At 60.0% G+C, this 56,257-nt stretch carries 52 protein-coding genes and 2 pseudogenes (1 of these 54 cut by a window edge); 32 read left to right on the forward strand and 22 right to left on the reverse strand.

Annotated elements, in window-relative coordinates; translation table 11 throughout:
• Positions 1–350: 350 nt before the first annotated feature.
• The gene (gene inhA / locus CER19_RS17500; RefSeq protein ID WP_116667313.1) at positions 351–1,031 is read right to left on the reverse strand and encodes an isonitrile hydratase; all 681 of its coding nucleotides are present in this window, start codon (positions 1,029–1,031) and stop codon (positions 351–353) included.
• Positions 1,032–1,120: 89 nt separating this feature from the next.
• Between inhA and CER19_RS17505 the strand changes: the two genes are divergently transcribed.
• Positions 1,121–2,089: a GlxA family transcriptional regulator gene (locus CER19_RS17505; protein WP_116667314.1), complete on the forward strand. Its 969-nt coding sequence runs from the start codon at positions 1,121–1,123 to the stop codon at positions 2,087–2,089.
• Here the strand turns inward: CER19_RS17505 and CER19_RS17510 are convergent.
• Genes CER19_RS17510 through CER19_RS17520 form a run of 3 tightly spaced genes read right to left on the reverse strand, consistent with a single transcriptional unit; the run spans position 2,075 to position 5,593 of the window.
• Positions 2,075–2,986 carry an alpha/beta fold hydrolase gene (locus tag CER19_RS17510; RefSeq protein WP_116667315.1) on the reverse strand — a complete coding sequence of 304 codons (912 nt, stop codon included), beginning with the start codon at positions 2,984–2,986 and terminating at the stop codon, positions 2,075–2,077. The two genes, CER19_RS17505 and CER19_RS17510, sit on opposite strands and share 15 nt — an antisense overlap.
• Positions 2,974–4,800: a glycoside hydrolase family 15 protein gene (locus tag CER19_RS17515; protein ID WP_116667316.1), complete on the reverse strand. Its 1,827-nt coding sequence runs from the start codon at positions 4,798–4,800 to the stop codon at positions 2,974–2,976. The genes CER19_RS17510 and CER19_RS17515 overlap by 13 nt, the downstream gene beginning before the upstream one ends.
• Positions 4,793–5,593 (reverse strand): glucose 1-dehydrogenase, encoded by an 801-nt coding sequence (locus tag CER19_RS17520; protein ID WP_116667317.1) that lies wholly within the window; start codon positions 5,591–5,593, stop codon positions 4,793–4,795. The genes CER19_RS17515 and CER19_RS17520 overlap by 8 nt, the downstream gene beginning before the upstream one ends.
• Positions 5,594–5,740: 147 nt before the next feature.
• On the opposite strand from CER19_RS17520, the gene CER19_RS17525 reads away from it, so the two are divergent.
• The 7 genes from CER19_RS17525 (at position 5,741) to CER19_RS17560 (ending at position 13,000) form a co-directional block, all read left to right on the forward strand.
• The gene (locus CER19_RS17525) at positions 5,741–6,142 is read left to right on the forward strand and encodes a cytochrome c (RefSeq protein ID WP_116667318.1); all 402 of its coding nucleotides are present in this window, start codon (positions 5,741–5,743) and stop codon (positions 6,140–6,142) included.
• A 79-nt stretch (positions 6,143–6,221) separates the two neighbouring features.
• Entirely contained in the window at positions 6,222–6,722 is a 501-nt protein-coding gene (locus CER19_RS17530; protein ID WP_116667319.1) for a sigma-70 family RNA polymerase sigma factor, read from the forward strand.
• A gap of 26 nt (positions 6,723–6,748) precedes the next feature.
• Entirely contained in the window at positions 6,749–7,699 is a 951-nt protein-coding gene (locus tag CER19_RS17535) for a FecR family protein (protein ID WP_116667320.1), read from the forward strand.
• 97 nt (positions 7,700–7,796) lie between these two features.
• Positions 7,797–10,190: a TonB-dependent receptor gene (locus CER19_RS17540; protein ID WP_116667321.1), complete on the forward strand. Its 2,394-nt coding sequence runs from the start codon at positions 7,797–7,799 to the stop codon at positions 10,188–10,190.
• A 234-nt stretch (positions 10,191–10,424) separates the two neighbouring features.
• On the forward strand, positions 10,425–11,447 hold the full coding sequence (locus CER19_RS28895) for a type III secretion effector protein (protein WP_178088115.1): 1,023 nt from the start codon (positions 10,425–10,427) through the stop codon (positions 11,445–11,447).
• A 291-nt stretch (positions 11,448–11,738) separates the two neighbouring features.
• Positions 11,739–11,906, forward strand: a complete 168-nt coding sequence (locus CER19_RS17555; RefSeq protein WP_116667324.1) for a type III secretion effector protein — start codon at positions 11,739–11,741, stop codon at positions 11,904–11,906.
• A 341-nt stretch (positions 11,907–12,247) separates the two neighbouring features.
• A complete protein-coding gene (locus CER19_RS17560; RefSeq protein WP_256660474.1) occupies positions 12,248–13,000 on the forward strand; it encodes a type III secretion protein in 753 nt (250 codons plus the stop codon).
• A gap of 8 nt (positions 13,001–13,008) precedes the next feature.
• Here the strand turns inward: CER19_RS17560 and CER19_RS17565 are convergent, their stop codons facing one another.
• Positions 13,009–14,160, reverse strand: coding sequence for an MFS transporter (locus CER19_RS17565; RefSeq protein WP_116667325.1), 1,152 nt, complete (start codon positions 14,158–14,160; stop codon positions 13,009–13,011).
• Between the two features lie 363 nt (positions 14,161–14,523).
• Here CER19_RS17565 and CER19_RS17570 point away from each other — a divergent pair, with 363 nt between their 5' ends.
• The 5 genes from CER19_RS17570 (at position 14,524) to CER19_RS17590 (ending at position 21,462) form a co-directional block, all read left to right on the forward strand.
• A complete protein-coding gene (locus CER19_RS17570; RefSeq protein WP_116667326.1) occupies positions 14,524–15,510 on the forward strand; it encodes a diaminopimelate epimerase in 987 nt (328 codons plus the stop codon).
• Between the two features lie 295 nt (positions 15,511–15,805).
• On the forward strand, positions 15,806–17,701 hold the full coding sequence (gene tssI, locus CER19_RS17575; RefSeq protein WP_116667327.1) for a type VI secretion system tip protein TssI/VgrG: 1,896 nt from the start codon (positions 15,806–15,808) through the stop codon (positions 17,699–17,701).
• Positions 17,701–18,537, forward strand: coding sequence for a DUF4123 domain-containing protein (locus CER19_RS17580; protein WP_116667328.1), 837 nt, complete (start codon positions 17,701–17,703; stop codon positions 18,535–18,537). Before tssI ends, CER19_RS17580 begins: the two co-directional genes overlap by 1 nt.
• Positions 18,538–18,541: 4 nt before the next feature.
• A complete protein-coding gene (locus CER19_RS17585; protein WP_116667329.1) occupies positions 18,542–19,303 on the forward strand; it encodes a hypothetical protein in 762 nt (253 codons plus the stop codon).
• A 14-nt stretch (positions 19,304–19,317) separates the two neighbouring features.
• The gene (locus CER19_RS17590; protein ID WP_116667330.1) at positions 19,318–21,462 is read left to right on the forward strand and encodes a lipase family protein; all 2,145 of its coding nucleotides are present in this window, start codon (positions 19,318–19,320) and stop codon (positions 21,460–21,462) included.
• 9 nt (positions 21,463–21,471) lie between these two features.
• Here CER19_RS17590 and codA read toward each other — a convergent pair whose 3' ends face one another.
• From codA to CER19_RS17615, 5 genes are all read right to left on the reverse strand, one after another.
• Positions 21,472–22,707, reverse strand: coding sequence for a cytosine deaminase (codA, locus tag CER19_RS17595; RefSeq protein WP_116667331.1), 1,236 nt, complete (start codon positions 22,705–22,707; stop codon positions 21,472–21,474).
• A 48-nt stretch (positions 22,708–22,755) separates the two neighbouring features.
• Positions 22,756–24,024, reverse strand: a complete 1,269-nt coding sequence (gene codB / locus CER19_RS17600; RefSeq protein ID WP_116667332.1) for a cytosine permease — start codon at positions 24,022–24,024, stop codon at positions 22,756–22,758.
• A gap of 149 nt (positions 24,025–24,173) precedes the next feature.
• Complete coding sequence (locus CER19_RS17605) at positions 24,174–24,797, reverse strand: NUDIX hydrolase (protein WP_116667333.1); 624 nt, start codon at positions 24,795–24,797, stop codon at positions 24,174–24,176.
• 64 nt (positions 24,798–24,861) lie between these two features.
• Positions 24,862–25,218, reverse strand: a complete 357-nt coding sequence (gene queD / locus CER19_RS17610) for a 6-carboxytetrahydropterin synthase QueD (RefSeq protein WP_003190259.1) — start codon at positions 25,216–25,218, stop codon at positions 24,862–24,864.
• A gap of 97 nt (positions 25,219–25,315) precedes the next feature.
• Positions 25,316–26,395, reverse strand: coding sequence for a patatin-like phospholipase family protein (locus tag CER19_RS17615; RefSeq protein ID WP_116667334.1), 1,080 nt, complete (start codon positions 26,393–26,395; stop codon positions 25,316–25,318).
• A 157-nt stretch (positions 26,396–26,552) separates the two neighbouring features.
• Here CER19_RS17615 and CER19_RS17620 point away from each other — a divergent pair, with 157 nt between their 5' ends.
• The 4 genes from CER19_RS17620 to CER19_RS17635 are packed head-to-tail and all read left to right on the forward strand — an operon-like array spanning position 26,553 to position 29,144.
• Positions 26,553–26,855, forward strand: coding sequence for a PepSY domain-containing protein (locus CER19_RS17620; protein WP_116667335.1), 303 nt, complete (start codon positions 26,553–26,555; stop codon positions 26,853–26,855).
• Positions 26,855–27,166 (forward strand): PepSY domain-containing protein, encoded by a 312-nt coding sequence (locus tag CER19_RS17625; protein WP_003190266.1) that lies wholly within the window; start codon positions 26,855–26,857, stop codon positions 27,164–27,166. Before CER19_RS17620 ends, CER19_RS17625 begins: the two co-directional genes overlap by 1 nt.
• A complete protein-coding gene (locus tag CER19_RS17630; protein WP_003190268.1) occupies positions 27,166–27,834 on the forward strand; it encodes a response regulator transcription factor in 669 nt (222 codons plus the stop codon). Before CER19_RS17625 ends, CER19_RS17630 begins: the two co-directional genes overlap by 1 nt.
• Positions 27,831–29,144: a sensor histidine kinase gene (locus tag CER19_RS17635; protein ID WP_116667336.1), complete on the forward strand. Its 1,314-nt coding sequence runs from the start codon at positions 27,831–27,833 to the stop codon at positions 29,142–29,144. The genes CER19_RS17630 and CER19_RS17635 overlap by 4 nt, the downstream gene beginning before the upstream one ends.
• A gap of 128 nt (positions 29,145–29,272) precedes the next feature.
• Here CER19_RS17635 and CER19_RS29425 read toward each other — a convergent pair whose 3' ends face one another.
• Together CER19_RS29425 and CER19_RS29430 are read right to left on the reverse strand one after the other, a co-directional pair.
• Positions 29,273–30,028, reverse strand: coding sequence for a methyl-accepting chemotaxis protein (locus CER19_RS29425; protein WP_371921550.1), 756 nt, complete (start codon positions 30,026–30,028; stop codon positions 29,273–29,275).
• A gap of 102 nt (positions 30,029–30,130) precedes the next feature.
• A pseudogene (locus tag CER19_RS29430) lies at positions 30,131–31,420 on the reverse strand (HAMP domain-containing protein); the annotation flags it as partial.
• Positions 31,421–31,649: 229 nt separating this feature from the next.
• On the opposite strand from CER19_RS29430, the gene CER19_RS17645 reads away from it, so the two are divergent.
• The 3 genes and pseudogenes from CER19_RS17645 (at position 31,650) to CER19_RS29440 (ending at position 34,834) form a co-directional block, all read left to right on the forward strand.
• Positions 31,650–32,969, forward strand: coding sequence for a Na+/H+ antiporter family protein (locus tag CER19_RS17645; RefSeq protein ID WP_165861644.1), 1,320 nt, complete (start codon positions 31,650–31,652; stop codon positions 32,967–32,969).
• Positions 32,970–33,154: 185 nt separating this feature from the next.
• Positions 33,155–33,976 (forward strand): annotated as a pseudogene (locus tag CER19_RS29435) (cache domain-containing protein); the annotation flags it as partial.
• 102 nt (positions 33,977–34,078) lie between these two features.
• Positions 34,079–34,834 carry a methyl-accepting chemotaxis protein gene (locus CER19_RS29440; RefSeq protein ID WP_370004746.1) on the forward strand — a complete coding sequence of 252 codons (756 nt, stop codon included), beginning with the start codon at positions 34,079–34,081 and terminating at the stop codon, positions 34,832–34,834.
• A 22-nt stretch (positions 34,835–34,856) separates the two neighbouring features.
• Here the strand turns inward: CER19_RS29440 and yegQ are convergent, their stop codons facing one another.
• Positions 34,857–36,170 (reverse strand): tRNA 5-hydroxyuridine modification protein YegQ, encoded by a 1,314-nt coding sequence (yegQ, locus tag CER19_RS17655; protein ID WP_116667340.1) that lies wholly within the window; start codon positions 36,168–36,170, stop codon positions 34,857–34,859.
• Positions 36,171–36,341: 171 nt separating this feature from the next.
• Between yegQ and CER19_RS17660 the strand changes: the two genes are divergently transcribed.
• Positions 36,342–37,409, forward strand: coding sequence for an AI-2E family transporter (locus CER19_RS17660; RefSeq protein WP_116667341.1), 1,068 nt, complete (start codon positions 36,342–36,344; stop codon positions 37,407–37,409).
• 3 nt (positions 37,410–37,412) lie between these two features.
• Here CER19_RS17660 and CER19_RS17665 read toward each other — a convergent pair whose 3' ends face one another.
• The 3 genes from CER19_RS17665 to CER19_RS17675 form a co-directional block, all read right to left on the reverse strand.
• Positions 37,413–37,595, reverse strand: a complete 183-nt coding sequence (locus CER19_RS17665) for a hypothetical protein (RefSeq protein WP_003190283.1) — start codon at positions 37,593–37,595, stop codon at positions 37,413–37,415.
• Between the two features lie 91 nt (positions 37,596–37,686).
• Positions 37,687–37,881, reverse strand: coding sequence for a hypothetical protein (locus CER19_RS17670; protein WP_003190284.1), 195 nt, complete (start codon positions 37,879–37,881; stop codon positions 37,687–37,689).
• 235 nt (positions 37,882–38,116) lie between these two features.
• Positions 38,117–38,491, reverse strand: coding sequence for a hypothetical protein (locus CER19_RS17675; RefSeq protein ID WP_019818659.1), 375 nt, complete (start codon positions 38,489–38,491; stop codon positions 38,117–38,119).
• A 156-nt stretch (positions 38,492–38,647) separates the two neighbouring features.
• Here CER19_RS17675 and CER19_RS17680 point away from each other — a divergent pair, with 156 nt between their 5' ends.
• Positions 38,648–39,466 carry a shikimate 5-dehydrogenase gene (locus CER19_RS17680; RefSeq protein ID WP_116667342.1) on the forward strand — a complete coding sequence of 273 codons (819 nt, stop codon included), beginning with the start codon at positions 38,648–38,650 and terminating at the stop codon, positions 39,464–39,466.
• Between the two features lie 206 nt (positions 39,467–39,672).
• On the opposite strand, the gene CER19_RS17685 is transcribed toward CER19_RS17680, so the two are convergent.
• Positions 39,673–40,323 carry a YceH family protein gene (locus CER19_RS17685; protein WP_116667343.1) on the reverse strand — a complete coding sequence of 217 codons (651 nt, stop codon included), beginning with the start codon at positions 40,321–40,323 and terminating at the stop codon, positions 39,673–39,675.
• A 116-nt stretch (positions 40,324–40,439) separates the two neighbouring features.
• Here CER19_RS17685 and CER19_RS17690 point away from each other — a divergent pair, with 116 nt between their 5' ends.
• Both CER19_RS17690 and CER19_RS17695 read left to right on the forward strand, forming a co-directional pair.
• A complete protein-coding gene (locus CER19_RS17690) occupies positions 40,440–40,949 on the forward strand; it encodes a DUF1993 family protein (protein WP_116667344.1) in 510 nt (169 codons plus the stop codon).
• Between the two features lie 179 nt (positions 40,950–41,128).
• Positions 41,129–44,389, forward strand: coding sequence for a hypothetical protein (locus CER19_RS17695; protein ID WP_116667345.1), 3,261 nt, complete (start codon positions 41,129–41,131; stop codon positions 44,387–44,389).
• 72 nt (positions 44,390–44,461) lie between these two features.
• Here the strand turns inward: CER19_RS17695 and sstT are convergent, their stop codons facing one another.
• Positions 44,462–45,682 (reverse strand): serine/threonine transporter SstT, encoded by a 1,221-nt coding sequence (sstT, locus tag CER19_RS17700; protein WP_116667346.1) that lies wholly within the window; start codon positions 45,680–45,682, stop codon positions 44,462–44,464.
• Between the two features lie 241 nt (positions 45,683–45,923).
• Between sstT and CER19_RS17705 the strand changes: the two genes are divergently transcribed.
• On the forward strand, positions 45,924–47,078 hold the full coding sequence (locus CER19_RS17705) for an MFS transporter (protein WP_116667347.1): 1,155 nt from the start codon (positions 45,924–45,926) through the stop codon (positions 47,076–47,078).
• A 4-nt stretch (positions 47,079–47,082) separates the two neighbouring features.
• Here the strand turns inward: CER19_RS17705 and nhaR are convergent, their stop codons facing one another.
• Positions 47,083–47,985: a transcriptional activator NhaR gene (gene nhaR, locus CER19_RS17710; protein ID WP_034125797.1), complete on the reverse strand. Its 903-nt coding sequence runs from the start codon at positions 47,983–47,985 to the stop codon at positions 47,083–47,085.
• Positions 47,986–48,119: 134 nt separating this feature from the next.
• Between nhaR and CER19_RS17715 the strand changes: the two genes are divergently transcribed.
• The 4 genes from CER19_RS17715 (at position 48,120) to mnmH (ending at position 51,383) form a co-directional block, all read left to right on the forward strand.
• A complete protein-coding gene (locus CER19_RS17715; protein WP_116667348.1) occupies positions 48,120–48,371 on the forward strand; it encodes a hypothetical protein in 252 nt (83 codons plus the stop codon).
• 31 nt (positions 48,372–48,402) lie between these two features.
• Complete coding sequence (locus CER19_RS17720) at positions 48,403–49,152, forward strand: TerC family protein (protein ID WP_116667349.1); 750 nt, start codon at positions 48,403–48,405, stop codon at positions 49,150–49,152.
• 93 nt (positions 49,153–49,245) lie between these two features.
• Positions 49,246–50,280, forward strand: a complete 1,035-nt coding sequence (gene selD, locus CER19_RS17725; protein ID WP_116667350.1) for a selenide, water dikinase SelD — start codon at positions 49,246–49,248, stop codon at positions 50,278–50,280.
• Positions 50,280–51,383 carry a tRNA 2-selenouridine(34) synthase MnmH gene (gene mnmH / locus CER19_RS17730; protein ID WP_116667351.1) on the forward strand — a complete coding sequence of 368 codons (1,104 nt, stop codon included), beginning with the start codon at positions 50,280–50,282 and terminating at the stop codon, positions 51,381–51,383. The genes selD and mnmH overlap by 1 nt, the downstream gene beginning before the upstream one ends.
• Before the next feature lie 118 nt (positions 51,384–51,501).
• On the opposite strand, the gene CER19_RS17735 is transcribed toward mnmH, so the two are convergent.
• Both CER19_RS17735 and CER19_RS17740 read right to left on the reverse strand, forming a co-directional pair.
• On the reverse strand, positions 51,502–52,557 hold the full coding sequence (locus CER19_RS17735; protein WP_032903692.1) for a permease: 1,056 nt from the start codon (positions 52,555–52,557) through the stop codon (positions 51,502–51,504).
• A 58-nt stretch (positions 52,558–52,615) separates the two neighbouring features.
• On the reverse strand, positions 52,616–53,317 hold the full coding sequence (locus CER19_RS17740; RefSeq protein WP_034125794.1) for a hypothetical protein: 702 nt from the start codon (positions 53,315–53,317) through the stop codon (positions 52,616–52,618).
• A 250-nt stretch (positions 53,318–53,567) separates the two neighbouring features.
• Between CER19_RS17740 and CER19_RS17745 the strand changes: the two genes are divergently transcribed.
• The 3 genes from CER19_RS17745 (at position 53,568) to hemB (ending at position 56,203) form a co-directional block, all read left to right on the forward strand.
• On the forward strand, positions 53,568–54,266 hold the full coding sequence (locus CER19_RS17745; RefSeq protein ID WP_116667352.1) for a glutathione S-transferase N-terminal domain-containing protein: 699 nt from the start codon (positions 53,568–53,570) through the stop codon (positions 54,264–54,266).
• Positions 54,267–54,269: 3 nt separating this feature from the next.
• Entirely contained in the window at positions 54,270–55,112 is an 843-nt protein-coding gene (locus CER19_RS17750; protein ID WP_116667353.1) for a PhzF family phenazine biosynthesis protein, read from the forward strand.
• Positions 55,113–55,228: 116 nt separating this feature from the next.
• Entirely contained in the window at positions 55,229–56,203 is a 975-nt protein-coding gene (gene hemB, locus CER19_RS17755; RefSeq protein ID WP_116667354.1) for a porphobilinogen synthase, read from the forward strand.
• 51 nt (positions 56,204–56,254) lie between these two features.
• On the opposite strand, the gene CER19_RS17760 is transcribed toward hemB, so the two are convergent.
• Positions 56,255–56,257, reverse strand: partial view of a hypothetical protein gene (locus CER19_RS17760; protein WP_116667355.1) — the 3' end only. 384 nt of this gene lie beyond the right edge of the window; 3 of the gene's 387 nt are visible here — the last part of the coding sequence; its start codon lies beyond the right edge, outside the window; the stop codon is at positions 56,255–56,257.

The following is a 56,257-nucleotide window of genomic DNA, read 5'->3' on the forward strand; positions in this document are numbered from 1 at the left end:
GTTCGGGTGAATAGTACGTCACAACCTGCCTCTTTCCGCCCTCGGTATGCTCTTTGGGGGTAAATCAGGAGAGGCGACAACTATCCTGACACCGGGGGAAGATCAAAAGCAGATCAAGAGCAAGATCAAGAGCGACTCGCTTCGCATCGTGATTACTGTCGGCTACAACTGGACAGCCGTTGAGCACCGAAAGAATCAAAAGGAGTTTCGTACAGCGGACTAGGACTTACCTTACGTTCAAGCGTTGAAACCGATTTTTTCCCACGGACCTTTAAGGTTGCTGCTAGGAACAGGTCACGAGTCTTCCCCAGTCGCTGCAAATTCAGCGACCGGACGTGAGAAATCCAAATTCACCCCAACCGTGCAGCCGCCCGCGTCACGATTTCCCCGCGCACTCTGCGTGACTCCACCGTGCGCTTGTTGGCTTCCTCCAGCACATGCCTGGGCGCCGTCTCCGGGCGGCCTGAGTCAAACGGTGGGGCCGGCGCGTATTCGATCTGCAGTTGCACCAGTTGCGCCGCCGCTTCGCTGTACAACTCCGCGGCCAAAGTCAGGGCAAAGTCGATGCCGGCGGTGATCCCTCCGCCGGTAAACAGGTTGCCGTCACGCACCACACGTTCCTGTACGGGAATAGCCCCGAGCGGGGCGAGCAGGTGGTGGTAGGCCCAATGGGTGGTGGCCTTGCGACCGCGCAGCAACCCTGCCGCGCCCAATACCAATGAGCCGGTACACACCGAGGTCATGTATCGCACTGTCTGGGCCTGGGCCTTGAGGAAATCCAGGGTTTGCGGGTCTTCCATTAACGGGCCCACACCGGCGCCGCCGGGTACGCAAAGCACATCCAGGTTCGGGCAGTCGGCATACGTGATGGTCGGCGTGAACACCAGGCCAGTGCTGGAGGTGATCGGCGCGAGGTCTTTCCACACCAGGTGCAGCTTCACGTCTGGCAGCGAACCGAGGACATCATAGGGGCCGGTCAGGTCCAGTTGCTGGATGCCGGGGAACAACAGAAAGCCGATCTGCAAGGTCATGATTCAAGCTCTGAAAAGGAATAGACGTCCTCACTGTAGAAGCCTAGGCTTTGGCGAGTACGCCATTGAGCCCACTAATCGCGCCAATCATGCCTAAAATTATTCATGTACTCGCTTTTGAAAATGCCCAGGTGCTCGATGTCACCGGGCCTCTGCAAGTGTTTGCGTCGGCTAATGACCTGTTGCGCCAACGGGGTTTACCGTTGCCCTACGCAGTGAACGTGATCGCCGCTCAGGCAGAACCGGTGAGGACGTCTGCCGGCCTGGCGCTGCTGGCTGAGCCGCTGCCTGCCATCGACGCGCCTTGCGACACCCTGGTGATCGCCGGTGGCTGGGGCGTGTACGCTGCCGCCGAAGACCCGGCTCTGGTGCAATGGGTGCGCGATAAATCCCATTACACCCGGCGCATGGCTTCGGTGTGCACCGGAGCTTTTCTGCTGGCCGCCAGTGGTTTGCTCGATGGTTGCCGCGTGGCCACGCATTGGACGCGCTGTGAAGAACTGGCGCGCAAGTTCCCCACGCTCACGGTTGAGGCCAATCCGATTTTCATCCAGCAGGGCGCGGTGTGGACGTCTGCTGGTGTGACCGCCGGGATCGACCTGTGCCTGGCCCTGGTAGAGGATGACCTGGGGCGTGCGATTGCCCTGGAGGTGGCGCGCCACTTGGTGGTGTTCCTCAAGCGCCCTGGCGGTCAGTCGCAATTTAGCGTGACGTTATCCCTGCAAAAAAGCGACAGCCGTTTTGCCGAGCTGCACGCGTGGATCGCCGATAACCTGACGCTGGATCTGAGCATCGCCACCCTGGCAGCCCAGGCTGGCATGAGCGAGCGCAGCTTTGTGCGCCACTACCGCACCGAGACCGGCCAAACCCCTGCGCGCGCCGTGGAACTGATCCGCGTCGAAAACGCACGCCGGCAATTGGCAGACAGCACAACCTCCATCAAACGTATCGCCATGCAATGCGGTTTTGGCTGTGAAGAGACTTTGCGCCGCAGCTTTCTAAGGGCGTTGTCGGTGACGCCCCAGGCTTATCGGGAGCGTTTTTCACCGCTCCAGTAGTTCCAGCAAAGCTTGAAGCGTGACCTGGGGCGCTTCCTGGAAAACGTTATGACCCACGCCGGGCAACACCTGGCGGCGATAAAAACCGCTGAAGTGCTCCACGTCATCATCCTCCAGTGACGGCGGGCCCACACCGTCGTCGGCCCCGCATAACGAAATGCTGGGCACTGTTATCGCCGGTTGCGGCACCAGCGCCTGCTCGATGTATTCCAGCGCAGGATCACCCGGCGCATACATGAAGCGATGACGATAGGAGTGAATCACCACCTCGACAAAATCCGGGTTATCAAACGACGGCGCGGTCAGGGCGTAGCGGCTTGGCCCTTCGGCCCAGGACGGTGACCACAGCGCCCACAGCAATTGGCAGAGTTCACGCCGGTTGGCCGTCAAGCCGTCGACCCCACGCTGGGTGTGGAAGTAATACTGGTACCACAATCGATGCTCGGTTTCCGGTGCCCGAGGCTCAAGGGACTTGGCGATGTCCTGGATGTTGTAACCGTCCCCCGTCACCAAGCCGCGTACCCGCTCAGGCCACAGCGCCGCAACAATACACGCCGCGCGCCCACCCCAGTCATAACCGGCGAGAGTGGCCTGCTTAATGGACAGCGCATCCATGAAATCCAGCAGGTCCTTGGCCAACGCCGCCTGTTGGCCGGAGCGCATGACCTGGTCGTTGATAAACCGCGTCGGGCCATAACCGCGCAAATACGGGACCAACACCCGATAACCACGCTCGGCCAGCACCGGCGCGATTTCGTCATAACCGCGAGGGTCATAAGGGAAGCCATGCAGCAGGATCACCGGCTCGCCTGCGATGGGGCCGTGGGTTTCATAAGCCACGTCTAGCATGGACGTGCGCACATACAATAGCGGGGCAGGGGACGTCAGGGTTGCCATACAGTCTTCTCTCCACTGAGTTTGCGGTCCAGGAAGGTTGCCGCACTGATCAATGCCAGGTGGCTCAACGCCTGAGGTGTGTTGCCCAAGTGCCGAGCCTGGCTGTCGAATTCTTCGGCGTACAGTCCCAGCGGGTTGGCGTAGCGCAGCAGCTGTTCGAATTCCAGGTGGGCCTTTTCCACTTGCCCGGCGCGGGCCAGGCATTCCACGTACCAGAACGAGCACGCGGCAAATGCGCCTTCGGTGCCTTGCAGGCCATCGATCTGGCTGTCGTCATTGCGGTAGCGGTAGACCATGCCGTCGCGCACCAGGCTTTTCTGGATCGCTTCCAGTGTCGATAGCCAGCGCGGGTCGGTGGCCGCAACGAAGCGCACCAGCGGCATCAACAGCATCGAGCCGTCCAGCGCCGTACTGCCGATATGCTGTACGAAATGCCCGCGCTCTTCGTTCCAGAAGTTGCTCCAGATGTCGGCGTAGATTGCCTGGCGTGTCTGGTCCCAGCGCGCGAACGGTGCGGGCAGCGAGCGTTTGGAGGCGAGGCGAATAGCTCGGTCCAAGGCCACCCAGCACATCAGGCGCGAGTGCAGGAAGTGGTGTTGCTCGCCGCGCATTTCCCAGATGCCTACGTCTTTGCGGTTCCAGATATCACACACTTGGTCGACCACTTCCACCGTATGTTTCCAGCCTTCGTGGGAAATGGCTTCGCCGTACTTGTTGACCAGATACACCGCATCCATCAGTTCGCCGTAGATATCCAGCTGGATCTGGTCGAACGCTTCGTTGCCCACGCGCACCGGCTGGGCGCCGCCGTGGCCGCTCAAATGATCGAGGGTGGTTTCCGGCAACTCCTGGCGACCGTCGATGCCGTAGAGAATATTGATTTTGGTTGGCTGGCCGCAGCAGTCGCTGACTCTGCCTTTGAGCCAGCGCATATAGGCGTTGGCTTCCTCGACAAACCCCAGGCGCATGAACGCGTAGACGGTAAACGACGCATCGCGTATCCAGGTATAGCGGTAATCCCAGTTGCGCTCGCCGCCGGGGCTTTCCGGCAGGCCGAAGGTGGCGGCGGCGATAATTGCGCCGTGCTTGCGCGAGGTCAAAAGCTTCAACGCCAAGGCCGAGCGGTTGACCATTTCGCGCCAGCGCCCACGGTAATTGGACTGGGAGATCCAGCCGCGCCAGAACTTGAGGGTGCGTTCCAGGTACAGGTCCGTGCAGTCGTTGACCACCCGCGGATCATCCTGGCCGCCGAGCACAAATTCGGCGCCCTCGTCCTGGGCCAGGGTGAAGCGGGATACGACTGAATTTTCTTCGAGGGTCAGCGGGTGGCTGCCTACCAGACGCAGGCCGGGCTGACCGTCGGCGCTGAACAGCACGCCGTTGTCATCGGCTGTGGTGTGGGTCTTGGCACGGGGGTAGTCGTGGCGCACGGCGCAACGCAGGTGCAGGTTGGCCTGGCCGCTGACCACCCGTACTCGGCGAATCAGCAAAGGCAGCTCGTCGACCTCTTCGCTGACCGCCAGCAGGTCGGTGACTTCTACCACCGCCGCGTCGCTGAGCCAGCGTGTTTGTAGTACGTTGGTGTCGGGCAGGTAGATCTGTTCGCGGCGGGCGTTGGGCAGGTCCGGGGTAAGCTGGAAGGTACCGGCGTCGGGGGTGTCGAGCAGTGCGCAGAAGATCGATGGGCTGTCGAATTCCGGCCAGCAGAAAAAGTCGATACTGCCACGGTCGTTTACCAGTGCGGCACTGCGCATGTCGCCGATGATGCCATGGGCATCAATGGCGCTTTGGGGCTCTGTCTTCAAATCAACCATTGCCACGAAACTCCGGATAAAGGCTCATGCCACCATCGATAAACAGCGTACTGCCGACCACATAATCAGAAGCATCGCTGGCTAGCCACACCACTGCATTGGCCACATCTTCTACATCACCGACGCGACCGTAAGGAATCAATTTGAGCAGCTCTTTTTCTGCCGCGCCTTCAGTGGCTGCGCGGTTGATCGCCGTGCGAATCGCCCCAGGCGCAATGCCGTTGATGCGGATGCGTTGCTCGCTGACTTCCTGGGCGAGGGTGCGCATCAGCATCTCCACGCCGCCCTTGGACGCCGCGTAGTTCACATGCCCGGCCCAGGGGATGACTTGATGCACCGAACTCATATGGATGATTTTGCCTGCCGCCCGTGACACACCTTCGCGAATACCCTGGCGATTGAAGATACGCACCGCCGCCCGCGCGCAGAGGAACTGCCCGGTGAGGTTGACGCCAATCACCGTGTTCCAATCCTCAAGGGTCATATCCACCAGATTGGCATCTTTTTGCAGGCCGGAGTTGGCCACCAGAATATCCAGATGGCCGAAGGCGTCGAGAGTTTGCGCGAATAGGCGTTCGACATCGGCCTCCTTGGACACATCGCCGCCGATGGCAAGCGCTCGGCCGCCGTTGGCATTGATCTGTGCGGCGAGGGCCTCAGCCGGTGCCGCCTGGGAGTTGTAGTTAAGCACCACCGCCGCGCCTGCTGCAGCCAGGGCGTTGGCCGCGCCCGCGCCAATACCGGAACTGGCCCCGGTGACCAGGGCCACTTGTTGCTGCAAGGAAATCTGCATCGCCCACCCACCGTTTTATGAGAGTCCTTCTTGCTGACTGGCGGCGGGGAGTGGAAGTTCACCCCCTGGCGCTTACGCCCAGCTCGGGCAAAAGCGCGACGTTGTCGTATGATGCTGAAAACAAAGGGCAATACAGGAAGCGATGGAATGCATGCGTGGGCCGATACCCGAGGGACGAAACTATTACTCAGCGGCGTATTAGCCGCTTTATCACTGATTCAGACAGCCTTGTGCGTCGCGGACAACAGCAATGGTAAAACGCTGTATCTACAGCGCTGCGCTGTGTGCCACGGGCCCGATATCAAAGGCACCGGGCCATTGGCTAAAAAAAGTAATCCGCCAACCCCCGACCTGACAACTGCCACCTTCAAGAAACGACTCCATGATTATCCGGGCGTTATCGTCTCCTCGGTCATCCTTCGCCCCAATGGCAACCTGATCCCCAAGACGCTGCAAGACAATGGCGTAAAGATCGCGCCACATGCCTGGAGCGTTAAAGACTTTCGCGATTTGCATCAATACATGAGTGAGGTCATTTCAAACAAATAGTGGGTGGGCGATGAGCAGCAATTGCCCCACTTAATAGGAAGCATTACTATTCACGCCCCGCCTCCCCAGTGCTCTCGCGATGACTCCTCAGCCGCCCCGCAGAACAGGCTTTTTCGAGCACTACGAAGAGTTGATCGGCACCTGGACACGCCGCCTGAGAAACCGTCAGCAAGCCGAAGACCTTGCGCATGACACCTTCTTGCGGGTGCTTGAGTCCGCTGCCTGCAAGGTTGCTCAGCCACGCGCCTACCTGCATCAAACCGCACGCAATATTGCGGTGGATGCCTACCGCCGCGAAGACCGTCGCGAGGCGTTGACGCGGCAGGCGGTTGATCACAGCACGCCTCACAGTAGCGACCCGGAGCATTACATGCACGCGATCCAGTTGGCCGACGCCATCGAGCGGGCGCTGGCCGAGTTGCCGCTCAACTGTCGCAGAATTTTCATCTGGCAAAAGATCGAAGGGCTCACCCAGCAGGAAATCGCCACACGCCTGGGGCTGTCTAAAAACATGGTGGAAAAGTATATGATCCGCACCCTGCGGCATCTGCGTGATCGTCTGGATGCGAGCGCGCCATGACCGGCTTTGAAACAGGATCTTCCACGATGGATAACCGTGTCCGTGATGAGGCCGCGCAGTGGTTTGTACGCCTGCAAGACGGCCCATTAAGCGCCCAGGAACGTCAACGTTTCGATGCCTGGCGCAGGTCGCAGCCCGCGCATCAGTACGAAATCGATGTGCTGCAAGGCCTGTGGAGCGCTACGGATTTACTGCCCAAGGCCCGCTTGCAGGCGCTGGGCGATGCCTCGACCGAGCGCCTTGGGCGGCGTGCGCTGCTGCGTTATGCCGTGGCTGCCAGTGTGGTCGCCGTTGCAGTGGGCCTGGGTGCGTACAGCGGGCTGGGGCAGCCAAAGCCCTACAATGCCGAATTCAGCACGCGGTTAGGCGAGCATCGTCAGGTGACCTTGCCCGACGGTTCCGTGATGGACCTCAACAGCCGCAGCGTGGTCGCGGTTCACTACGAAAAGGGCCGGCGGGGCGTGGAGCTCAAGCAGGGCGAGGCGATGTTCAGCGTGCAGCATGACGCCGGCCGCCCGTTTGTGGTCGCAGCCGGCGCAGGGCAGGTGACCGTTACCGGCACGCGCTTTGATGTACGTCGGGATGCGGACCAGACCCGCGTGGCGGTCGAAGCCGGCACGGTCAAGGTGCAGGGCCAGGCGTCCGATCACATCGTCACGCTCACCGCCGGCCATGGCACCCATGTCGACCGCCTCGGCCAAGTGGCAGCGGCCTACGAGGTGAACCCTGAAGCGCTGACTGCGTGGCGCAGCGGTAAACTGGTGTTTAACAACGCCACCTTGGCCGACGTGGCGCGGGAAGTGTCGCGCTACCGCGAGCAACCGCTGCGTGTCAGTACGGCAGCGGTGGGCAACCTGCGCTTGACCAGCGTCTTCAAATCCAGCGACACCGACGCCTTGCTCAAGGCCTTGCCCCACATCCTGCCGGTCGCCTTGCGCACTTTGCCGGACGGTAGTCAGGAAATTATTTCACGCTGACGTTCAGGTTTTTTTCGAGTTCTTCGTCTTCTCCTGCAACTGCAACTGGTTTGCATTAACGGCTGCGCATGCTTGCGATCACAGGACTAGGCTCGACGTGAAAAAACTTGCCCCCCACAACAACAAAATTTCCCGCTGGGCGCCCTTGGCCCTGGCCGTTGCCATCAGTACTGCACAGGCTGCCGAGGGCATCCACATTCGTGCCCAACCCCTGGGCGCAGCCCTGAGCCAGTTGGGCCAGCAGACCTCGCTGCAAGTGTTCTTCAGCCCCGATATGGTTGCCGGCAAGCAAGCCCCCGCGGTCGATGGCAACCTCTCGCCCGAACAAGCCCTGCGCCAATTGCTGCAAGGCAGTGGCCTGGATTACCAGATTGACGCCGGCTCCGTGACCTTGCGCCCGGTGAGCAACGGCACCGGTGAAGCCGGCTCGCCTCTGGAACTGGGTGTGACCGACATCAAGGTGGTAGGCGACTGGCTCGCCGATGCCGATGCCGAAGTGGTGCAGAACCACCCCGGCGCGCGCACGGTCATTCGCCGCGAGGCCATGGTAGAGCAGGGCGCGATGAACGTCGGTGATGTGCTGCGCCGTGTGCCTGGCGTGCAAGTGCAGGAATCCAACGGTACCGGCGGCAGTGATATTTCCCTCAATGTCGGTGTGCGCGGGCTGACGTCACGTCTGTCGCCGCGCTCCACCGTGCTGATCGACGGCGTACCGGCGGCGTTCGCTCCCTACGGCCAGCCACAGCTCTCGATGGCGCCGATTTCTGCCGGCAACCTGGAAAGTATCGACGTTGTCCGTGGCGCGGGTTCGGTGCGTTATGGGCCACAGAACGTTGGCGGCGTGATCAACTTCGTAACCCGTGCGATCCCGCAAGACTTCTCCGGGGAAGTCGGCACCACCCTGCAAACCTCCGCCCACGGGGGCTGGAAACATGTGGAGAACGCCTTTGTCGGCGGCACGGCCGACAACGGTATCGGCGCCGCGCTGCTGTACTCAGGGGTCAACGGCAACGGTTACCGCAACAGCAACAACGGCAACGACATCGATGACGTGATCTTCAAGACCCACTGGGCGCCGACCGATCAAGACGATTTCTCGCTGAACTTCCACTACTACGATGCCAGCGCCGATATGCCCGGCGGCCTGACCCAGAAGCAGTTCGACGCCAACCCGTACCAGTCGGTACGCGACTGGGACAACTTCAGCGGGCGCCGCAAGGACGTGTCGTTCAAGTACATCCGCCAGATCGACGACCGCACCCAGGCCGAAGTGCTGACTTACTATTCTGACAGTTTCCGTGGCAGCAACATTGCCAACCGCGACCTCAAGACCCTCAGTTCCTACCCGCGCACCTACTACACCTTCGGCATCGAGCCGCGTGTGTCCCATGTGTTTGACCTGGGGCCCAGTACCCAGGAAGTCAGTGTGGGCTATCGCTACCTCAAAGAAGGCATGCACGAGGAGGCCACCAGCCTGAACCTGGTCAACAACGTGCCGACGCCGGGCGGGCAGAGCGACGGTCATGTCTATCAGGACCGCACGGGGGGCACTGAAGCCAATGCCTTCTATATCGATAACAAAATCGATATTGGCAAATGGACCATCACGCCCGGCATTCGCTTCGAAGACATCCGCACCGAATGGCATGATCGCCCGGTCGTGGCCCTGAATGGCAAGCGTACCGAGGAAAAACGCCGCGAGGTCCACAACAACGAACCGCTGCCGGCGCTGAGCGTGATGTACCACGTGTCTGACGCCTGGAAATTGTTCGCCAACTACGAAACCTCCTTCGGCAGCCTGCAGTATTTCCAACTGGGCCAGGGCGGTACCGGCGACCAGACGGCCAACGGCCTGAACCCGGAAAAGGCCAAGACCTACGAAATCGGTACGCGCTATAACGACAGCGTCTGGGGCGGCGAAGTGACGCTGTTCTACATCGACTTCTCGGATGAACTGCAATACGTCAGCAATGACGTGGGCTGGACCAACCTTGGCGCCACCAAGCACAGCGGTATCGAAGCATCGGGCCATTACGACCTGTCCAACCTCGACCCGCGCCTCGACGGCCTGACCGCTAACGCGGGCTTCACCTACACCAAGGCCACCTCCGAAGGCGATGTGCCGTTCAAGGGCCGAGACCTGCCACTGTATTCCCGCCAAGTAGCGACTCTGGGCCTGCGCTACGACATCAACCACTGGACCCACAACCTGGATGTTTATGCCCAGTCCGGCCAGCGCGCGCCAGGCACCGGAACCACCTACATCACCCAAGGCACCGCGGATGGCCAATACGGTGATATCCCAGGGTATGTCTCGGTCAACGTGCGCAGCGGTTATGACTTCGGCGCGCAGTTGTCGAACCTGAAGCTGGGTGTGGGCGTGAAAAACGTCTTCGACCAGCAGCATTACACGCGCTCCAGCGATAACAATGCCGGCTTGTACCTGGGCGAGCCTCGCACCTTCTTTGTACAGGCAAGCGTCGGGTTCTGATCTGTCGTCGCTGGGAAAAATCGCAACCTCAGGGGGGCGATTTTTTTTGCCTGGGCAAAGCGCTCCGTCCACTCATTGCTGCAAGACCACACTCTGTTTCCTACATCACCACAGCACAGATTATGGCTGGATCAGGAACTGATTCCGACGCAACACCACACATGGGAAAGCTGATGGGCTTCGACACTGCGTTGGAGCGACAAGCTGAAAATCGCCCACTGTATGGAGAAACTTATGTCGGTATCGATGTTGGATACACCCGTCTCTGCTTCATCAACGCCTGACCTTTCACAGGCCAGTGCCAAGGCCGAGGTCAAAAACACTCGCCAGGCTCCGGCGTCGCCTTCCTTCACTGGTCAGAATGCTGCCCATGTGAATTTTCAATCCGGGGCCAACAAAGCCGGGCCGGTATTCGGTAACCCCCAGGCACCCACCGCCGCGGCTGACGTACCTGGGCATCATCACCGACCACCGGCGATGCAGAATTTCCTGAACCAACTCCAGCACTGGATCAGTCATTGGTTCTCCGGGCATCGGCCGTCTATGCATCCTGGCTGTGGGCATCCGCCGCCAAAGCCGAACCCAGGTTGCAGCAACCCGCCCCCCAGGCCGAACCCCATTGGGAGTAATCCGCCACCGAGGCCGGACCCCACTGCAGGTCGGCCGTATCCGCCCGCCCCCGGCAGGCCTGATCCGCAGTACTCGCTGAAAAATAGAGAAGAGCTGGCGCAGCAGTTGCGCGATAACTTCAACGCCTTCAGAGACCCGAAGAACCCTGGTTCCATTAGCGTTGACAGCATTCTTGCAATGGCAAAAAGAGGGTGGTCGCCCAACCCGGTCATGAACGAGAACATTCGCCTGGCCAATGAGCTGCTACGACGTCCGGAACTGATGGCCGCATTGGACCGGCACGGTTCCACGGGCGCTTTGAATGGCCTGATCGACCGGCACAGCCTGAACGCGGTAATCAAAGGAGAAAACTACTTCAAGTACAAGACCGACAAAGAACTGGCCGGTGAGCTGCTTGAGCATTTCGACGAGTTGAAAAACGGGAGCGGGGGCTCAAGCCTTAAAATCCGCGACCTGAAAAAGTGGGCCCGCCAGCCGCTTACCGGCGACGCAGCCAAGGACCATCTGATCCAGTTGGCCCAGGAAATGCTCAAGCGCAGTGATCTGCTTGAGAAAATGGATAACCGCGCCAGTAAAGATGACGACGGGAAGATCAGCCGTACAGGACTGTACTTGTTGTCCCGCTGACCGCTCTTCAGGCGCCGCCTCTCGGGGGCGGCGCCAGTCCAATATGTTTCAAGGAACGAATTACGCCCATTTGCCACAGAGGTGATACTTGCGGTTGTAATTCGACCCGCCGCTTTTCAGATTCTGAATGAGGGAAAACATATGGCTTCAGCCTCGTTTAATTCTTCCCCAAATGGTCCCATCGACCTGTTGCGCAGTACCCAACGTACAAGTCCACCAGTATCCAAGGAGCGCGGCCCCTCGCGCAGCCTCCCTTTTGCGTCGACGGAATATGAAGCAGAAGCACGGCGTATGAAGGCTTATGCCGGCGAGCGTAGATTCCAGGCGCCCGTGTCGGACGACTTTTCCCGGGGCATGCTGGCAGACCCGCAGATCAGGGGGGAGGGCACCGATTCGTTGAGCGACACGGGGTTGATTAATTGCCTGGCAGGCTGGTGGCGTAGGCGCAAGCTGGGTTAACCACGGCTGACCTCGGTTTTACATATTGTCATTGGTAGGTATCGTTGACTCGGAACTGCCGAGTTCCTCCAACCACACATGAGGTGCCTGCCTGAGTAGAGTCCATTCGTTGATTTTGCCCATCAAGGTAAAAATCACCCTGCGGATATGCATCTGAAAAGTGTTGGAGAAAACCCATGACAATCGAGGGTGTATTACCTTCCGGACGGCCTCTGCCCCCCGACAAGCCTGCCGTACACTCAACTACGTCACCAGCGGCCACCCACCCTGAGGCCTGGCATCAACCCCCCTCATCGACTTCGGGCGAGGGTTCGCGCAAGCCTTTTCTTTTACGCGGAACATTGTCCGCTCTGCGCCATCGTGACTTGCAGAACTTTCCCATTGGGCGGGCCAGTGGCACCCCGCCGGGTACTACCTCAACGGACGACCAACTGGCGAAGGCCCTGGAAAAAGCCTTCGGCCTGCTGCACCCCTTTCTGAATGATGGGCGCCTGACGTGGATGTCTTTGCAGCGGATCGCCGCTCATACTATGGGTGAAAACGAGGCGTTGGACGGCGTGATTCAGGTCGTTAGGGAAATGCTCAAGCGCCCGCGGTTGAGTGACGCGATCTTCAGTCGTGACGGCGATATCACACGTGACAGCCTCAGCGCGGCGGCCCAAGCGTTGCAGGGGAACAGCTCGGCAATCGAGTTCAGTCAGGACCCGTTTCATGCGCAAGGCAATGCGCAGGTGGTGGAGGCGCTACAAAGCCAGTTTCCGCTGTTGAGAGACAAGGCCATGGACCGAACCTACCTGTTTGAAGCGCATCAGTACGTTGAAATAGCCAGGCTGCGGGAGGTCATGCAGGACCCGCATGAGGTCGATCAACAGGGCGCGCCGGTGCTGGATGCGTCCACGGGCATGCCCCAGTCCAAATACAGCGAACTCTGTGTCTACACCGCGAAGAACATTATTGAGCGTCCAGGTTTGCTGCCTTCGTTGGAGCGTGCCAATGGCACACGACTATTTGGCCCGCCTCACAAAGAGGGGTGGCTCAGCAACAAAAGCCTCGAACGGTGGCATGAGCAAGACGCCGCTCGCAAGGCACGCTGAAAGGCAGGCTACACCTTGAGGACTTTGCCGCTGATGGCCACCGCCGCCAGCAATACTGCGATCAGGATGAAGGCAGTACTCAAGCTGCTGCCGTGGGCGATAAAACCAATTACGGCGGGGCCGGCGAGAATGCCGGCGTAGCCCAATGTGGTGATGGCAGGCACTGCAATATGCTCTGGCATAACCGTTTGCTTACCCACGGCGGTGTACAGCACCGGCACGATATTCGAGCACCCGGCCCCCACCAGCGCATACCCCAGCAGCGCAGTTTCCCACGCAGGCAATAGCGTCGCGAGGAGCAAGCCGGCACAGGCCAGCGCGCCACCGATCACGATTACCCGCGTGGGGCCCAGGCGTCGAACAATCGCATCACCGGTCAGGCGTCCAGCGGTCATGGTCAAGGCAAATGCCGCGTAGCCCAGGCCGGCGTAGGCCTCATCCAGGCCGCGCTCGGCGCTGAGGAACACGGCGCTCCAATCCAGTACGGCGCCTTCAGCCAGGAACACGATGAAACACAGGCAACCGATAAACAACACCACACCATGGGGCACTGCAAATGCCGGCCCCGAACTTTCACTGCCATAAGGCAGCAAGTGCGGTGCAGCCTTCAACAGCGCCGCCAGCGTGATAACCACCACCACCAGGGTCGCCTGCAATGGCGACAGGCCCAGGCCCAGCAACCCCGCAACCCCCGCAGCGCCGACAATGCCCCCCAGGCTGAACAAACCATGGAAGCCCGACATCATGGTTTTGCCACTGGCGCGCTCAACGATCACCGCTTGCAGGTTGACGGTGGAGTCCACGGTGCCCAGGCCTGCGCCAAACAGGAACAACCCGGCAATCAACAACGGGATGGAACTGGCAGTGGCCAGCATCGGCAGAGCCAGGCAGATCATCAGTGTCCCTGCGCTCAGCACGCGTCGGCAACCGTAACGCGAGGCCAGCGCGCCCGCTGCCGGCATTGCGATGATCGATCCCACACCCAGGCACAACAACAGCAGGCCAAGGGTGCCTTCATTCAGGTTCGCGCGCGCCTTGGCATACGGCACCAGCGGCGCCCAGGCGGCGATACCAAAACCTGCGATAAAAAAAGCGATGCGGGTCGACATCTGTTCCAGTCGCCCGGGAACCACGGGGGCAGGGGTGGGAATGGCAGTCATGAAAAATCCTTGGTTTGGCGTTCAACGAACGATGTCCGGCGCGACATCCTTGCATATCAGGCCCTCTTGAGCGAATCGGGTTCCGTTGGTGTTCAGGATTAAAGGTACGGGGTGCAAGCCTTATTTTTTTACAAACACGGAACGCTTTGGCGGCCGGTCACCACGTAGAAATGATCGAGCCTGTAGGAGGTGGGCTGGAAGGTGTGTAATCCCTGCGGGGAGTGGCTGAACCCCAGGTTTCTTGCGGCGGATTACCACCTTCCAGATCACTTCCCACAGACCGGCGGTTGTGTAATACGCTGCTGTCCCGATAGTAGGTAAGTGAGCGGACGAGCCGATGAAAATTTTCCGGTTTGCGTGGCTATGACCCGGTTCTACGACGCGCGCGGCAATATTTATGGGGTGGTCAGCCCCGCCTATTTACGCCGCCAGGGTATTGTCGTGCCCGACACCGCCGGCTTGGCTGCGAGCACGCGTAGGGCGTGGGCCGCATCGGCGATTACGTCTGAATGTGGCTGGGGTACGTTGCCACGTCCGGCTGGTGCCAAGGCGCATCGCTGCGATGGTTTGTTGGTCGGGCCATTTCAGGCCCAGGCACCGTTTGATCTGCTGATCATCAATACCGACGGCTCTCTTGCCGAACGCAGTGGTAATGGCCTGACTATCTTTGCCCAGGCGTTGACCGACCAGGGTTTGCTGGTCGACGGCACTGAGTTGCGGGTGTATCACGACAAACCAGGTGCGATATCGCCCTTGACCACTTATGTCGAGTCGGCGAGATATGATCAGGTGCAAGGTTTCTGGCTGAGCTTGGGCCGACCCGAGTTCGGCCCCTTGGCGGCGGGTGCGGTTGGCGTGAGCCCTGTCGTGGTGGAACGGCATGAATTCAATCGCGTGGCGGCACTGACATCGATTAATCCGCAATGGGGGAGCAGCCAATTTGTCCGAGTGGGCAACCCCCATTGTGTGACGCTGGTTGAGCAGCTTTCGGCGTTGCCAGCCTATGACACGATGCATCAGTCGGCACTTTTCCAGCAGTTGAAAGCCATTGCTTTTGCACCGCCAGCTGGGTGCGGCCAACCCTGTGTCGCTGGGGTCAACCTCCAATGGGCTGCCCGGGACACAGACAATCGGATCATCGCGCGCGTATTTGAACGAGGGGAAGGGCCTACGGCCTCGTCGGGGACCAGTGCAAGCGCAGTGGCGTGTGCGGCATGGCGAGCAGGTTGGGTTGAGAGTGGCGACGTAGCGGTGGTAATGCCGGGTGGCACGGCGCCAGTGCGCTTGAAGACCGAGTCAGGAAACGTGCTGAGTGTCAGTCTTTTCGGGACAGCGCAATTAAAAGTCTGAACATCGGGAACGACTGATACCTTAAATAAGTGTCAGTCGTTTCCTTAAAGCTTAGTGATTCAGATATATGCCGCAGTCAGAGTTTTCTCTAATTGTTAGATGGCTTGTTGGCTGTATTTATATTCTGAAAAAGACACTTCCATTTTCGTTGTACGAAACTTCTTTATTATTTCGAAAGGGCCGAAAGTCGACTGAAATCGCTAAGCTTTAGCGTGTTCAGGTGCTTTTTTCGCAATCCAAATTGGCATTTGTGAGGAAGAGCCATTCACGCGAATTTGATGACGGGTAACAAAGGATGGTTAACGGGTTTGTTTCGTCACGTTTCAAGTTAGTCCTTGCAGGCATAAATACAGAACTTCAGGTAGTGGCGTTCAACGGCAGTGAAGCCCTCGACCAGCCCTACTTTATACAGGTGCAGTTAGTCAGCGAAGACCCCTACCTTGACCTGGAGGCATTGCTTCATCAAACCGCCTATCTGTACTTCGGCGAAGCAGGTCAGGGCTTGCATGGGCAAATCTACGCCATCGGTCGGGATGATCCCGGTACGCGGCTCACCCTTTATCACCTGACACTGGCGCCACGCCTGGCATCCCTTGCCCATCGTTGCGATCAGCGGGTTTTCCAGCAGCGCAGCGTACCGCAGATCATTGCGACGGTCCTTGAGCACCACGGCATTCTCGCCGACGCCTATGCCTTCGAGCTCGGGCCGGTGGTGTATCCACCACGCGCATTTTGCGTGCAGTACAGGGAATCCGACCTGCATTTCATCCAACGGCTGTGTGAAGAGGAGGGCATTCACTACCACTTTCGTCACAGCGCGCAGAATCATCTGCTGGTGTTTGGCGATGACCAGACGGTGTTTCGCCGGTTGCCGGTGCAGCGTTATTGTTCCTCGGCTGATCCATCGCTTGGGGCCCCGGTCGTCCAACGTTTCGACCGGCGCCTGGTAACGCGCAGCCGGCGCACCGTACGTCGTGACTATGACTTTGAGCACCCTTCGTTTCGCCTGCAAGACCAAGCCGGTGCCGAGACGGCTGATCCTCTGGAAGATTATGGCTACCCTGCCGGCTTTACGGGCCATGCACGCGGTGCGCAGCTGGCGCGACGCAGCCTGGAGCGTCACCAGCGTGATCGCCATCGAGTGCTGGGCAAGAGCGATCAATCGGCGCTATGCAGTGGCCACTTCCTTGAACTGTGCGATCACCCGGACCCAGCCTGCAACGACTTATGGTTGCTGACCTCGGTGCGTCATGAGGGTTATCAGCCGCAGGCGTTGGAGGCTTTGTTGGTTGAGGCCGGCGAGTTCCAAGGCTATCGCAACCGATTCACCGCGACACCCTGGCGCGCAGTGCATCGACCGGCCCTCAAACACCCCAAACCGACGATCAGTGGCAGCCAGACCGCGACGGTAACCGGGCCGGCAGGCGAGGACGTGCACTGCGATACCTATGGTCGTGTGAAGGTGCGCTTTCACTGGGATCGCGCGGACAAGGGCGACGAGACGAGCAGTTGTTGGCTGCGCGTGGCGTCCGGTTGGGCGGGTGATGGGTTTGGCGCCATGGTCATTCCACGGGTGGGCATGGAAGTGCTGGTGAGCTTCCTGGAGGGTGACCCGGACCAACCCCTTGTCACAAGTTGCCTGCCCAATGCATCGCACTTGCCGGCGTACGCTTTGCCGCAGCACAAGACACGCAGCGTACTGCGTAGCCGCAGCTCGCCGGGCGGCGGGGGCGCCAACGAGTTGCACTTGGAAGACCGGCGCGGCGAAGAACTCATCTACCTGCGTGCCCAGCGTGACCTGGAGCAACGGGTGGGGCATGACAGTCGCCTGGAGGTAGAGGGCGATAGCCTGACTCGCGTTGGCAGGAGCCTGGTGATCGAGGCCGGGCAGCAGGTTCATCTCAAGGCCGGTGCCAGCCTGGTGATAGAGGCCGGCGCACAACTGAGCTTGAAGGCAGGCGGGGAACACCTGGTGATGCAAGCCGGCAGTATTTCCAGCAGCCGGTCCATCACTCTGGGCGGTTCGCCGTCTGCAAGCCGTTCGGTGAGCCCATCAGGGGTTGCCGGCACGCAAATCTCTGCCGTGCAAAGCGTCATCATGGACTTGGCCAAGCAACTGGGCGCCGACTTTTGCCCTCTGTGCGAAGGCTGCCGCGAAGGCCTGTGCGATATCCCAGGGAGGGCGGCCTGATGGACAGCTTGCTCCATCGTTGGATGGCCCAACAACAGCAGAGCGGACACCCATTGTGCCTGATGCTTGATGGTCACCACGAAGCTCGCCAACGCCTGATGGCAGATCGTGCTCCGTCGCACTATTGCAACCTCTACAGCGAGACCGCTGCGGCGGAGTTGGCGAATTCAGGCCCGCTCATACTGTTACTGGAGCAACTGAATGAGCCTGCATTGGCCGACCTGTTGCTACACCCCGAGTCGAACTGGGGCTGGCTCGCCAGCCTGCCCGCCAGCGACTTGGCGGGAGTGGCGCGTCATTGGCGCGAGAGACTGCTGCGGGGGCCAGAAGGCCAACAGGCGCTTTATCGCTTTCACGACAACCGCACCCTGGCCCGTGCCTTGGCCCATCTGGCCGAGGAGCATTGGCCAGCCTACCTCGGGCCGCTGATCAGTGTGTGCTATTGGCATGAAGGCTGTTGGTGCCACCACGAAAACCCTGCACCGGGCGACTACCCTGTGCCTGAGCCCCCGCCGTGGCTCAACACACCCAACCCCCAGGCCGAAGCCATCCTGCACGCTAATATCCTGCGCTACCTGCTGGCTGAGCACAGTGAAGACCTGGCGGCATTAGTCGAATTCCAAGACCCCAGGATTTGGCTGGCCCAGTTACTGGAGCAGGCGCGCACCTGGCAATGGCGGGAGCCGGTGCAGCTCGAATTTTTGGTGGTGCGCCGGTTGGCAGAGGCGACCGGCAGCAGGGTTACTAATTGGCAACCGAGGGCAGACGAGACGCCAGGGGAGCATTTTGAACGAGTGGCGGCGCAGTGGCACAGGGAGGTGGGGAGCAGTGAATAAATTGATGGGGTGGGTGCTACTGGTGGCTGCGGGGCTTTCGGGATGTACGGGGAAGGCGGTGGAGAGTTTTACATTGGAGGTGGATTTGCCGGCGCAATTCGGCCTTGTGGGCGATGCTTCCTACACCCCCGCGCCGGGCGAAACGTGCAAGTTGCCTCGAAGACATGGCAAGCGAGCGGATCTCAAAATATTCAAGGCTGCCAGCAAACCCGTAGCGAATAGAGTGAGTTTCGAGGTGCCAATGACAGAGCGGGTGGAAGGCTGCTCGCTGATGTTACGTAAACTTGTGTTTGCGATTAACGCAAAGTGGGGGGGGCGTTGGTCGGATGTCGGACGGGATTACGCCGCTGTTTATATCCAAGATAGTTGGGAGGACGGAATGTCTTTGATGTCAGAAAGTTATGTCCAAGAGCTCCCTGGGCAATGTCAATGGTTGTTTCGTACTGTTGGCCCCCAGCATGCCCTTATTAAGGGGCTTAAATGCAATTCGCTGAACACCAGCGGACAACTTACGAAAGCTCGTGCTGGCGGTTATGTGTCCCGTGCTGGATTGCGTGGGAAGACGCTGAGAATGGTGCTGGCGTTAACGGAAGAAGAACAACCAGCAGTGCGAGACAACTGGGTAAAGGTTGTCGGTGGCTGGAAGCGTTGCAGGGGAGAAAGCCAGGAAGACATATTTGCGTTTTGTCGCGGCAATGTCGCTGACTTCAAGGCTTTCAAAATGCCAGATGGGCGTTTATGCAATATTTATCCGACCTGTGATTAATCAGGAGAAACCTCATGGAACAAGCTGCATGGAAGCAACAGTTTTTCAACGACAGGATGCCTGCTTGCTCATTGAGTGGGGATTGGTTGACCTTCTGCTTAGTCGATGAAACGGGAAATGGAAAAAGTTATGGGGGACTGCCTTACACCCTGCGTGACGTTGCTGGTCAGCAATACAACGGTCGGTTGAACGGGGAGGGTTTTGCCCGAGTGGAGGGTTTTTTCTGTGGTCCCGTAATTCTGATGATGGAGGAGCGCTATTCAGGTCGGGAAACGCCCTATCAGTCGCTCATGACACGTTCATTCTATGCATTGCCTATCACTGAGTTGCAAGTGCGTGCCGAGCAAACCCATTTTCTTGATAACCACGATCAGATTGTCGAAAAAAATCCCGCACGCCCAAATGCAGATCATTTTTATCAGGTTGAAGTGAGTGACCTAGTTCGACATAGCGCTCACTTGCCGCCCCTGTCGTCACAGGCTCACCGTCCAATGCGGCATGCACTCAAGATGATGGCAGACCTTGGTTTTGGACCTCCCGAGTCTTCCTTCAAGGGGCTGGTGCTCTTTCCGAAAAAATTCACGATGTTGCAGGTGCGACCTCTAAGAGCATTACGGCCAATCCTTTCTACACAGGATCAATTTTGCGCATTGAACCTGTACCAACTGGCGTTAATGTCAACATTAAGCTATTGCGAGTTTGGCCAAGATCCTTCAGCAGAACCTAAGGATAAAGTCAGCTTTCCTTGGCATCCAAGTATCGGGAATTTGTTTTCCGAACGCTTGTCATGTCACCGGGAGGCGTGGAGGTTTGACTCAGAGCAAGTGCAACGATTTTATCCATTGTATGAAGACGTAGCTTATTCCCGTCGTTTCGAGATTTTGCCTTTTGATCCAGAGTTGTACGGGCAGAATGCCAATGCGCATGATCTCGAGCATCCGGAGCGGATACACTTTTTTAACGATGTAGAGTTTGGAACAGATACTCAAGCATTTATTTGTCATCACGATGAAGTGGTGCTTATTGCTGTACGCGGCACCGCTAGTGGTGCCGATGTTCTACGCGATGCAAACGCCCATCAAGTCCCATTCATCGAGGGCGTTGGAAAAGCCCATCAAGGTTTTTATCAGGCATTTCAGGCCATGCATAATTTTGTATCGGGTTACCTTTTTCGATATCACAGCGGCCAACGAATTATCATTTGTGGCCATAGTCTTGGGGGGGCTATAGCACTCTTATTGGCAGAGGCCCTACGTCGCACGCCAGATCGAGATTACGACCCACTCCTCTACACCTACGGCGCCCCCCGCGCCGCCGACTCTGAATTTACCGCCGGTGCCTCTTCCCTGGTCCACCACCGCATCGTCAACCATAACGACCCTGTCCCCAGTGTCCCGGCGCCCTGGATGAACACCACCGCCAAGCTCTGGATTCCCGGGGCCATCGCGCTATTCAGCAACCCCGCACCCGGTGGCCTGCTGTTCGCGGCAGGGCTGGTGCGCGTGGGCGGCAACCCCTATCGACATCATGGTGAACAATATCACTTCATGCCGATCACGCTCCCGGATGGCAGCCACTCCTCGGTGTTATGGAAGCCTGGGTGCGAATCGCTCCAAGAGGCGGGTTGCAACCGCGCATTGCAACTGCAGGGCGACATGCCCGACCGCGATAATGTGTTGAGGCAGCTGTTCCAAGCCGACCAGCACTTCATGACCACCAGCTACATCCCCGCGGCGTGGGCGACGTTGCGCCGCTGGCAACAAACCCTGGAGAGCGAGGGCCCGCTGGTAACCCAGCAAGAGTTCGAGCTGCTCGACCGGGCCTTCGAAGACATGCGCGAGCAACTGCGGGCCAAGCGGCGTGAACTTGCGCTACGGCGCCCGGCCAATGATCGTAGCCATGAACCTACCGATGCCTTGAACGCAGAGATCGACCGTTTGCACACCAGCCGCGAGCGCTTGGCAAGCCTGCGCTGGCGACGCCTGGAAGCCCGCGATGTCTACGGCAGCCATGCCCGTTCTGCACATCTGCAATCGAGCCTCAAACGTTGGTTCAGCCACCGCGAGAATCGTGAGCCGGCCCAATTCGCCAGCATCCCGCCGCCTGCCCACGACGAACAGGCACGGGTGCAAACGCTGGACATCGACTCAATCGTCTAACCCGCGCGGTTACATAAACTCTACCTGCGCCTGTTGCCGCTTCATCAGCACCTTGCCGTTGCGAATCGAGTACAGCGGCAGGCCCTGGCTACGTATGACTTCGTAGTCGCTGTCGGCCGACAGGATCAGCAGGTTGGCCGGGCGACCTGCTTGCAACCCATAACGATCGCCCAGAGCCATGGCTTTGGCACTGTTGTCGGTGACCAGGTCCAGGGCGTTTTGCAAATTGCGGTAACCGAGCATATGACAGATGTGCAGACCGGCCTCCAGTACTCGCAGAATGTTGCCGTTACCCAGCGGGTACCAGGGATCGACGATGGAGTCCTGGCCGAAGCACACGTTCATGCCGGCCTCAAGCAGTTCGTTGACGCGGGTGACGCCGCGCCGTTTCGGGAAATTGTCGAAGCGGCCTTGCAGGTGGATGCTTTCGGTGGGGCACGAGACAAAGCTGATGCCGGAATGCCCCAACAGGCGAAACAGTTTGGCGCAGTAGGCGTTGTCGTAGGAGCCCATGGCCGTGGTATGGCTGGCGGGGACGCGGGCACCCATGTCGCGGCTGCGGGCTTCTTCCGCGAGGACTTCGAGAAAGCGCGAGTGGGGGTCGTCGGTTTCGTCACAGTGCACGTCCACCAGGCAGCCTGTGCGTTCGGCCAGGTCCATGAGGAACTTCACCGAACTCACGCCTTGGTCGCGGGTGTATTCGAAGTGGGGGATGCCACCGATCACATCGGCACCCAGGCGAATGGCTTCTTCCATCAACTCGCGACCATTGCGGAATGACTCGATGCCTTCCTGGGGGAAGGCGACGATTTGCAGGTCGATCAGGTGCGTGCTTTCTTCACGTACCTCCAGCAGGGCCTTGAGTGCGGTGAGGTCCGGGTCGGTGACGTCGACATGGGTACGCACATGCTGGATGCCATGGGCGGCGAGGGCTTGAATGGTTTTTTTGGCCCGGGCCTTGGTGTCCTCCAGAGTAATGGTGGCCTTGCGTTCGCCCCAGCATTCGATGCCTTCAAACAGCGTACCGCTCATGTTCCAGCGCGGCTCGCCGGCGGTGAGGGTGGCGTCGAGGTGGATGTGGGGTTCGACGAAGGGCGGTATCACCAGGTTACCGGCGGCGTCCAAGTCGCCGGCCATCAGCGCCGGCACCCCAGTTTGCGCAGTGATGCTGGCGATCCGGCCGTGTTCCAGGTGCAGATCATGCAGGCCTTCACGGTTGCGCAGGCGGGCATTGATGATGTGCATGGTCAAGTTCCTCTTGGCAAAAAAATCAGGCAGACAGCCGCCAGATCCTCAGGGCGATACCGATGTCCAGGCGGTCATGGCGCGTAGTATGGCGCTGAGCAGCACATAGGTCAGCGATGCGGCAAAAATTCCCACCAACGGTGCGACCCACGGCGAGTTGAACGCGACCACGGTGCCCACCCCATACGCGATCAGACCTGGCCAATTGAATGCCGGTAAGTGAGCTTCCGCCAAGCGCGGATATTGGCCGCGATAGCGATAGAAGAAGTCCGCCATGATCACGCCTCCTATCGGCGGGATGACCGTACCCAGCAGGATCAGGTACGGCACCAGCAGGTCATACATGCCGAACAAGGCGAGCAGGGTGCCGATCACCGCGCCGGCCAGGGTCACGCTCTTGCGCCGTTGGGTGCGCAGCAGGTTGCAACCGGCGACGGCGAAGTTGTAGATGGTGTTGTCCTGGGTGCTCCAGATATTGAGCAGCAGCATGGCCATCGCCGCCGTGGCGAAACCTTGCAGCAGCAAGACCTCCACCACATCCGGTTGCTGATAGACGATGGCGCCATAGGCCCCGATCAGCACCATCAAGCCGTTGCCGACAAAAAAGCCGATCAGGCTGGCCAGCACCGCAACCTTGGCCGAGCGCGAAAACCGTGTCCAGTTGGTGGCCTGGGTTGCCCCGCTGACAAAGGTCCCGAACACCAGGGTGATGGCGGTGGACAAGTCCAGCTCAGCGCTGGGCACCACCGCCAGGAGCCCTTCCAGCCCGCCGACCTTCACGGTGGCGACCCACATCGACAGCAGCAACAGAAGCCCCATGGCCGGCACCGCGATGTAGGACAGGATTTCCAAGCCGCGATACCCCACGTAGGCGGTGGCGCAGAACAGTAAACCAAATACCACCATCAGCCCCAGCACCCCGCCCTGGCTCAACTGGAAATACTTGCCCAATACCACGGCCGCCGTGGCCGTGCCCCAGGCATACCAGCCGATCTGGGTAAAGCCGAGGATCAAGTCACTGAGCTTGCTGCCCACTTCGCCAAAGCAGAAACGCCCCATCAACACCGAGTTCAAGCCGCTCTTGAACGCGATGTAACCCAAGCCTGCGGCGTAGATACCCAACAACAGGTTACCCAGGGCCACGACGCCGAGCATGTCGATGAAGCTGAACGCCACCCCCAGCTTGCCGCCGGCAAACATGGTCGCGGTAAAAAAGGTGAACCCCAGCAACACCATGGCCGTAGAGGCCAGGCCCTTGCGCGCGTGCAAGGGGACTTCGCTGAGAGGGTAGTCGTTGCCGGGGTCTTGCTGCGTCATGGGGGCTGCTCCCTGAGTGGTGACCCAGGTCGTGTGCATCCTGCGTGCCAACGCAGGTGCAGGCAGGTATGCGCTGACGGGACCAAGCCCTTTATAAGGTCTCCCGCCCAATCCAGCGCAAAAGCAGTGCAGCGGTGAGCCAAACTGGCTCAGTCGAATAGTGTCTGCGTGGTCTCACCCCGATTAAATGCGAAGGCAGCCTCAAGATCACTTTCAATCGTGCGCCCGCGAGACAGGGGCGGCAGGTCATCCAAGGTGAAAAAGCCGACTTCGGTGGTTTCAAAACCTGCCGTGGGTGCGAGTTGGTCCACCCGGTCACACAGGAAGTACAACTTGTAGAAATCCCTCACATCTGGCCGGTACGAGCCCTTGGCCTTGTGCGTCACGCTGTATAGCGCCCTTGCGGTGACAGTGAGCCCGGCTTCTTCGTGGATTTCCTTGATGATGTTCTCGGCCGCCGACAAACCTATATCGGCATAACCACCCGGCAATGCCCAGCAGCCATCGGTCGATTCCCGTACCAGCAAAATCCGCTCACCTTCGATCACTGCGCCGCGCACGTCGATCATCGGCGTCGAATAGCGCTGGGCGAAATCCGAAACCAGGCCGGTGATACGCTCCAGCGGTACGTTGCCCAATTGCGCCAGCATGGTGTGAGCGATCAGGGCAATTTCCTCCAGGCGCTCGCGCTCGAAATCATCGGTGCAGAAATGCAACCCCGTGGAAGCCAGCGCCTGCAAGCGCTTGGCTTGGGCCAGCCAGGTGTTTTCCATCACGTTCTCCTGAAAGCATTTCCAAAAAAAACCACCCGCAGGTGGTTTTCCAACACGTTATCGCTTACTCGCCGCGATAGATGCAGCCACTGGTGCAGGTCTCGTGGATACGGATCGCACTGAGTTCCGGCAGCAAGGGTTTCAGTTCATTCCAGATCCACTTGGCCAGTACTTCGCTGGTGGGGTTTTCCAGGCCGGGAATGTCATTGAGGTAGTTGTGGTCGAGGCGTTCATAGAGCGGCTTGAAAATCGCTTTGATCTCCGAGAAGTCGCGAATCCAGCCGGTATGGGGATCCAGGTCGCCGCTCAGGTGGATGGCCACCTTGAACGAATGCCCATGCAGGCGCCCGCATTTGTGGCCTTCCGGTACGTGGGGCAGGCGATGGGCGGATTCGAATGTAAATTCCTTGAAGATTTCCACAGTGTTTTCAGCTCGGTCAGGTGTCTGGCAGGCGGCGAGTTTAACAGTTTGATCAACCTCTGCGCATACCGCCCCTCGGCCGCAGGCACCCATGCGGTCAAAGGGCTAGCAATCGGTCGCCGAGCTTGCCGTTATCCGCCAATGCCAAAAACTCATCCCCCAGTCGTTGGCTCTCGCTCATGGCGGTTTGCCAATATTTGTTGCGGCCAGGGTCATCGCCCATAAAGCGCTTGAAGTCGCTGCGGTCTGGCAGCTTGCCGTGGGGCAGGCGGGCCAGGTAGTCCCTGGACGGCGCGAGCAGTAACACATCCTGCAAAAATTGCTGGTTGCTGCGCCGCCATGGCAGGCCCTTGTCGAACCAGCCGGGGATGACCCGGTCGGTAAAGTGCGGGTACAGCACGATGTCATCGCCGTGGTAGGGCAGGTCGAGGTGGTAGTCCAGCAGGCCGCCGTCGCGGTAGGTGCCGGCTCCGGCCCCGGGTAGGTCGCGCACGCCTTGCATCACCATGGGGATCGAGCCGGACGCGAGCAACGCCTGGCGCAGGTTGCCCACGTCCAGGGTGAGGAAGCGCGAGGGGAAATCCTTCAGCGGGTGTACCGGAGGCGCCTGACGCGGGTCGTGGATGATCAGCCGCTCGAAATGCCGCGACAGCCGTGCGCGGCCCCGCAGATTATCGGCAATCACCGACGACAGGCCCAGCCCCAGCCGCCCACGGTGGTCATCGGCGAGCAATCCGTGGCTCTTGACCACCATGATGTTCAGCCGATAGTCGGGGTTGTCCAGCACCCGCGCATCGCGCCCGGCCAGCAGGTCGTCGAGCATGCGTTGGCAGCTCTGGCTGACTTGCGCCATGGTCACGCCTTTGGCAAAGCGCTGCTCGTTGTAGAGCCGGCCCAGGTCGAGCAAACCTTGCACCGGGTCGGGCAGGCAGGCGCTGGCGAACCGCCACGAGCCGATGGACGCGCCGATCAGCGCACGCTCGCGCGGCGCACGGGGCAACCAGTCACCGAACAGCGCCAGGTCCAGCCCTTGGATACCCAGGGCCTTGGGGCCGCCAGCCGCACCGGGGAGGATACCGACGTCGGCAGGCGCAAGGCCCTGCTCGCGGAGGCGGGTGAAGGCACGCTTGCCGGCCTTGAGGGTCAAGGCCGGGAACTTGATATGGATGGCTGTCATACCGGTCTCTGTTGAGGCGAGCGGGGCAGTATAGGAAATCTCCCAGTCAGTGGGAAAACGGCTTGCGTGAAATTGCCATGGTGGCAATTCAGTTTCAGTTAAGTTGCGGCGCGTACCGTGGTCGGCGTAGGAAAACATCATGTAACGGAGACTTATCATGAAGCGCCTCACTGCCCTGGGCGCCGCCGCTATCATCCTCGTTACGGCGACCTCGGCCGCCGCATTGGACCCCGACAAACCACTGATCGTGCCGGCCACTGTTACTATTGTCGCTTTCGATCAATTGGAAGCCACTGCCCTGGCCCTTCACCCTGGTTCGACGCTGCTGGGCACCGACCTGGATGAGGAGTACGGCAAGTACGTCTATGAAGTTGAGCTTCAAGACACTGACGGCATTGAATGGGATGTTGAATTGGACGCGCTCACCGGGCAGGTTCTCAAGAATCATCAGGATACGTAATGAAGGTAAATTTACGCGTCGGCAGTCGCGTGGCGCTGGTGCTCATGGTGTTTTGTTCCAGTCTCGCGGCCCGCGACCTCAACCAGGACGAAGCCCTGGCCCTGCGCCAGCAAGGCGTGATCCTGCCGTTGGAACAGCTGTTGCAGCAGGCCATGGCGCGATACCCCGGCTCACGGCTGCTGGAAGCCGAACTGGAAAAGAAACACGGGCAATACGCCTATGAAGTGGAACTGGTGACCACCGAGGGTGTGGTGCGCGAGATCAAGCTGGATGCCACCAATGGCGACCTGATCAAAGATGAGGAAGACTGATGCGCCTGCTCCTGGTGGAAGACAACGTGCCCCTGGCCGACGAACTGATGGCCGGCCTGCAGCGCCAGGGCTACGCGGTCGACTGGCTGGCCGACGGCCGGGACGCCGTGTATCAAGGGCGCAGCGAGCCCTATGACCTGATCATCCTTGACCTTGGCCTGCCCGGTTTGCCCGGGCTTGACGTGCTGGCGCAATGGCGCGCCGCCGCGTTGGCCATCCCGGTGCTGATCCTCACGGCCCGCGATTCCTGGGCCGAGCGCATCGAAGGGCTCAAGGCCGGCGCCGATGATTACCTGAGCAAACCCTTTCACCCTGAAGAGCTGTACCTGCGCATCCAGTCGCTGTTGCGCCGCTCCCACGGCCAGACGAACCAGCCCACCCTGCAAGCCGCCGGCCTGCATTTGGATGAAGGGCGCCAGTGCGTGCTACGCGACGGCGCCGAGATCCAGCTGACGGCTGCCGAGTTTCGTTTGTTGCGCTATTTCATGCTGCATCCCGAACAGATCCTGTCCAAAAGCCACCTGGCCGAACACTTGTATGACGGCGAGACCGAGCGCGACTCCAATGTGCTGGAGGTGCACGTCAACCACCTGCGGCGCAAATTGGGACGCAGCGTGATCGAAACCCGACGCGGTCAGGGTTACCGATTCGGCGCCACCCCGGCATGAGGTCGATCCAGCGGCGCTTGAGCCTGGGGTTGATCAGCGTGATGGTGATCGTCGGCGTGGTGCTGGCGCAAACCAGCCTGTGGTTGTTCGAGGCGGGTTTGCAGCGCTACCTTGAAGCGGGCTTGCGCAACGACAGCGAAAACCTGCTGGTGGCGCTGGTGCGTGGGCCCAACGGCGTGCAGTTGGATGAGCAACGTCTGTCGCCGGCGTACCAACGGCCATTTTCCGGGCACTACTTTCGTATCGACTTTGCCGATGTGCATTGGCGCTCCCGTTCACTGTGGGACCAGGAACTGCCCCGGCTCCCCACGGCGGGGCTCAAGGGCAACCTGCAACTGGGGCCCGAAGGCCAGCAACTGTTGGTGTTGCGCTCGGACTACAAGCGCTTTGGCCAATCGATTTCCATCAGCGTGGCCCAGGACTACACGCCTGTGCGTGAGAGCTTTCGCCTGATGCGCCAGGTCGGCCTGGTGATGGGGCTGGCGGCGCTGCTGCTGGTGCTGGTTCTGCAACGGGTCACTGTGCGCCGTGCCTTGCGTCCGCTGGAGACCGCGCGCAACCAAATCGCCCAACTACAACAAGGCCAGCGCTCGCAACTCGACACCCAGGTGCCGCTTGAGCTGGAGCCCCTGGTGGCGCAGATCAACCACCTGCTGGCGCACACCGAAGACAGCCTCAAGCGCTCCCGCAACGCCCTCGGCAACCTGGGGCATGCGCTGAAAACCCCGCTGGCGGTGTTATTGAGCGCCGCTTCCAGTGAAGCCCTCAAGGGTCATCCGCAGTTGAGCCAGTTGTTGCGCGAGCAACTGGAGCAGGTGCAGCAGCGCCTTAACCGTGAACTCAACCGTGCGCGCCTGGCGGGTGATGCGCTGCCGGGCGCGTTATTTGACTGTGAACAAGAACTGCCCGGCTTACTGGCCACCCTGCGGATGATCCACGGCGAACACCTGGACCTCAGCTACCAGGTGACGCCAGGCCTGCAACTGCCCTGGGACCGTGAAGACCTGTTGGAACTGCTGGGCAACCTGCTGGACAACGCCTGTAAATGGGCGGACGCCGAGGTATGCCTGAGCATCAGCGAGACGCCCCACGGCTACCGGCTGGCGGTGGAAGACGACGGCCCCGGCATTCCCGAGGCCCAGCGCGACCAAGTGTTCAGCCGTGGCGCACGCCTGGATGAGCAAAGGGTTGGCCATGGCCTTGGGCTGGGAATCGTGCGCGACATCGTTGAGGTGTGGGGCGGGGTGTTGCAGCTGCAGGAGAGTGAGCTGGGTGGGCTCAAGGTGTTGATCGAGTTGCCACGCCGCTGACACTGACACACCACCGCTCAAGATGTGGGAGCTGGCTTGCCTGCGATAGCATCGACTCGGTTTGCCTGAAGTACCGAGGTGTCTGCATCGCGGGCAAGCCCGGCTCCCACAGAAAAGCCTTGCTACATTCAGACCCTGAACTGATCCATCAACCCCTGCTGCTGATTCGCCAGACTGTTCAACGCCTGGCTGACCCGCGCCGACTCATTGGCCTGCTCCGACAATGACTCGGTCACATCGCGAATGGTCGCCACGTTGCTGTTGATCTCTTCGGCCACCGCGCTTTGCTCTTCGGCGGCGCTGGCGATTTGCAGGTTCATGTCGCTGATCACCGTGACCGCATCGCCAATCTGGCGCAAGGCCGTCACGGCCTGGCCCACCTGTTCGACGCTGCCCTGGGCCTGGCGATAGCTGTTGCCCATGGAGCCGACCACGTCGCTGGTACCGGTTTGCAATTGTTCGATCACCAGGCGGGTTTCTTCCACCGATTCCTGGGTGCGCCGTGCCAGGTTGCGCACTTCGTCGGCGACCACGGCAAAACCGCGGCCGGCTTCACCGGCGCGAGCGGCTTCGATGGCGGCGTTGAGCGCCAACAGGTTGGTCTGCTCGGCGATGCCGCGAATCACTTCAAGCACCGAGCCGATCTGTTCGCTGTTGGCGGCCAAGCCTTCTACCTGGGCCATGGCAGTGCTCATGTCGGCGGCGAGCTCGCCAATGTTGGCGGTGGTGCGGTCGATAACCGTCAAGCCTTGACGAGTCGCCTGGTCGGCATCTCGGGCGGCTTGGGCCGCTTGTGCGGCGCTGCGGGCCACGTCCTGGGCGGTGGCGCCCATTTCGTGGGATGCGGTGGCCACCTGGTCCACCTGGCGGTACTGCTGCTCCATGCCGGCGCTGGTTTGCGTGGCAATGGCTGCGGATTGGTCGGCGGTGCCACGGGCGTCCTGCACCGAGCGTTTGACCTCGGCAATGATCGGCTGCAGCTTGTCGAGGAAGCGGTTGAACCAGCCGGCCAATTGGCCCAGCTCGTCCTGTTTGGCGTAAGCCAGGCGCCGGGTCAGGTCGCCTTCGCCGCTGGCGATATCTTCAAGCATGTGCGCCACGCCGAGGATTGGCCGGGTCACGCTGCGCGCCATCAGCCACACCAGGATCAAGCCGACAACGGCGGCGAGCAGGCCCAGGCCCAGTTCCAGCAGGGTGCCTTTGGCGTTGTCGGCGTCCAGCTGGTTTTTCAGCGCTTCGGCGGGGGCGACCAGGACTTTTTCCGGTACATCCAGCAATACGCCCCACGCCTTACCGCCGGGAATCGGCGCAAAAGGCGCCAGTACCTTGAGTTGATGGTCGGTGCGCAGGCTGTGGGTCTGGGTACTGCTGGCCAAGGCACTGATCAACTGAGCGCCGCTGGCCGGGTCGACCTGCTCCAGGCGTTGGCTGAGTTTGCTGGCATCCGGGCTGTAGCCGGCCAGTAAGCCGGTCGGGCTGAGGATGCTGACCTGGGTCTGGCCGTCGTACAGTTTCTGGCTGGCCTGTTGGCTGACCGCCTGCAGGCTGTTGAGGTTGATGTCCACCGACAGCGAGGCGATGACTTTGCCATTGACCATCAGCGGGAATACGATGCTGGTCATCAGCACGTTCTGGCCGTCGATCACATAGAAGTAGGGCTCGATCACGCAGGGCTTGAGGGTCGTGCGTGGGCAAGTGAACCAGGCGTTGGCCTTTTCACCGCTGGGGCCGATGGAGGTGTCGGCCATGTCGCTCTCGGGCAGCGCCATCGAGGTGATTTTCCCCGGTGTCGGTTGCGACCAGTACAGCGCGAAACGGCCTTTGTCATTGCTGCCCAGTTCCGCCTGGTTGGCGAACAGTTCGTCTTTGCCGTCCAGCGCATTGGCTTCGAACACCAGGGACAGGCCGAGCAGGTCGGGGTTGGCCTGCAGGGCGGCCTTGACCTGGCGCGTCAGGTCTTCACGGGTGTCGAAGGCATCGAGAAAGCGCTTCTCGGCCTGTTCGCGCAAAAACAGCACCTGGCGGGAAAAGCCATGGCCGTACTGGTAGGCATCCATGAACTGCTGGCGAATGCCCAGCGCTTGCACTTCGCCTTGGGCCTCGATGCGCGACTGGGCGGCTTCGTCGAGCATCTGCATGCTGGACGCCTTGACCTGCTGCGAGCTCTGCGCCATGCGATACAGCGACAGACCCACCAGCAGGGTCACGATCCCCAGCAGGCAGAGGCCCGCCAGCAGGGTGATTTTCCATTGAATGGAGAGCTGCCTGAGCGACATCGGGACATCCTTACCTGAAAGCACATAGAGACAGCGTATCGGCCAGTGCCTGTAATTCTTTATCTGTGCAGAGGGCTTTGCCTCACCACAGTTTTTGACATGACAGCCCAGCTCCTGCAAAGTGCGCGCCCTCTAATAAGACCTCTTTCAAGCCTGCACGCCGGCAGCTGTTCCCATGGGCCGCGCGCGGGCATGCCTGTCTTTTTTGTTTCTGCTTGAGGTAACCATGATTAACGCAGTCATCGCCGCGGTCGGCACCATGCTGGTACTCAGCCTGTCCCGCGTGCATGTGGTCATCGCCATTATCGTCGGCGCCCTGGTGGGTGGCTTGACCGGTGGCCTGGGTATCGAGGCCACGCTCAAGGCCTTCAACGGCGGGCTGGGCGGCGGCGCAACCGTGGCCTTGTCCTACGCATTGCTCGGGGCTTTCGCCGTGGCGATTGCCAAGTCCGGGCTGGCCCATGCCTTGGCGGACAAAGCCTTGCTGCTGGTGGACCGTCAGGACGCCAGCGGTGGCAACCACGTCAAATGGCTGCTGATCGGCCTGTTGTGGGTGGTGGCGATTGCCTCGCAGAACATCTTGCCGATCCACATTGCGTTTATTCCGCTGCTGGTACCGCCGCTGTTGTATGTGCTGACCAAGCTGCAACTGGACCGTCGCCTGATCGCCTGTGTGATGACCTTCGGCCTGATCACCCCGTACATGTTTCTGCCGGTGGGCTTTGGCAATATCTTCCTCAATCAGATCCTGCTGGCCAACGTCGCCAAGAGCGGGGTGGATATCAGCGGGGTGAATGTCACCCACGCCATGGGCCTGCCGGCGCTGGGCATGGTGGTCGGCCTGCTGGTGGCGGTGTTGATCAGCTACCGCAAAAAGCGTGTGTACGACCTGAAGAAAATCGAGCGTGTCGAGCAAGTGGCGGTGCAGTACAACCCGCTGACCCTGCTGGTGGCCGGCCTGGCGATCGCCTCGGCGTTTATCATCCAGTTGTGGCTGGACTCGATGATCATCGGCGCCCTGGCCGGGTTCCTGATCTTCTCGGTGTCGGGCATCGTGCGCTGGCGCGACACCGATGACCTGTTCACCGAAGGCATGAAAATGATGGCCATGATCGGTTTCATCATGATCGCGTCCTCAGGCTTTGCCGAAGTGCTCAAGGCTACCGGTGACGTGAACTCGCTGGTGCAAACCTCGGCGGCATTCATCGGCCATAGCCGGGGCGTCGGCGCGTTGTTGATGCTGCTGGTGGGGTTGTTGGTGACCATGGGCATCGGCTCGTCGTTTTCCACGGTGCCGATCCTCGCGGCGATTTTCGTGCCGCTGTGTGTGCAACTGGGCTTCAGCCCGTTGGCCATCGTGTGCATTGTTGGTACCGCCGGTGCCTTGGGCGACGCCGGTTCACCCGCCTCGGACTCCACCCTCGGCCCCACCTCCGGCCTGAATATCGACGGCCAGCACCACCATATCTGGGACACCGTGGTGCCGACCTTCCTGCACTACAACCTGCCGTTGCTGGCGTTCGGCTGGCTGGCTGCGATGACGCTCTGATCCAGGCGAGAACCTCTGTGGCGAGGGAGCTTGCTCCCGCTGGGCTGCGAAGCAGCGCCAAAAAAGCGTGCGGGCGCTGCGCACCCGAGCGGCAGCAAGCTGCCTCGCCACACAAGCTCGCTCCTACAGTAATCGCTCACATGGCCGTTAACCTCTCAAGTCGCCACTAACAAGAGAGAAAAGCCATGCGTCTGAGTTTGAAGGCCAAAGTTCTGGCCCTTGCTGTCGTGCCGGTGTTGTTGTTTGCCGTGGTCATCAGCCTGACTACCGTGTGGATTCTGCAGGGCCAGGCCCGCAACGAGGTGGATGAAACCCGCCAGCGCCTGCTCAACGACGCCAAGGCCACCCTGCAAAGTTATGTCGAGGTGGCCATGACCACCATCAAACCGCTCTACGACGCGGCAGCCCCCGGCGACAACGCGGCGCGGGCGCAGGTGGTCAAGTTGTTATCCAATACCCGTTACGGCAAAGACGGCTATTTCTTCGGCTACGACTCCGAGACCATCCGGCTGTTCAAGGGCAACAGCCCGGACGGCGTGGGCAAAAGCTTCAAGGACAACCGCGACCCCAACGGTGTCTACGTCAACCGCGACCTGGTCAAGGTCGGCAAGGACGGCACCCACTACCTGCAATACAGCTCGACCCAGCCCGGCCAGACCGAACTGGTGCCCAAACTCGGCTATACCGAATACCTGCCTAAGTGGGACATGGTGATCGGCACCTCGGTGAACCTCGATGGCATCGACGCCCAAGTGGCGGTGGTGCAGGCAAAAGTCGAGAAGCGCATGCAAGGCGTGCTGTTGAGCATCCTCGGCGTGGCCGTGGTGGTGTTGCTGGTGATCGCCGCCGTGGGCATGCTGCTGGCCAATACCATCCTGCGCCCGCTGCACCTGATGAAAGCCAACCTCGATGACATCGCAGCGGGTGAAGGTGACCTGACCCGCCGCCTGGCCATTACCAGCCAGGATGAACTCGGCGACCTGGCCGGTGCATTCAATCGCTTTGTCGATAAAATTCACGGCCTGGTGCGCCAGATCACCGACATGACCGCCCAACTCACCGGGCTGGTGAGCCAGGTGTCCGACCAGGCCCAGCGCTCCGAGCAGGCCATGGAGCGCCAGCGCCACGAGACCGACCAGGTGGCCACCGCGATCAACCAGATGTCCTCGGCTGCCCACGAAGTGGCACGCAGTGCCCAGGGCGCCGCCGTCGCTGCGCAGCAGACCGACGCCGAAGGCCAGGCCGCCAAGCGGGTAGTGGACGGCAGCATCGCGCAGATCCATGCGCTGGTGAACGACATCCGCAGCAGCGGCGTGTCCCTGGACAGTCTGCAGCAGGATGTGTCGTCAATCGTCAGTGTGCTCGGCGTGATCCGCTCCATCGCCGAGCAAACCAACCTGCTGGCGCTCAACGCTGCCATCGAGGCCGCACGGGCCGGGGAGGCTGGGCGTGGCTTTGCCGTGGTCGCCGATGAAGTGCGTGCCCTGGCCAGTCGCACCCAAACCAGCACTCAGGAAATCCAGGGCATGATCGATCGCCTGCAAAAAGGCACCGAGGCGGCTGTGGACGCTATGCGCCGCTCCAGCGATGCCGGCGACGGCACCTCGGCCCAGGCCAACCAAGCCGGCGCGTCCTTGGACACCATGGCGCAACTGATTGGCACCATTAACTCAATGAACGCCCAGATCGCCAGCGCCGCCGAAGAGCAGACCGCCGTCGCGGAAGAGATCAACCGCAGCGTGCATCAGATTGCGGTAGCGGTGGACAGCGTGGCGGACGAAACCCAGTTGGGTGCTCAGACGTCTCGCAGCCTGGCAGACCTGGGCCAGCGCCTCGGGCAGTTGGTGGGCCAGTTCAGGATCTGATCCATTCAACCCGTGGCAGGGTTTAAACGTCGCGCATCAGCAGGCCAAAACGCAGGTCCATCTGCGTCGGAATCGGCACATACACCGTATGCCCGTCCCCCGGCGCCACCTCAATGCTTTCGCCGTTGGCGTTATGCAGGCTCGCCAAGTCAAAGTGAAAATTGCCGGCGGGCGTCATCAACTCCAGGTGGTCGCCCAGTGCAAAGCGATTCTTCACCTTCACCTCGGCCAACGCGCCACAACGCTCGCCGGTCAGCTCCCCGACAAACTGCTGGCGCTCGGAAACCGAGCTGCCGTTCTGGTAGTTCTGGTATTCGTCGTGCACGTGGCGGCGCAGGAACCCTTCGGTATAGCCACGCTGGGCCAGGGATTCGAGGTTGGTCATCAAGCCGCGGTCAAACGCGCGCCCGGCCACTGCGTCATCGATGGCCTGGCGGTACACCTGGGTGGTGCGCGCGCAGTAGAAGTGGGACTTGGTGCGGCCTTCGATTTTCAACGAATGCACGCCCATCTGTGCCAGGCGCTCCACATGCTGCACGGCCCGCAGGTCCTTGGCGTTCATGATGTAGGTGCCATGTTCGTCTTCGAAAGCGGGCATGGGGTCATCGGGGCGATTGGCCTCTTGTAGCAGGAACACCTGATCGGTGGGCGTGCCGATGCCCAATGTGGGTTGATATTCATGGACGATATCGCCAGTGGCATTCTCCACTGCCGGCGTGGCCTGGTATTTCCAGCGGCAGGCATTGGTGCAACTGCCTTGGTTGGCATCGCGCTTGTTCATATAGCCCGACAGCAGGCACCGCCCGGAATAGGCCATGCACAAGGCGCCATGTACAAACACCTCCAACTCCATCGTCGGCACCTGCTGGCGGATTTCGCCGATCTCTTCCAGGGACAGCTCCCGCGACAGAATCACCCTGCAAATGCCTTGTTGCTGCCAGAACACCACGCTGGCCCAATTCACCGTATTGGCCTGTACCGACAGGTGGATCGGCATCTGCGGGAAGTGCTGGCGCACCAGCATGATCAACCCCGGGTCGGACATGATCAGCGCATCCGGGCCCATGGCGATCACGGGCGCTAGGTCTTTGAGGAAGGTCTTGAGCTTGGCATTGTGCGGCGCAATGTTCACCACCACGTAGAAACGCTTGCCCTGGTCATGGGCTTCCTGGATGCCGAGGGCCAGGTTGGCGTGGTCGAATTCGTTATTGCGCACCCGCAGGCTGTAGCGCGGCTGGCCGGCATAGACCGCGTCGGCACCGTAGGCGAAGGCGTAGCGCATGTTTTTCAGGGTGCCGGCGGGAGCGAGCAGTTCGGGGGCAATGATGGAGGGCATGGTTGTAGGTCGCAAAAGGCGCGAGGGTAGTGCAGGGCCGGGCGCCGCTCATTGATCCACGTCTAAAACAGGGCGATCTATGCTTGTTCGATAAACAAGGGCACTCCCACGTTTGGCTGCGGACTAAGCAACAGGGCCGCCATCGGCCTTGTTTTCTGACATGGACCGGACATGAATCAAACCAACCTGCAATTCAAAACCCTGTTGCTGCTACTGGCCTTGGTCACCGTGGCTTTTATCTGGATATTGCTGCCGTTCTACGGCGCGGTGTTCTGGGCGGTGATCCTGGGCATTATCTTTGCGCCGATGCAGCGCCGCCTGCAGCAGCGTTTTAGCTGGAACCGCAACCTGACCTCCCTGACCACCTTGATGGTGTGCCTGGTGATCGCGATTCTGCCGGTGATCATCACCAGTGCTTTGCTGGTGCAAGAGGGAGCCACGCTCTACAAAAACATCGAGAGCGGCAAACTCGACGTAGCGGGTTATATCGAGCAATTCAAGAACGTCCTACCGCCGTATTTCCAGCAGTTGCTCGACCGCTTCGGCATGGGCAACCTCGAAGGGCTGCGGGAAAAGGTAGTCAAGGGCGCGATGCAGGGCAGTCAGTTCTTTGCCTCCCAGGCGTTCAGCTTCGGCCAGGGTACGTTTGATTTCCTGGTGAGCTTTTTCATCATGCTGTACCTGCTGTTTTTCCTGCTGCGCGATGGCCCGGAACTGGTACGCAAAGTGCGCACAGCCGTGCCGTTGGCCGAGCCGCAAAAGCGCCGCCTGCAACTCAAGTTCAACCGCGTGGTGCGCGCCACGGTCAAGGGCAACGTGCTGGTGGCCGTGACCCAGGGGGCGCTGGGTGGCTTGATTTTCTGGTTCCTGGACATCCCCAGTGCCTTGCTCTGGGCCGTGCTGATGGCGTTCCTGTCGCTATTGCCAGCGGTGGGTGCCGGGCTGGTCTGGGGGCCGGTGGCGGTTTACTTCCTGTTGAGCGGTTCGATCTGGCAGGGGGTGGTGCTGGGGCTGTTCGGGGTGTTCGTGATTGGCCTGGTAGACAACGTGCTACGCCCGATCCTGGTGGGCAAGGACACCAAGATGCCGGACTACCTGATCCTGATCTCGACCTTGGGCGGCCTGTCGGTGTTCGGCCTTAACGGCTTTGTCATCGGGCCGCTGGTGGCAGCGTTGTTCATGTCGTGCTGGGCGTTGTTCGCCGAAACCAAGCCGCGGGTCAAGTTGCCGCTGCCATAGCGTTCAGGCTTCTAGCCTGAAGTCGGTTGCCATTCGGCGTTGTGTTTCGGCATCGGATAACGAGGTGAGCGGGCCGCTGATCGGCTCGCCATCGCGCACGACATACCAGCAGGCGAGCAAGCCCAGTTTGCGCAGCGGGGCGGGGACGGCGCTGCCGATGACAGACATGATTTGAACAGTGGGCATAAATACCTCCAAACGTTATGGAGGTCACCTTACGGTTTGCCGATGCCTGGGAAAAATCACCTGGCTCGATAGTCGACATCAACGCCAGGCGTTAATCCACCACTTGGTCGAGCATGTTCACCACTTCGTGCTCACTGAGCAGGCCCTTGCGCACCAGGTTTTCTGCCAGTAATGCCAGGAACTTGGCGCTGCGATGGCCTTCAAGGTGCTTGAGTTCAGTCAAGGCGCTGTAGACCTTGCTGGAGGTGCAAAGGCCGGCGGTGCGGTGCGGGTTTTGTGTGGGCATGGTCAATCGTCCTTAATTGTTATTGGCTGGACTGAGTCGATAGTGCGACTGTTTTGTGACGCAAACATGACAGCGCAGCCCGCAATCGATCAAGAGGATATTTGACGCTTATGATGTGGGATTGGCGCTCGTGCGTTGTTCTCACAGCGACACTGGCAGGATAAATCCGGACTTCCCAGGCAAAAAAAGGCCCCGCGTGTGGGCGAGGCCTGTGGATGTCAACGGGGGTTAAAACTTACCAACCATGGCGGTAGTAACCGTGGGGCGGGCCGTAGTAGCCACGAGGCGGCCCATAATAACCGCGTGGTGGGCCGTAGTAGACCGGCGCCGGACGATAGTAAACCTGCTGTTGCACATACACCGGTGGCGGTGGCGCGTAGTAGACCGGCGGCGGCGCGGCATACACCGGCTGCGGCTGCACATACACCGGTTGTTGCACATACACCTCACGCGGCTGGCTGGCAACCACAGAGCCGACTACCGCTGCGCCGACAAGCGCACCGAACACGGCCGGGCCACCCCAACCACCACCGTGGGCGGAGGCTTGGCCGGCCATCGCGAGTGCGCCGATAAGCAAGGCGATCCTGGGGAGTTTACGCATGATGGTCATTCCTCGGTTGGCCCCTGCGCTTGTGGTCTGCAATCAATAGACTCAAGGATTGTCGCGGGGATACTTTTAAGACAACGTATTTCGAGAAAACAGCACGGCCAATGGGTAAAGGTTGTGTAAGGTCTGTACCGATTTGCTTACTTCAAGGAGTTATCCATGCAGATGCACCCCAACAAGGACACCCAACTGTGCATGTCACTGTCGGCGCGCCCTGGGAACTTTGGCCTGCGTTTTCATAACCACCTGTATGAACAGCTGGGTCTGAATTTTTACTATAAAGCCTTCAGCAGCCAGGACTTGCCCGGCGCGATCGGCGGTATTCGCGCCCTGGGTGTGCGGGGTTGCGGGGGGTCCATGCCGTTCAAGGAGGCTGCCATTGCCTTGGTGGACGAACTCGACGACTCGGTTCAAGCCATCGACTCCCTGAACACCATCGTCAACACCAACGGCCACCTCAAGGCTTACAACACCGACTACATCGCCATCGAGCAATTGCTGAAAAAACACGCGGTGCCCAAGGAGTCCAGCTTCGCCCTGCGCGGCAGCGGCGGCATGGCCAAGGCGGTCGCCAGTGCCTTGCGTGACGGGGGGTACGCCAATGGCGTGATCGTGGCGCGTAATGAGGTGGCGGGCCAGGCATTGGCCAGGAACCTGGGGTACGCGTGGCAGGCGGATCTGGGCAGCCTGCGGCCACAGATGCTGATCAACGTGACGCCCATCGGCATGACTGGCGGGGCCGAGGCGGATACGTTGGCGTTTGAGGCCGAGGCAATCGATCAGGCTGAGACGGTCTTCGATGTGGTAGCGATCCCGGTGCAAACGCCGTTGATCGTGCGTGGCCGTGCCCAGGGCAAGCGGGTGATTACCGGGCTGGAAGTGATCGCTATCCAGGCGTTGGAGCAGTTTGTGCTTTATACCGGCGTGCGGCCTACGCAAGAGCAGTTCGAGGCAGCGGTGGCCTTCGCCCGCAGCTAACGATTTACCCAAATCCACTGTGGGAGTTGGCTTGTCGGGTCGCCGCATCGCTGCGATGGCGGCCTGACAGCCGCCCCATATCTACCGGACGCCCCGCGATTCAACTGTGGGAGCGGGCTTGCTCGCGAATAGGCTGTGTCAGCCAATGGATTCTTAATTGATGCACCGCTATCGCAGGCAAGCCAGCTCCCACATGTTTATCTGCGTTATCCCTGTTCCAGCTGCGCCAGCCGTTCTTCCAGTGCGGCAATCCGCGCTTCCAGCTCTTCAATGCGCTCCACCGAAACAGCCCCCGCGCTTCGCTCTACTGGATTCCCCCGTGCGGTCATAATCGCCTCGATCTCCGCTGGGTCCCCCAGCGCATGGGTGTATCGGTCTTCACGCTGCCCCGCCTGACGCGGCACCAGCAGCGCCAACCCCCGTGCAATCAGGCGATCGAGCTGATGCACAACCTGTTCGGCATCCTCAAAGTCATGCATACGCCCGCTGCGGGTGAGCAACTCGTTGACGGTCTGCGGCCCCCGCAGGAACAGCAGCCCGGTCAGGATCACCTGGGCCGGCACCAGTTCCAGGGCCTTGTCCACACGGTGCTCCCAGCGGTCGGCGCGGCTCCCCATCACCAGGCGCGTGAAGCCTTGGCCTTCGAGCGCGCGCAGGCTCTGGCCGACCTGGCCTTGGCTGAGGTTCATCACCGGCTCGCGGCTGGTCTTCTGGTTGCAGGCCAGCACCAAGGCGTTGAGGGTGAGGGGGTAGGTTTCCGGGTTGGTCGCCTGTTTTTCGATCAGGCAGCCCAGGACGCGGATTTCCGTGCTTTTCAGGCGCGGCTCAGGGGTGTCGGTGTCGTGCTCGGCGGTCATCGCGCTTTCCCTATGCAGTGAAGCCCTTTAGCCTAAGCTTGAAAAAATAAAAGACAAGCGCCAGGCATGGCTATAATGGCGGCTGGTTCCAACCCCGCCATTACCGTGAGACTGTCATGACTATTTCCCTGTACGCCGCCTCCATCCCGGTCTTCAAGCAAATGCTCAACGCCCTCAGCGATGTGCTGAACAAAGCCGAAGCCCACGCCAGCGCCAAGAACATCGATCCCAATGCCTTGTTGCAAGCGCGCCTGTTCCCGGACATGTTCCCGTTGGTGCGCCAGGTGCAGATCGCCGTGGACTTCGCCAAAGGTGTGTCGGCACGCCTGGCCGAGATCGAAGTACCGAAGTACGAAGACAGCGAAGTCACTTTTGCCGACCTGCAAGCGCTGATCGCCAAGGTCCTGGCCTTTGTCGACACCATCAAGCCCGAGCAGATCGACGGCAAGGAAAACATCGAGATCGTCACCCGCCCCGGCACCCCGAAAGAGAAGCGCTTCAGCGGCCAGTCCTACCTGCTGACCTACGGCCTGCCGCAGTTCTTCTTCCACGTCACCACCACTTATGCGCTGCTGCGTCATAACGGTGTGGAAGTGGGCAAGCGCGATTACATGGGCGCGTTCTAAACTCACGCTTCAATAAAAAACCGGGGCGTGTTCTGAAATGAACGGCCTCGGTTTTTTTTTGCAGGATCTTCTACTCGCCAATGCTTCGTTACATATCTTGATGCAACCAATATTCAGTAAATCTCACTCAGGAGTACCTATTAAACCTTCAACCGAAGAACCTGGAGACCACAAACTAAATGCAGCTTTCCTCCTCTGCGTTAACGTCGACAGCCCATAACGCTTATTTCGAATCCACACGCAATACGTCCGTCAGCCAGGATTCGTCTTCAAGCTCGCTTGCGACGAGCCGGACCCGTCGAGAGGCTTCCGGTAACGAAGCGGTTCTATCAACCTCTGACCGTGCTCAAGCTGACAGTGAATTGGCCGCCCGCTATGCAGACGCCCTAGAGGATCGGACTCGTGATGAGCACACTATTATTCCGAGTATTCCAGACACGTCGTCTCTCGGCCAATGGCGTACACAGTTGCGTAATACACTTGAAGACCCGAACCTTATATATATGCTGAAGTCTATGGGTTTTGACCCGACCACCATGGAGATCGCCTCTGACGGGACGCTGAGCGTTAATAAAAAAAATGGAGCGATAGCCCGACTTACTTTAAAAGGCCACCCTCAGTGGGCGCTATACGCAGGGCCAATTATGGCCGCATTGAAAGCCTATGCTCCCGATGGGATAAGCTACTCAGCCGTGCGCGCCGAAAGTGTACCCCTCAAGTTAATCGCACAGTTTTACGGAGAGACGATACATAACGATTCAACCGAAGATCGAAAACGAGCTCGGGAGTTGCAAGAAAACAACGCATTTGCGACGTCGGGCGTTGGTCAGGCGCGTTCTGAAGAAACCCTGATGTTGCAAAAGCAACAACTTGCCGATAGACGCGATCTGCAATCCTTCAACGCTGGCCTGATCAAAGCTCTTGTGGGAGTAGACGGTTATCTGGATCAGCAAGAATCCTGGCGTCGCCACGATCCCAGCATTCTAAGCAGTGACCGGCCTCCCTATGATCGTGATGCCGGATTTCAATCTTACCTGCAATCCCAACTGATCAAGCTTGACCCTGACTCGGGTTTCCACCTGGATAACCAACCCATGGCCGGACGACACGTGAACCTTTTGCAGTTCATGACGGCCAATGGCTGGAAGCATCCGGTTAATAAAGCCGAGATAATGGAAATGGGCAACAGTTTACAACAACTTCAGTACCCACAATCGCAGCAGGATTTTGGCGGGGGGCTAGCGTGGCCAACGCCGCTCGATACGGCCCAACAGCAGGCGATCTACGATGCTGTTTCCTTTAACGCGATGGAGCTGCCTGAATTCGATCAGTTGAAATTGAGCCAAAACGCGTTCGGGTATCTTACGCAAACCATCCAATGGTCCGAAGCAGAGTTGAAAGATCCCCGACAAGCGATCTTGAGGCTTTTGCAAAGCCCGGCTGCGCAGTCCTTGGGCGAAGCCTTGCGCGACAAGTTCGAGGGGGTCGGCAGTGTTGAAGATTGGGCACTTTCGGCTCTCCAGATAGGCCTCAATCAGGATGCGTTGTGGAAACCGGGCGAAAAGAACAAGGTGGCTGGGTTTGATTTGTCGGCGCGCGAGAACTGGGGAAAACCGCTGTCATTTGTTCTGAAAGGGCTAACTGATCATCTGAGCAAGTCATACGGCGGTAACGCTCCTGTTGCGGCCTATCTGCTGTTGTCGCACCACGCTCCGGAATTACTGGTCAAAGATGTCCCGGATCATGTGACTTACGGCTCACCGGGTTGGGTCAGTTTGAAATCGGTCGTTGCCAAAGCTGAGATGCGCGCTCCAGGTCTGGCGGCGACTAAAACGTATGAGCAGTTGCTCAAAGACGACTTGAGGCCCATAGATGCTGCCGGGATACAAGTGGAAGCGTTGGCGGCGCGAGAGGGGTTGATTCATTGGGCAGTGGCAGATGGGGCCATCGAAAAACGGGAGGATAACAATTATACGGATGAAGAAATTGAACGTGCCGGCGTCCTCGCCAACGAGCGCTTCGAGTTATTGACAACTGCTTCAGAAGCGCAACGCACGATATTACATAGTCGCTCGGAATTAGGGCTGAGTATATTGAAGGCCCGTTTTCCCGAGGCAACCTATGGGAAAATAGACTTCGAGAAAAAAACAATCTATCCAACCGAGAATCACCGCGATTTAAAAGGTCCCTATTCGATATTGGATATCTATTCGGCCCCGCAGCAACATGTCAGATGGTTTTCCAATGATCCCGCCGTTCCATTTGAAAAAATTGCGGCTGACGTTCACAAAATGGGATCTTTAAACGAAGCGTTTGAATCGCAGGTTGTGGAGTATTTCGACGGATTTAAAGACGCCATGAGCGTGAATGTTAAACATCAGATGTCTTTGCTGCCTGAGGAGGATCGTGAGGCACTGCAGCACGGGGCGTTGAAAATCTACGGGGAGGAAAAGGTCACCCAAACAATTACATCGGCAGGTTATAGGGTTCAATACGATACTTCAGAGACTGAAGAAGTTAAAAGTAGCTCTGTATTTCTTGAGACGCTGCATAAAGGCAAGAAACGGATTTACGAATTCAATCCCGCGACGGGCGGGCTGCAGCATCGCGCAGATTTAGCGGAGGGGCTGAAGACAGGGTTGCAAGGCGAGTGGAGCTCCGTTGCGACGAATAAACCCAAGGTCAGAGTTCGATCCAACACCAAAATCAGTGAAATTAATGCCAATGATTCGGCAGAACGTAAAGAGCGAGAATCAAAGCTTCAAACTTCATCTCCTACTCAAGCCTTCAATTCGCAGCGAACGCAGCATATAGCAGACGCAGTCACACGCCATTTTTTCAGGGCCGACGAACGTGAAACGGTGGTCAACGCGGCCAGAGGTGTCACCACGTTCGACACTGAAGTGACTGAATTCGAAAAAATCCAGGCGGTGACCCGTGCACTGATACCGGGCGCGTCGGCACTTCACAGTTTTCAGCAGGGGAGGATCGGTGAAGGACTCACTTTCCTGGCATTTGACGTATTTGGTTTTGTTGTCGCAGGTGCAGGCGCGGTCGGCAAAATTTCAAAGATCGCGAAGGTCGGTGGGCAGCTAGGGCGTGGGGGGGTTACAGGCAGGCTGGGGCGGGCGCTTATCAGCGCTGCCAACCCATTTGCGGGCGGGGCAGCCATTGGCACAAGGGGGCTGACAACGTTCTCGTCGATCCTGGGCAAAGGAAGCCTTGGCTGGAAGATCATTGCGGCTAACCGTAGTGTTGACAGGGTTTTTCAGCATAAGCCGAAAAATGTAACGGTGGGCACTTCTCCGGGCGAGGATGCGACGAAGATCATGGCTCAGTTAGATACCGTTACCGGTAAGTGGTACCGATTCAATCCGCAAACAAACGAGCGATACGGGATGCCCCTTCAGGGATTCACTGCGGCCACTTCGCCATCTTGATAGATATTCAGCCGTCATCGAAAATGCCCGAGTCGGTTCTGAGTGAACGGCTCGGGCTTTTCTTTTGCTCATTCAGGCGGTCTGATCTTCTTTACCCAGGCACGCCGCCGCAGTAAACAACACATCGGTAGATGAGTTGAGTGCCGTTTCGGCCGAGTCCTGCAGCACGCCGATGATGAAACCAACGGCGACACCCTGCATGGCGATTTCCCTTGAAATCCCAAACAGGCTGCACGCCGGCGGAACCAGCAGCAGCGAGCCGCCCGCCACGCCGGAAGCCCCACAGGCGCAAATGGCCGCGACCACGCTGAGCAGTACGGCGGTTGGCAGGTCCACGGCAATCCCGAGGGTGTGCACAGCCGCCAGGGTGAGCACGGTGATGGTGATTGCGGCGCCGGCCATGTTGATGGTGGCACCGAGCGGGATCGACACCGAGTAGGTGTCTTCATGCAGACCCAGGCGTTTGCTCAGCGCCAGGTTCACTGGAATATTCGCCGCTGAGCTGCGAGTGAAAAACGCGGTGATGCCGCTTTCGCGCAGGCACATCAGCACCAGCGGGTAAGGGTTGCGACGCAGTTTCCAGAACACGATGGCCGGGTTGATCACCAGCGCCACGAACAACATGCAGCCGATCAACACGACCAGCAGTTGGGCATAGCCGAGCAGGGCGCCGAAACCCGAGGTGGCCAGGGTGGAGGCCACCAGGCCAAAGATGCCCAGCGGGGCGAAGCGGATGACCACGCGTACGATCAGGGTGACGCCGTTGGACAAGTCGTCCAATACCGTACGGGTGGTTTCACCGGCATGGCGAATGGCGATGCCCATGCCGATGGCCCAGGCCAGGATGCCGATGAAGTTGGCGTTCATCAGTGCACTGACCGGGTTATCTACCACACTGAGCAGCAGGCTTTGCAGCACCTCGCCGATACCGCCGGGCGCGCTTACCGTGGCGTCATGGGTGACCAGTACCAAGGCAGACGGGAACAACATGCTGGCGACCACTGCAACCACGGCGGCGGAAAAGGTGCCGAGCAGGTACAGGAACAGGATCGGGCGGATATGGGTTTCCTGGCCATGCTTATGGTTGGCAATCGAGGCCATGACCAGCACAAACACCAGGATCGGCGCGACAGCCTTCAGCGCCGTGACAAATACCTTGCCGATAAAACCGGTGGCGCGCGCGGCCTCGGGGAACAGCAAGGCCAACACGATCCCGGCAATCAGGCCGATGACAATTTGGGTGACCAGGCTGACGCGCATTAAACGTTGCAACAGGGAAGGGGCAGCAGTCATAAAGAGTTGTCTCTAGTTTTTTTAGTAGGGCACAGCATTGCAGGCAGAAAGCACTGTAGGAAGTAGGCGCGAAGTCTAGCATGCTGTAGTACGCGTCTCGTTTGCTGCGGCATTCCGTCACCCGTTTCAGTCGGGCTTGCTCAAATCCAGACATGTTCTGTTAAGATTCGTCCCTCTCATCTTTCCTCTCCGTCAGCGGGCCCTTCGGGCTGTCGTTGATGTCGTTGTTTGTGGAGTTTTTATGTTGTTTCCTATCCTGCTGCTGTCAGCCGCCGGTTTTACCGTGCTGACCACAGAGTTCGTCATCGTCGGCCTGTTGCCGTCGATTGCTCGGGACCTGAACGTCAGCGTGTCCCAGGCCGGGCTGCTGGTGACGCTGTTCGCGTTCACCGTGGCCGCGTTCGGCCCGTTCCTCACCGCCTACTGCGCGCGCTTCCCACGCAAGTGTCTGTTTATCAGCATCCTGATCATGTTTGCAGCGGCCAATACCGTGGCGGCATTGGCGCCGAACATTTGGGTGATGGCCGTGGCCCGTTTGCTCCCAGCCCTCGGCTTGCCCGTGTTCTGGGCCCTGGCCAGCGAAACGGCGGTAGACATTGTCGGCCCTGAGTTCGCCGGGCGTGCGATTGAAAAAATCGGCTTTGGCATTGTTTGCGCCACCGTATTTGGTATTCCGGTGGGCACGCTGATTTCCGATATGTTCGGCTGGCGCAGCGCGGTTGCCGTGCTCGCGGTGATTGCCCTGGCCAAGGCGTTGCTGCTGTATCTCTACCTGCCGGTTACCCCGGCCAAGCACCAGCAGGCCACGTTGCGCTCGCAATTCAAGATCCTGCGCAGCCCCGTGATGCAGGGGCATATCCTGCTGTCGATCCTGGTGTTCAGTGGCATGTTCACCGCCTATACCTACCTGGCAGATATCCTTGAGCGCCTGGCCGGCTTCGACGGCACGTTGGTGGGCTGGTGCCTGATGGGCTTTGGCGCGGTCGGGCTGATCGGCAACTCCCTGGGCGGACGTGCCGTGGATCGTCATCCGTTGATTGCGTCCATGGTGTTCTGCGGGTTCATGATCGCGGGCATGGTGGCGGTGGTGCCGGCGATTCACTCGCCCATCGGCCTGGCCGCGGCGATGGCGGTGTGGGGCGTGACCCAGGCGGCGATGTTTCTGGTCAGCCATGTGCGCTTGATGAAGGCCGCGCCCCATGCGCCGGCGTTTGCCGCGTCGCTGAATATCGCCGGCGCCAACCTCGGCATCGGCCTGGGCGCGATGGTGGGCGGGCATGTCATCGACACCCTGGGCCTGGGCAGCCTGGGGTTTGCCGCTTCGGGGTTTATCCTGGTGTCGATCCTGCTCGCATTGTGGCTGATGACCGCCAAACCCACGGCGCTCAGTGCCTGAGCGATCAGGGCAGGGCGGTAAACAACTCCCGCCGGGCACCCTCGGTAATTGCCACAATGCCGGGGTGCTTGACCTTGCGCTCCACTGAGATCGCATAAAACGACTCGGTCACTGCATCGGTCTGGCCGATCAGCGCTACGCCGTATTGGCGCACCACCTCGTCGGCGATCACGCTGGGCGCGATAAAGATCCCGCTGCCCGACTGCCCAAACGCCTGCATCAAGGCGCTGTCGTCGAACTCGCCGATGATCCGGGGTTGAATCTGCTGTTCGGCAAACCAGCGCTGCAAACGGCTGCGCACTACGGTCTCAGCGCCAGGGATCAGCAGCGGTGCGCCCTGCAAACACTGTGGGAAATCACCCCCATGCTGGTCAGCCAACGCCTGGGTGGCGAAAAAACTGATGCCGCATTCTCCCAGCTTCTGGCTGTAGCCCTTGATGTCCAAGTGCGTGGGCATGGGGCTGTCGGAAATCACCAGGTCCAGGCGCTGGATCGCCAGGTCGGCCAGTAAACGTTCGAGTTTGTCTTCACGGCAGGTGATGCGTATCGGTTCGCTCAACTCCATGGTCGGGGCGATCAACCGGTACACGATGGACTTGGGCACCACATCCGCCACCCCGACCCGGAACGGGATCTGCTGCTCGTCAGGCTGGGCGCGCAGCATTGCCTCCAGTTCATTGCCGGTCTGGAACATCTGCTCGGCGTAGGGCAGCGCCTGACGCCCGGCTTCGGTCAGTTCAAGCTGGCGCCCGACCCGCTGAAACAGGGCAATACCGAAGGTCTGCTCCAACAGGCTGATCTGCCCGCTGATGGTCTGCGGCGTGAGGTTCAATTGCTCACAGGCGCGCACGATGCTGCCGGTTTTGGCCACCACCCAGAAGTAATGCAGCTGTCGATAATTGAGCATGGTTGCCTACACTTCGTGAAAATCGAAGTATACGCGAGAAAAATACGAATTTTACTGAACTGTTCGCCTGCATAGAATGCCTCGCTATCGAGGGGCCACTACTTGGACCCAATGGTTCTAACGAGGAAGACATCATGAAACTCAATTCCCTGGGCGCGGCGTCGTTGCTTGCGCTTTCATTGATAGTGGTCAGCGGTTGTGATCAAGTCGAGAAAAGCGCGCAACAGGTGTTGGGCAAAGCCACCGAGTCGGCCAAGCAGGCCATCGACGACACCCACAAGGCCGCCGAGCAGGCATTGAGTGAAGCAACCCAGGGCTTGATCAGCCCTGAGAAGCAGGAAAAAGACGCCGAAAACGCCGCTGAAGTCGACACCAAAGAAACCTAATTCCCCAGCACTACCACGTCAGGACTGACCTATGGATTACCTTTTACAACTGGCCGCCAGCCCCACCGCCTGGGTCGCACTGGCTACCTTGATCGTCATGGAAATCGTGCTGGGCATCGATAACCTGATCTTTATCTCGATCCTTACCAACAAACTGCCGCAGAAGCACCGGGCCAAGGCGCGGCGCATTGGTATCAGCATGGCGTTGATATTGCGCCTGGGCCTGTTGAGCACCATCGCATTCATCGTGCAATTGACGACACCGGTGTTCGAAGTGTTCGGCCAGGCGTTCTCGTGGAAGGACATGATCCTGATCGCCGGCGGCCTGTTCCTGGTGTGGAAGGCAACCACCGAGATCCATCACAGCATGGACCCGGAGCCTGAAGAGAAGGCAACCGTCAGCAACACCGTGACCATCGGCTTTGCCGCTGCCATCGGCCAGATCCTGATGCTCGACCTGGTGTTCTCCATCGACAGCATCATCACCGCCGTGGGCATGACCGAGCACTTGCCGATCATGATCATTGCCGTGGTGGTCTCGGTGATCGTGATGCTGGTGGCCGCTGAACCGTTGGCCAAGTTCATCAACGACAACCCGACCGTGGTGATGCTGGCCCTGGGCTTCTTGATCATGATCGGCATGACGCTGATCGCCGAAGGTTTCGGCGCCCACGTGCCGAAAGGCTACGTGTATGCGGCCATGGCCTTCTCGGCGGCGATCGAATGCTTGAACATCGCCCGGCGTAACCGGCACGCACGTTTGCTCGCTGCGCGCCAGTAACCGCTGAACAAACAGGCCGGCTGTGCTCACAAGAGCCCAGCCGGCCTTTTGCTGTCTGCTAGAATCGGCCCACTTGATAGCTTGAGGTCCCCCATGAACGAGCCGATTCGCCTTACCCAGTACAGCCCCGGTGCGGGTTGCGGTTGCAAGATTTCGCCCCAGGTCCTGGAAGTGATCCTTGCGGGCAGCGGTGCACAGAACCTCGACCCCAACCTGTGGGTGGGCAATGCCTCCCGCGACGATGCGGCGGTATACGCCATCGACGACGAGCGCGGCGTGGTGTCTACCACGGACTTTTTCATGCCGATTGTGGACGACCCGTTCGACTTCGGCCGCATCGCCGCCACCAATGCCATCAGCGACATCTACGCCATGGGCGGCGATCCCTTGATGGCCATCGCCATTCTCGGCTGGCCGGTCAATGTGTTGGCGCCGGAGATTGCCCGCGAAGTGATTCGCGGCGGTCGGGCGGTGTGCGACGCGGCTGGCATCCCGCTTGCGGGCGGGCATTCCATTGACGCCCCGGAGCCGATCTTTGGCCTGGCCGTTACCGGGATCGTGCAAAAGCGCCACATGAAGCGCAACGACACTGCCACTGCCGGCTGCAAGTTGTACCTGACCAAGCCTTTGGGCATCGGTATCCTCACCACCGCCGAAAAGAAGGGCAAGTTGCGCGAGGCCGACGTCGGCCTGGCCCGTGACTGGATGTGCACCCTCAACAAGCCTGGCAGCCGTTTCGGCAAGTTGGCCGGTGTCACTGCGATGACAGACGTTACCGGTTTCGGTCTGCTCGGCCACTTGGTGGAAATGGCTGACGGCAGTGGCCTGACGGCCCGCATTGAATATGCAAAAGTCCCACGCCTGCCAGGGGTTGAGTACTACCTGGACCAGGGCTGCGTACCGGGCGGTACTTTGCGCAACTTCGACAGCTACGCCAGCAAGCTCGGGCGTGTGCAGGAGCTGCACAAGCGCGTGCTGTGCGACCCCCAGACCAGCGGTGGCCTGCTGATCGCCGTTACCCCGCAAGGTGATGCCGAGTTCCACGCCGTGGCCGCCGAGCTGGGCCTGGCCCTTGAGCCTATCGGTGAGCTGCTGGAGCGACAGACCAACGCGGTTGAGGTGATTTGATGGCAACGGATATCACCGATTACCGCGACATTTTCCTCAACGACCGCCCGATGATGGATACCCGCGCGCCGGTCGAATTCACCAAGGGCGCGTTCCCCGGGGTGATCAACCTGCCGCTGATGACCGACGATGAGCGCCAGCGGGTCGGCACCTGTTACAAGCAGCAAGGCCAGCAAGCGGCGATCGTGCTGGGGCATGAACTGGTGTCGGGGGCAATCAAGGCCGAGCGCATCGAACAGTGGGCGCAGTTTGCCCAGGCTAACCCCAATGGCTACCTGTACTGCTTTCGGGGCGGCCTGCGTTCACAGATCGTGCAGCAATGGTTGAAAACCGAAGCGGGCATCGAATACCCCCGCGTCGGCGGTGGCTACAAGGCCATGCGCACCTTCCTGCTGGAGACCCTGGAGCAGGCGACTGCCCAGTGTGATTTCGTACTGCTGGGCGGCATGACCGGTACCGGCAAGACCGAAGTGCTCGGCCAACTGTGCAATGCCCTGGATTTGGAAGGGCACGCCAACCATCGCGGTTCCAGCTTCGGCAAGCGCGCCACGGCGCAACCCTCCAATATCGACTTCGAAAATCGCCTGGCGGTGGATTTGCTGAAGAAGCGCGCAGGTGGTACCGAGCAGTTTGTGGTCGAGGACGAGAGCCGCATGATCGGCAGCTGTGCGCTGCCGCTGCCATTGCACAAGGGCATGCAGACGTTTCCGATGGTGTGGCTGGAAGACAGCGTCGAGGGCCGTGTCGAGCGCATCCTGAAGGATTACATAGTGGACCTGTGCGCCGAGTTCATTGACGTGTTTGGGGAAACCGGCCAGCGATTATTTGCCGAGCGCCTGACCCAGAGCCTGGCCAATATTCACAAGCGCCTGGGCGGCGAGCGTTTCCAACGGTTGCAGGCGGTGTTGCAGGATGCTCTGGCCGAACAGGCACGCTGCGGGGCAGTGGAGCTGCATCGGGTATGGATTGAAGGTTTGCTGCGGGAGTATTACGACCCGATGTATGCGTTCCAGCGCGAGAGCAAGGGCGCGCGTATCGAGTTTGCCGGGGAGCAGGGGGCGGTGGTGGAGTATTTGCGTGAGCGCAGTGTACGGCGAGGTTGATCGGTTAATCGCTAGGGCCCCTTCGCGAGCAAGCCCGCTCCCACATTTTGATTTGTGAACAGAGTCAACATGTGGGAGCGGGCTTGCTCGCGAAAGGGCCGTCAGCCTTAGCGCATCACTAAAGAATCACCGCCCCAATCAACCCACACACCACCCCCACCAGCATGGTCAATCCGGCCACCGTCACCAGCACCCGCGCGTCGAAATCCTTGCGCAGCATCAATAGCGACGGCAGGCTCACGCTCGGCAGGGTCATCAGCAAGGCCACGGCCGGGCCGGTGCCCATGCCCAGGGCCATCATGGTTTGTACGATGGGAATCTCTGCCGCTGTCGGAATCACAAACAGCGTGCCCACAATCGCCAGCGGCACCAGCCACACCAGGCTGTCGGCCATCGCCCCGTCCACATGAGGGAACAGCCACACCCGCGCCGCGCCGAGGATCAGCACCGCCAGGATATACACCGGGATAGTGCTCCAGAACAGCTGCCACAGCGTGCGTAACCAGCGGCTCAGGAACGGTTGCGACTCCACCGTGCTGACGTCGGCAACGGCCTCCAGCGCGGCTTCCGGCACTTGGTCCGGGCGCGCAATACGCTGTGCCACCAGGGACACGCCTACCACCAGCACAATCCCCGCCACCAGCCGCAGCGCGGTGAAACCCCAGCCCAGCACAAAGCCCATGAACACCAGGGTGGCCGGGTTCAATACCGGGTTGGCAATCCAGAACGCCAGCGCCGCGCCGACCGACACCTGCTGGCGGCGCATGCCCGCCGCCACCGGGGCCGCGCAGCAGCTGCACATCATCCCCGGCAGGGCGAACAGCCCACCGCGCAGGGTCGAGCCCAGCCCGGCGCGGCCAAACAGGCGTAGCAGCCAGTCGCGGGGGATCAATACCTGCAGCAATGAACCGAGGATCACTGCCAGTACGGCGGCTTTCCAGATGGCCAGGAAATACACCTGGGCGTAGGCCAGCGCCGCTGCGAGGGGCGAGCTTTGCTGGTCATTGAGAATCGAGGCGCCAATGCTGTGGTTGTCCGCCGCTACAAACGCCTTGAGGTAGTAGGGCGACCATTTCACATAGTAGAGGCCGATGCAGGCCACCAAGAGAAACAGCGCAGGTTTGCACCAGAACGCCCAGCCGCGGTTGGGCTGGGTGGAAGCGAGGTTGGACATGGAGATGATCCGCAGGTGAGTCGATAGCCCGGCATCATACGCCCCTGCGGCCCAAGCTTCAGATATCTGCGCTGACCTGGGTCGGGTCAGGGCAGTTTTCCCCTCCGTTATTCAGCCCTTGCTTGTAGTTGCGGCTGAGCAGCGAGGCCTTGCCGTTGTGCCAGGTCAATGTCAGCACATACAGGGAGTCGTAGTCATTTCCAGACCAATCATCGGTAATGGTGTGTTTTTCGCCGGCTGCTTCGCTGGCGACTTTGTTGATCAGTTCCGGCAAGTAACCATGGGACCAGGCGGTGTAGATGGTCGCGTTGCGGTACTTGTCCTCGACCAGCTCTTCGGCCAGGGCACTGGTGTCATTCGCGGAGAACTCGATATTCACCGGCAGGCCGAGCTTGATCGCGCTGGGGCTGATGGTGATCAGTGGGCGAATGTAGCTGTAGGAGTTATCCAGTTCGCCTTCCTCGACGTTGCGCGTCGGGTTGGCAGCGAACACATAGTTGGCTTTGCCGAATTTTTCCGGCAACAGGGTTGCCAGGTTCATGGCGCGGTTCAGGCCCTGGCAATTGAGTTGGCCCAGGCCACCGGCCGGTTTTTCGCCGTGGCGCAGGAATACCAGGGTTTGCACGCCATCGACCGGTTGCGCACGGCTTTCACGGGCGTCCAGGGCGGTGACGATGGCAGCGCTGACCAGCAGCAGCGGCAATACCATGTAGGAATAACGTTTGAGTTGTGGCACAAGGCGCAGAGGCTTGATCTTCATGATAGGTTCGAGTCTTCGTGCGTCGGGTTAAGGCGGACAAGCCCGGCCCCAGTGACGCGTCAGCGTCCTGCGGTGTTCCCTGTCGATATAGCAAGCAGCCTCCATTCATTCTTCGGGCGCTCTTAAGAGTGCATTCGGGCGCTTTGGTTCGCCCACGCGGGATACTAGCCGGCAAATGTTGCGCAACGATGACCCATGCACGACGGCAGGCAGATGACTATGATGGGGCTTTCCGTCCAGGGGGTTCTCGATGAACGCACTCGCCGCTTTCCCGATCAACAGCAAATGGCCCGCCCAGCACCCGGAACGCCTGCAGCTGTATTCGCTACCCACGCCCAACGGCGTCAAGGTGTCGATCATGCTCGAAGAATTGGGCCTGCCTTACGAGGCGCACAAGGTCAACTTCGACACCCAGGACCAGTTGTCTCCCGAGTTCCTGTCCCTGAACCCCAACAACAAGATCCCCGCGATCATCGACCCCAACGGCCCAAGTGGCCAGCCGCTGGCGCTGTTCGAATCCGGCGCGATCCTCATTTACCTGGCGGAAAAGACCAGCCAGTTGCTCTCCGAAGACCCGGCCACGCGCTATGAAACCCTGCAATGGTTGATGTTCCAGATAGGCGGCATTGGCCCGATGTTTGGCCAACTGGGGTTCTTCAATAAATTCGCCGGCAAGGCGTATGAAGACAAGCGCCCGCGTGATCGCTACGCCGCCGAATCGCGGCGCTTGCTGGGCGTGCTGGAAAAGCGCCTGCTGGGCCGAACCTGGATCATGGGCGACGAGTACAGCATCGCCGACATTGCGACCTTTCCTTGGGTTCGCAACCTGATCGGGTTCTACGAGTCCGGTGACGCGGTAGGCATTACCGATTTCCCTAACGTACTGCGCGCGTTGGACGGCTTTGTCGCACGTCCGGCGGTGATCCGTGGCCTGAACATTCCGAGCTGAAGCATGCCGACTTTCGATTTTCAACAACTGGATGTATTCAGCAGCGTGCCGCTCAAAGGCAACCCCTTGGCCGTGGTGCTGGGGGCCGATAGCTTCACCGACCAGCAGATGGCGGACTTTGCCAATTGGACCAACCTCAGCGAAACCACGTTTTTACTGACGCCGCGCGATCCACGTGCTGACTATCGGGTAAGAATCTTCACCACCCTCAAAGAGCTGCCGTTCGCCGGGCATCCGACCTTGGGCAGTTGCCATGCCTGGTTGCAGGCTGGCGGCGTGCCACGAGGGGAGGAGATTATCCAGGAGTGCGAAATCGGCTTGGTGCGTATTCGTCGCCAAGGTGACCAACTGGCGTTTATCGCGCCGCCATTGTTGCGTGCAGGTCCCGTGGAGGCGCCATTGCTGGAGCGCGTGCGCCTGGCATTGAAGCTGGCGCCCGAGGCGATTGTGCGCAGCCAGTGGGTCGACAATGGTGCGGGTTGGCTGGCGCTGATGCTGGCTGATCGTGACGCGGTGCTTGCGTTGCAACCGGACTATGCGCAACTGCTGGGTCTGGCAGTAGGGGTGATCGCCCCCTGTGATCCCACGCGTGATGCGGTGGACGCGCAATTTGAAGTGCGCGCTTTTGTCGCTGGCGATGGCGCCGCCGAAGACCCGGCCACCGGCAGCTTGAATGCCGGCGTGGCCCAATGGCTGCTCGCCGAGGGCCTGGCGCCCAGCCGTTACGTGGTCAGCCAAGGCACGGCGATTGGGCGAGCGGGGCGTATTTATATCGAGCGCCAGGGCGATGAAATCTGGGTGGGCGGCGCTGTAGCGTTGTGCATCGAAGGGCGTCTACAGCTGTAGATCAATGAATTGTTACGCACCCGGCAATACACTATTGGCCCCTCGGCATTTGTGTTGCCGGGACTTGGGGGCATAAGCTTTCGCCCCAAAGTGTTCAGCCATTTTTCAGGATTGCCATGACCAGCCAGTTCCCCCAAGCCCGCCCACGTCGCCTGCGCCGCTCCCCGGAGCTGCGTGGCCTGTTCCAGGAAAGTGAGTTCACCCTCAACGACCTGGTACTGCCGATTTTTGTCGAAGAAGAAATCGACGACTTCGTGCCCATCACCAGCATGCCGGGTGTGTTGCGCATTCCTGAGAAAAAACTCGCCGGTGAGATCGAGCGTTACGCCCGCGCCGGCATCAAGTCGGTGATGACCTTCGGTGTGTCCCACCACCTCGACGCCAGCGGCAGCGACACGTGGAAAGAACGCGGCCTGGTTTCGCGCATGTCCTCGATCATCAAGGACGCCGTGCCGGAAATGATCGTGATGTCCGACACCTGCTTCTGCGAATACACCGACCACGGCCACTGCGGTGTGATGCACGGTGCCCATGTCGACAACGACGCGACCCTGGTTAACCTCGGCAAACAAGCCGTGGCCGCCGCCCGCGCCGGCGCCGACGTGATCGCTCCGTCAGCGGCGATGGACGGCCAGGTCCAGGCCATCCGCCGCGCCCTGGATGACGCCGGCTTCACCCACATCCCGATCATGGCCTACTCCACCAAATTCGCCTCGGCCCTCTACGGCCCCTTCCGCGAAGCCGGCGGCGGCGCGCTCAAGGGCGACCGCAAAAGCTACCAGATGAACCCGATGAACCGCCGCGAAGCCGTGCGCGAATCCCTGCTGGACGAACAGGAAGGCGCCGACGCGTTGATGGTCAAGCCAGCCGGTGCCTACCTCGACATCATCCGCGACATCCGCGAGGCGTCACGCCTGCCGGTGGCTGCGTATCAGGTGAGTGGTGAGTACGCAATGATCAAGTTTGGCGCGCAGGCCGGGGCGATTGATGAGGACCGGGTGGTGCGCGAGACGTTGGGATCGATCAAGCGGGCGGGGGCGGATTTGATATTTACGTATTTTGCGATGGATTTGGCGGTGGCGGGGATTTAAAGGCGTCGTTTAGCCCTGTGGCAAAGGAGGTTAGTTGCCACGGGGCATCCGCTA

The organism is Pseudomonas sp. GL93 (genome assembly GCF_003408955.1).
GTDB lineage: Bacteria > Pseudomonadota > Gammaproteobacteria > Pseudomonadales > Pseudomonadaceae > Aquipseudomonas > Aquipseudomonas paracarnis.

Excerpts from the sequence above, each read along its gene's own strand:
- inhA (WP_116667313.1), bottom strand. The coding sequence starts at position 1,031 with ATGACCTTGCAGATCGGCTTTCTGTTGTTCCCCGGCATCCAGCAACTG.
- CER19_RS17505 (WP_116667314.1), top strand. The coding sequence starts at position 1,121 with ATGCCTAAAATTATTCATGTACTCGCTTTTGAAAATGCCCAGGTGCTC.
- CER19_RS17510 (WP_116667315.1), bottom strand. The coding sequence starts at position 2,986 with ATGGCAACCCTGACGTCCCCTGCCCCGCTATTGTATGTGCGCACGTCC.
- CER19_RS17515 (WP_116667316.1), bottom strand. The coding sequence starts at position 4,800 with ATGGTTGATTTGAAGACAGAGCCCCAAAGCGCCATTGATGCCCATGGC.
- CER19_RS17520 (WP_116667317.1), bottom strand. The coding sequence starts at position 5,593 with ATGCAGATTTCCTTGCAGCAACAAGTGGCCCTGGTCACCGGGGCCAGT.
- CER19_RS17525 (WP_116667318.1), top strand. The coding sequence starts at position 5,741 with ATGCATGCGTGGGCCGATACCCGAGGGACGAAACTATTACTCAGCGGC.
- CER19_RS17530 (WP_116667319.1), top strand. The coding sequence starts at position 6,222 with ATGACTCCTCAGCCGCCCCGCAGAACAGGCTTTTTCGAGCACTACGAA.
- CER19_RS17535 (WP_116667320.1), top strand. The coding sequence starts at position 6,749 with ATGGATAACCGTGTCCGTGATGAGGCCGCGCAGTGGTTTGTACGCCTG.
- CER19_RS28895 (WP_178088115.1), top strand. The coding sequence starts at position 10,425 with ATGTCGGTATCGATGTTGGATACACCCGTCTCTGCTTCATCAACGCCT.
- CER19_RS17555 (WP_116667324.1), top strand. The coding sequence starts at position 11,739 with ATGAAGGCTTATGCCGGCGAGCGTAGATTCCAGGCGCCCGTGTCGGAC.
- CER19_RS17565 (WP_116667325.1), bottom strand. The coding sequence starts at position 14,160 with ATGACTGCCATTCCCACCCCTGCCCCCGTGGTTCCCGGGCGACTGGAA.
- CER19_RS17570 (WP_116667326.1), top strand. The coding sequence starts at position 14,524 with ATGACCCGGTTCTACGACGCGCGCGGCAATATTTATGGGGTGGTCAGC.
- tssI (WP_116667327.1), top strand. The coding sequence starts at position 15,806 with ATGGTTAACGGGTTTGTTTCGTCACGTTTCAAGTTAGTCCTTGCAGGC.
- CER19_RS17580 (WP_116667328.1), top strand. The coding sequence starts at position 17,701 with ATGGACAGCTTGCTCCATCGTTGGATGGCCCAACAACAGCAGAGCGGA.
- CER19_RS17585 (WP_116667329.1), top strand. The coding sequence starts at position 18,542 with ATGGGGTGGGTGCTACTGGTGGCTGCGGGGCTTTCGGGATGTACGGGG.
- CER19_RS17590 (WP_116667330.1), top strand. The coding sequence starts at position 19,318 with ATGGAACAAGCTGCATGGAAGCAACAGTTTTTCAACGACAGGATGCCT.
- codA (WP_116667331.1), bottom strand. The coding sequence starts at position 22,707 with ATGCACATCATCAATGCCCGCCTGCGCAACCGTGAAGGCCTGCATGAT.
- codB (WP_116667332.1), bottom strand. The coding sequence starts at position 24,024 with ATGACGCAGCAAGACCCCGGCAACGACTACCCTCTCAGCGAAGTCCCC.
- CER19_RS17605 (WP_116667333.1), bottom strand. The coding sequence starts at position 24,797 with ATGGAAAACACCTGGCTGGCCCAAGCCAAGCGCTTGCAGGCGCTGGCT.
- CER19_RS17615 (WP_116667334.1), bottom strand. The coding sequence starts at position 26,395 with ATGACAGCCATCCATATCAAGTTCCCGGCCTTGACCCTCAAGGCCGGC.
- CER19_RS17620 (WP_116667335.1), top strand. The coding sequence starts at position 26,553 with ATGAAGCGCCTCACTGCCCTGGGCGCCGCCGCTATCATCCTCGTTACG.
- CER19_RS17625 (WP_003190266.1), top strand. The coding sequence starts at position 26,855 with ATGAAGGTAAATTTACGCGTCGGCAGTCGCGTGGCGCTGGTGCTCATG.
- CER19_RS17630 (WP_003190268.1), top strand. The coding sequence starts at position 27,166 with ATGCGCCTGCTCCTGGTGGAAGACAACGTGCCCCTGGCCGACGAACTG.
- CER19_RS17635 (WP_116667336.1), top strand. The coding sequence starts at position 27,831 with ATGAGGTCGATCCAGCGGCGCTTGAGCCTGGGGTTGATCAGCGTGATG.
- CER19_RS29425 (WP_371921550.1), bottom strand. The coding sequence starts at position 30,028 with ATGGAGCAGCAGTACCGCCAGGTGGACCAGGTGGCCACCGCATCCCAC.
- CER19_RS29440 (WP_370004746.1), top strand. The coding sequence starts at position 34,079 with ATGGAGCGCCAGCGCCACGAGACCGACCAGGTGGCCACCGCGATCAAC.
- yegQ (WP_116667340.1), bottom strand. The coding sequence starts at position 36,170 with ATGCCCTCCATCATTGCCCCCGAACTGCTCGCTCCCGCCGGCACCCTG.
- CER19_RS17660 (WP_116667341.1), top strand. The coding sequence starts at position 36,342 with ATGAATCAAACCAACCTGCAATTCAAAACCCTGTTGCTGCTACTGGCC.
- CER19_RS17665 (WP_003190283.1), bottom strand. The coding sequence starts at position 37,595 with ATGCCCACTGTTCAAATCATGTCTGTCATCGGCAGCGCCGTCCCCGCC.
- CER19_RS17670 (WP_003190284.1), bottom strand. The coding sequence starts at position 37,881 with ATGCCCACACAAAACCCGCACCGCACCGCCGGCCTTTGCACCTCCAGC.
- CER19_RS17675 (WP_019818659.1), bottom strand. The coding sequence starts at position 38,491 with ATGACCATCATGCGTAAACTCCCCAGGATCGCCTTGCTTATCGGCGCA.
- CER19_RS17680 (WP_116667342.1), top strand. The coding sequence starts at position 38,648 with ATGCAGATGCACCCCAACAAGGACACCCAACTGTGCATGTCACTGTCG.
- CER19_RS17685 (WP_116667343.1), bottom strand. The coding sequence starts at position 40,323 with ATGACCGCCGAGCACGACACCGACACCCCTGAGCCGCGCCTGAAAAGC.
- CER19_RS17690 (WP_116667344.1), top strand. The coding sequence starts at position 40,440 with ATGACTATTTCCCTGTACGCCGCCTCCATCCCGGTCTTCAAGCAAATG.
- CER19_RS17695 (WP_116667345.1), top strand. The coding sequence starts at position 41,129 with ATGCAGCTTTCCTCCTCTGCGTTAACGTCGACAGCCCATAACGCTTAT.
- sstT (WP_116667346.1), bottom strand. The coding sequence starts at position 45,682 with ATGACTGCTGCCCCTTCCCTGTTGCAACGTTTAATGCGCGTCAGCCTG.
- CER19_RS17705 (WP_116667347.1), top strand. The coding sequence starts at position 45,924 with ATGTTGTTTCCTATCCTGCTGCTGTCAGCCGCCGGTTTTACCGTGCTG.
- nhaR (WP_034125797.1), bottom strand. The coding sequence starts at position 47,985 with ATGCTCAATTATCGACAGCTGCATTACTTCTGGGTGGTGGCCAAAACC.
- CER19_RS17715 (WP_116667348.1), top strand. The coding sequence starts at position 48,120 with ATGAAACTCAATTCCCTGGGCGCGGCGTCGTTGCTTGCGCTTTCATTG.
- CER19_RS17720 (WP_116667349.1), top strand. The coding sequence starts at position 48,403 with ATGGATTACCTTTTACAACTGGCCGCCAGCCCCACCGCCTGGGTCGCA.
- selD (WP_116667350.1), top strand. The coding sequence starts at position 49,246 with ATGAACGAGCCGATTCGCCTTACCCAGTACAGCCCCGGTGCGGGTTGC.
- mnmH (WP_116667351.1), top strand. The coding sequence starts at position 50,280 with ATGGCAACGGATATCACCGATTACCGCGACATTTTCCTCAACGACCGC.
- CER19_RS17735 (WP_032903692.1), bottom strand. The coding sequence starts at position 52,557 with ATGTCCAACCTCGCTTCCACCCAGCCCAACCGCGGCTGGGCGTTCTGG.
- CER19_RS17740 (WP_034125794.1), bottom strand. The coding sequence starts at position 53,317 with ATGAAGATCAAGCCTCTGCGCCTTGTGCCACAACTCAAACGTTATTCC.
- CER19_RS17745 (WP_116667352.1), top strand. The coding sequence starts at position 53,568 with ATGAACGCACTCGCCGCTTTCCCGATCAACAGCAAATGGCCCGCCCAG.
- CER19_RS17750 (WP_116667353.1), top strand. The coding sequence starts at position 54,270 with ATGCCGACTTTCGATTTTCAACAACTGGATGTATTCAGCAGCGTGCCG.
- hemB (WP_116667354.1), top strand. The coding sequence starts at position 55,229 with ATGACCAGCCAGTTCCCCCAAGCCCGCCCACGTCGCCTGCGCCGCTCC.